Source organism: Rhizobium aureum (assembly GCF_030182495.1).
Classification (GTDB): Bacteria; Pseudomonadota; Alphaproteobacteria; order Rhizobiales; family Rhizobiaceae; genus Rhizobium; species Rhizobium tropici_C.
On record NZ_JAQJCI010000030.1, the window covers coordinates 1 to 42,251 of the forward strand.

The following is a 42,251-nucleotide window of genomic DNA, read 5'->3' on the forward strand; positions in this document are numbered from 1 at the left end:
GGGTGTAGGAATATTGACAGGATCTGTCCCTAGTACGAGAGGACCGGGATGGACATATCTCTGGTGGACCTGTTGTCCTGCCAAGGGCATAGCAGGGTAGCTATATATGGAATGGATAACCGCTGAAGGCATCTAAGCGGGAAACCAACCTGGAAACGAGTGTTCCCTATCAGAGCCGTGGAAGACGACCACGTTGATAGGCCGGGTGTGGAAGTGCGGCAACGCATGAAGCTTACCGGTACTAATAGCTCGATTGGCTTGATCGTTCCCATTGCCAGTGCTCATCGAATAAATTCGATGAGGCAATAGGATGTAGGCAGTAGGCAATAGCCGCTTCTGCCCAGCATCCAAGACGTGTTCAAATAAAAAATCCAGCTTCTCAAATTGTCCATGCAGCAGCATGAACAGCAAGCCTCCGTATGGACGGCTGATGTCCCCTTCGAGCGACAAGCGAGAAGGAAAGGCATATCAGCCCAGAAAGAGCAACTTGTTGATCCATGCGTTCGCATGGATCAACAAGTTGCGCTTTGCCGACCTGGTGGTTATGGCGGGGTGGCTGCACCCGTTCCCTTTCCGAACACGGCCGTGAAACGCCCCTGCGCCCATGGTACTTCGTCTTAAGACGCGGGAGAGTAGGTCGCTGCCAGGTCTGCTAATCGCAACTCCACGCTAAATCGATGAAATCGATTTATGCGTCAGGCTAAATTGCTCAAGCAATCTATGCCTCATAAAATCTTCTCATCACACAGACGGCCCAAGCCGTGCTACAATAGGCCGCTCATGCGGCCTTTGCCGCTTCTGGAGCCAGGAAATTACCCCGACGTACCCGAAATACGGGGCCAAGGGCGCGGCAAACCCTTCGGGTTTGCGCAACCGCGATAAGCCCAAACGCGGCTTACGCTGGGAATACGCGACAAATCGCTCCGCGATTTGCGCTGGATAAGACGACAAATCGCTCCGCGATTGGCGTCGGTAACGCGATAAGCCACAACGCGGCTTACGCTGGGAACAAGGGACAAATCCTGCAGATTTGCCCGGATGAAGCATGAACCGCATAGCGGTTCACGCAACCGCGATAAACCCTTCGGGTTTACGCTGGTGACGCGGGGTGGAGCAGCCCGGTAGCTCGTCAGGCTCATAACCTGAAGGCCGCAGGTTCAAATCCTGCCCCCGCAACCAATTACAAAAAAAGCCCGCTTCAAGCGGGCTTTTTGCGTTCTGCCAACGCCGAAAGCATCCAACCAATCAGCCCCCAAAACAAGCATAACCAAACCACGCAACGCAACGCGCAAAACAAAGCATCAACACGGAACCAAGCGTTCCCAATACACACAATATCAAAGGTGCAAAGGCACAAGCGAGCGTTCCTAGATTTGCGTTGTAGTGCTTTCGCCGGGAGAGGCGAGGGGCTGCTCAGTCAACGGGCTCGCTCAGCGGTGATGATCCATGCGTGGGAGTTGAACAGCACGCCTCCGAAGGTCATATGCGCTTCCAGTAGATCACGCAGCCGCTGCAGTGGCCGGTCGGGTGCCTCATCGGTGTGCATGAGCGCGTCCTTGACCATATAGAGACCGGCAAGGGCATCAAGGGCGGCATCGACATTAGCCCCATAGAACACCGGTTCCTTCACCTCGGTGAAGTCGATCGAGGTGAAGCCGGCGGTGCTTAACAGCTCTTTGGCTATGGTGGGATCGCCAAGCGAAAACGGCTTGCCGGCATTTTCTGGAATTCTGCTCCCTGGAGCTAGCGCATTCCGAATTGCGCCAGACCATTCGTTGCGCTCCTGGTTTTGCCATACCATCCAGGCGATGCGTCCACCCGGGCGCATTGCATGGGCGATATTGGTGAATGCCGCCGGCGGATCTGCAAAGAACATGACGCCGAACCGGCTGATGCATAGGTCGAAGCCGGCAGCTGGAAAGTCGTGAGTTTGTGCGTCACCCAGTTCGAAGCTGATGTTGCCCAATCCGGCTTCGGCGCTGCGTTGGCGGGCAATCTCAAGCATCTCGGCGGACGTGTCCACGCCGACCGCGCTGCCTTGTGTTGCGGCAAGAGCTGCTTCGCGAGTGGTTTGTCCAGCGCCGCAGCCGATATCGAGTATCCGGTCATGCGTCCGGACGCGGGCGGCGGCTCGCAAATGCAGGTTATGCCGTGATAGTTCAGCGTCGTAAAAATCAGCACATTGCAGCACTACAAGCCTCCCTCATCTCGTCTCGATCGCTATTGCGCGCAGTTCTCGCAAGACCCTCGAACAACTCCAATCCATTGTTCTCACACAATTCCGGATGAAAAACCGCTGGACGCTTTTCTGGAACTGCTCCGACGGACGTCGATGCCCCGTGTTGCAGCCTCATAAAACTGATTGCATAATAAAATCGGTTATGCAATATGAATCCAGTTGCAATTCGCAATCGGATGGGTTTTGTCATGGCAGAAACGAGATCGTTCGCAGCCACCGAGACGTCAATCGAGGTCAAGGGAGCGAAACTGCAGACCCAGGCTTTCGGTGATCCCTCCAGCCCGCCCATCATATTGATCATGGGAATGATGGCTTCGATGCTGTGGTGGCCGGACAGGTTCTGCGAGGCGCTCGCCGCCCGCCAGCGCTATGTGATCCGATACGACCAGCGCGATACGGGCCTCTCGACACATTATCCGCAAGGCGAACCCCATTATTCGTTCAGCGACTTGGCCGACGATGCCATCGCCATTCTCGACGGCTACGGATTGGAAACGGCGCATGTGGTGGGCATGTCGATGGGCGGCGCCGTTGCACAGGAGGTCGTGTTGCGCCATCCCCGGCGTGTGCGGACCCTCACGCTGATCAGCACATCACCGCTCGGCGTCGAGGGCTTGCCTTCCTCGACCAAGGCCTATCAGGAGCATTCCAGTTCGGCCGAAGCAGTCGATTGGTCCAAACTCGAGGCCATTGCCGATTTCCTGCGCCGCGAGACGGCCATGCTTGCCGGCACCCGGCATCCGCACGATCCTGATGCCGCAAGTGCCCTGATCGCCCGCGACATGGCGCGGGCGCCGTCATTTGCCAGTGCTACGAACCATTTCACGCTTGTGAGCGAAGAAAGGCCAGCAAGGCTTCACGCTTCCGATATCAAGCTGCCGGTCCTTGCGATCCACGGGTCAGCCGATCCGCTGTTTCCCATAGGGCATGGCGAGGCTTTCACCAAGGTCGTGCGAAATGTGCGGCTGCACCGGATCGAGGGTGGAGGGCACGAAATCCACGAGCGCGACATTGACGAGATCGTGCAGGCCATCATCGATCACACGGCCCGACAGACAACCGGAAAGCCAGGCATGACCTCGCTTTCCGGTCGTTAAAGATCAGCTTCTCGGCTTCAGGTTCTCTGCGTCATAGAGCGGCTTGTAGCCGACGCCGGCGACTTCGACCGGGTAGGTTTCGCCGAAATATTCGACCTTCAGTTTGCGGCCTTCCTGCGCATAGGACCAGGGGAGATAGGCGAGTGCGATATTCTTGCCGATGGTCGGGCCGTAGGCGATCGAAGTGGTGAAGGAGCGGCGGCCGAGCTCATCGACCAGGGTTTCGCCGGTTTCGGGATCCATGACCGGCAGGATGCCGACGGGGTAGCGGGCAACGCCGTTGGAGTCGATGTTGTCGGTCATCACAAGCGTGCAGAGCATGGCCGGCTGGTGTTCGCGGGCGCGGTATTCGAGGTGCTTGGCCTTGCCGCGGAAATCGGCTTCCTTGACCTTCGGGCGGCCGAGATCGGCTTCGAGAAGATTATATTCCGTCAGCAGGTCGGCATTCTGCAGGCGCAGGCTCTTTTCCATGCGGCGGCTGTTGGCATAGGTCTCGACGCCGACGGCGATGGCGCCGGTCGAGCGCAGCGCATCCCAGACGGCCAGCGCATCGCCATAGGCCATGTGCAGTTCCCAGCCCTGTTCGCCGACATAGGAGATGCGGAATGCCGTGACGTTCTTGCCGGCGATGCGGATCTGCTTGATCGCGGCGAAGGGGAAGTTTTCGTGCGAGAGGCTTTCCGGGTGCTCGACCACCTTCTGCAGGTTGGTGCGGGCATTCGGTCCCCAGATGCCGATCGTGACATAGCGTTCGGTGACATCGGTGATGGTGACGTCGAAACCCTTATCCTGGGCAACGCGGCGCATGTAGTGGAAATCGCGCGGGCCGGCGTCGGCGCCGTCGATCAGGCGGCAGCGGTCGGCCATGCGGATGACGGTGAAATCGGCCCGCACCATGCCCTCGTCGTCGAGGAAGTGGGTGTAGATGCCCTTGCCGATATTGGCCTCTCCGCCGATCTTGGCCGCGCAGAGCCATTCCAGCAGCTCGACATGATCGGGGCCCTCGATGTCGTACATGGCGAAGTGCGAGAGGTTGATGATGCCGCAATCTTCGCTCAGCGCCAGGTGCTCGGCATTGGAGACGCGCCAGAAATGGCGGTTGTCCCATTCGTTTTCGCGCACCGGGATGCGGTCGCCGTATTTTTCGAGCAGGTGCTCGTTGGCGGCATAGCCATGCGCGCGCTCCCAGCCGCCAAGCTCCATGAAATAGCCGCCGAGCTCTTTTTCCCGCTCATAGAAGGGCGAGCGGCGGATGTTGCGGCCGGTGGCATAGGGTTCGCGTGGGTGGACGGCGGGGTTATAGATCTTCTGGGCCGCCTCGGTGCAGCGGCCTTCGATGAATTTCTCTTCAAGCATATGCGGGTAGAAGCGGGAATAATCGATCCGGTTGTGGTCGATCGGCGTGCGGCCGTCCGTCATCCAGTCGGCGACCAGCTTGCCGAAGCCGGGGCCATCCTTCACCCAGATGGCGACGCAATACCAGAGGCCGCGAATCTTCTGGCTTTCGCCGACGGATGGGCCGCCATCGGTCGTGACCTGCAGGAGGCCGTTGAAGGAGTGGCCTTCATTGTAGCCGAGTTCGCCGAGGATCGGCGTCAGTTCCATGGCGCGTTCGAGCGGCTCGATGATCTGTTCCATGTCGAGGTCGCGCTGCGACGGCGACAGACGGGCCTCATGCTTTTCGAGGAGGTCGCGCGGATGGCAGAGGCGTGGGTTCTTCTCTTCGTAGTAACCCCATTCGATCTGGCCGCCTTCGGCGGTCTTCGGGTCGCCAGTGTCGCGCATATAGGCGGAGTTGCCCTGGTCGCGCATCAGCGGGAAACCGATTTCCTTACCGGTGTTGGCAAACTCGTTGTAGGGGCCGAAGAAGGTCAGCGGATGGTCGACCGGCATGACCGGCAGGTCTTCGCCGACCATTTCGGCGATCAGGCGGCCCCAGAGACCGGCGCAGACGATGACATAGTCTGCTTCGATCGTGCCGCGATGGGTGACGACGCCACTGATGCGGCCGTCTTTGACAATCAGCGACTGGGCCGGCGTATTGGCGAAGGATTGCAGCTTGCCGCTCTTTTCGCCCTGGTCGATCAGCTTGCCGGCAACGGTCTGCGAACGGGGTATGACGAGGCCGGCATCCGGGTCCCACATGCCGCCCTGGACCATGCTTTCCTCGATCAGCGGGAATTTTTCCTTGATCTCTGCGGGGTCGACCAGGCTCACGCGCGTGCCGAAGGCCTTGCCCGAGGTCACCTTGCGCTTGATTTCCGCCATGCGGTCGTCATCGCCGACGCGGGCGACTTCCAGGCCGCCGACGCGGGCATAGTGGCCGAGCTTATCGTAGAAATCGATGGAGTAGAGGGTCGTCCAGCAGGAAAGGAAATCATGGCTGGTCGTGTAGCAGAAGTCGGAGGCGTGCGCCGTCGAGCCGATATCCGTCGGGATACCGGACTTGTCGATGCCGACAATATCGTCCCAGCCGCGCTCGATCAGATGGTGGGCGATCGATGCGCCGACGATGCCGCCAAGCCCGATGATTACGACCTTCGCCTTTTGAGGAAATACTGCCATTTCGTGCGACCCTGATTGATACTGGAGACGGATTTTATGATGTGTGCGACGCCGACCAGAGCCTGTCTACGACATATTCAAGATGCTTGCACGACGACTGCAAGGCCGTTTTCCATCGAGACATCGCGCCCGTAGTTACAAGTGATCATGTCGCAAAGGCGACGGCATCGCCTCGGGGGCGTTTATTGCGGGATGGATTGCATCATGATCTCGCGACGCAGGATCGGGCCTTCCTCGCCGAAATAGGTCGTCAGCAGGTTGGCGAAATCATCCGACTGGTAGGTCTCGGTTAGCGTCTGATCGACGAGGAGGCGGAAGGCGGAATCGTCTTGCCGGAGCGCGATGCCATAGGGCTCATGCGTGAAGAGGCGGTTGCCGATGGCGAGCGTGGACGGATTGCGGGCATGGGAAGCGAGATCGAAGAGCAGGGCGCGATCGGCGAAATAGGCATCGATCTTGTGGTTTTCGAGCGCGACCAGGCCGTCCTGATGCGTGGCGAACTCGGCGATCCGCGTCTTCGGCACGTCGGAGCCTAGCGCTTCACGCAGGGTCGCGCCCGTCGTCGTGTTGGCGCGAACGCCGATCGTGCTCGTTGCGGGGGCGGGTTTGGCGGAGACTTGCGCCAGTCGCTTGTCGAGGAACAAAGTCATCAGATAATCGGGCGAATCCTTGCGCAGCAGGGCGCTGGCGCCGGTGATGAAGATCGGCTGCGAGAAGTCGACGCTCTGACGCCGTCCGAGATTGATGGTGAGGGCGCCGCAGAGAAGGTCGATCTGGCCGCTCTTCACCGCGTCGAAGCCATCGGCGAGTGCGGTTTCGACATAGTCGCGCTTCAGATTGGCGACCTTGCGTCCGACGGCATCGGCAATCTTGCCGCAGAGGTCGATGGCATAGCCCGTCGGGTTGCCGTCCTTCTTCTTGAAGGAGAAGGGTTCTTCGTCGCTGATGTAGCCAATGCGGATCGTGCCTTTTTGGGCGATGCGGTCGAGCGTCTGTGCTGCCGCTGCCGTATAGGCAGATATGCCGAGGAGAATGCCTGCCAGAACCAGTCGTCTCATGCAATTCGCCGGCATCATCCCGATCTCCAAAAGAAAAATAGGCAATCGCAAGGGCTTAGGCGCAGATTATGGGCTGTCAGGTTTTTGTCAACGGCGGATTGTCCCCGGTCTTTCCTGTCGAGCAGGAGTGGCGGAAACTGTGGTGCGCCGGAAGGCCAGATGTTTATCCGAACAAGGCGTGGCGATCCGCCCAGTCGGAAATCGCGGCGGCAATGGCTTCAGGTTGATCTTCCGGTGCATTGTGCCTGGCCGGTCCGCAATTCCTAACGTCGAGATTGGCAATATTTGCGCGACACCAGGCTGTCATAGGCTCGCCGATCAACAGCGTCTCGGGCGGACCTTCGAAGGTGAGCAGCAATTTGGGGACATCGGCATTCTCGGCAAGCCAGGCGTCGTAGGTCTCGATACGCCTGATCACATCGGCCGGCTCGCCTTCGATCGGCATCGAGCGTGGCCAGGCCAGCAGCGGCCGGCGGCTTTCGCGCGTTTGATAGGGGGCGGCATAAACGGCGTGATCCTCTTCGCTCAATCCTTTGAGAACGGTGGCCCTCAGAGCCTGTTCAATGAAGAAATTCTCGTCCAGCACCTTGGTTTCGCCGACCCCGGCCGTCCGCAGCGCTTCATAGCGAGGACGCGCATTTGGGAGATTCTCCCAGGTCATCGGCCTCACGATCGTTTCCATGAAGGCGATGCCGCGCACGCGCTCGGCATGGCGGGTCGCCCAGTCGAAGGCGAGAGCGCCACCCCAATCATGGCCGATCAATACGACATCATCGAGCGCGAGTTCGTCGAACCAAGCCTCGATATAGCGCGCGTGGTCGTCAAATGAATAGGCGATATCGGGCTTGCCGGACCGGCCCATGCCGATGAGATCGGGGGCAAGACGGCGGGCAGGCGTGGCGATCGCGGGCGCTACATGCCGCCAAAGGTAGGAGGAGGTGGGATTGCCATGCAGGAAGACGAAGGGTGTCCCCGTTCCGGCATCCTCGTAGAAGATCGTCGAGTCCAGGACATTGAGTGAGGGCATGCGGGTATCCCTTCCTGATGAGAAATGGTAAGGTACCTGACTATTTATCACATTGGTCAGGTACCTGTCTATATCTCATGGAAAAGCGCGTTCCGACACATCTGTCACTGGGCTTGCTGCTGCGGCTCGTTCACCAGCATTGGGCGCAGGATGTCGATGCAGCTCTCGAAAAAGCAGGCTTCGACGATATCCGGCCATCGCATGCCAATGTCTTCACCTTCATGCGCCCGGAAGGAATCCAGGTGAGCGAACTCACCCGGCTTGCGCATGTCCGCAAGCAGACGATGACGCAGGCGGTCGAGGAGCTGGAGCGCCTGGGTTACGTCGAACGCCGCCCAGATCCCAACGACCGACGTGCACGGCTGGTCTTCCTGACCGAACGCGGCAGGGGAGTGCGGCCTGTCGCAATGGCAGCCGGCCGGCTGGTGGATCAGCGCTGGTCTGACATGGCTGGTTCGGAAGAAATCGATGCGCTCAAGCAAGCCCTGCAGAGCCTGCTGGGAAAGCTGCGCAGCGGCGACAAGAATGACGAAGACCCAATGGGTGATACAGGCCCATAGGCGGCTCCCCCCGCTCATGGCGTCGGCAGAACACACCGCGAGACCATCACGAAGAGTTTCGTTACGCCAGCGCATTTTCTCGCCTATCAATCCTGCACCATCGTCAAACCCATGAGGACGCTGATGCACAGGAGCAATGGACTTCGATACGGAGGCGGTGCGATAGGCAGAGCAGGTTTTGCCTTATGTGCCGGTTTTGCAGTTCTTTGTGCAGGCCTTAGCGCCACCTTCCCGTCGCCGGCGGCAGCGCAGACGATCATCGACGACTGGCAGAAGGTGAAGCCGCCGGCGCCGCCGGAGCTGAAGACTGTTACCGTCGATCCGGAGACGACGGCGCTGCTGATCCTCGATTTCAATGGCGCGCAGGATCCGACCAAGGGGCCTTGCAACAAGAATACAAAGCCGCGCTGCCTCGCTTCCGTGCCCAAGGTGAAAACCCTGCTCGATCAAGCCCGCGCCAAGGAGATGCTCGTCGTTTTCAGTCTGGCGGGCGTTGGCCAGGCGCAGGATATCGCGACCGCGCTGGCACCCTTGGCAAGCGAGCCGGTCGTCAAATCCGGGCCGGACAAGTTCATCGGCACCAACCTGCGCAGCATTCTTTCCGATAAGGGCATCAAGACCGTCATCGTGACAGGCACGGCCGCGGAGGGTGCGGTGCTGGACACCGCAACGGACGCAGCGCTCAACGGCATGAATATCGTGCTTCCCGTCGACGGCATGTCGTCGACCGAGCTCTACGGCGAGCAATATGTGGCCTGGCACATGGTCAATGCACCCGGCGTCGCGCAGAAGACGGCGCTGACCAGCATCGACCGGATCAAGTTCTGATCCGCCGCGGCTTACCCTGCAGCCGGCCGGCCAGCAGGCTTCCAAGCGCGCCATTCTCCAAAAGTGCCGCGCTCGATGATCCATCGATCAACATCTCTTGAGTTTCGGTGGTTGTCGTCTGTGACATAGTATCGCCGGCAATAACCTCTATGCGACGAACCCTCGGAGGATACGATTTCATGTCTTTTCGCCAGATGGTTCCCGGCCTGGTGCTGGCTTTTTCGCTGATATCGGCAACCGCATCCGCCGCACCGCCCGAGCAAGGCCGTAATGCCGCCGCCGGTGGCAGTGGCGTGCTTTCGCTCCTGCCGCCGGATGCCGTGAGCGACCATGTGCTCAATGCGGATGGCAAGACCATACCCTATACGGCAACGGCGGGCACGCTCGACCTCTTCGGCCAGGATGGCCAGCGTAGCGCGGCGGTCTTCTACACCGCCTATGTCGCCAAGAACCGGGATGCGAACCGGCCCGTGACCTTCGTATTCAACGGTGGGCCGGGCGCGGCTTCGGCCTTCCTCAATCTCGGGCTCGTCGGCCCGCGCATCGTCGATTTTGGTCCGGACGGTCGCGATGGCGCCAATGCCAAGCTGGTCGACAATCCGCAAAGCTGGCTCGAATTTACCGATCTCGTGCTGATCGATCCGATCGGTACCGGCTGGAGCCGCACTGCCAAGCCCGATGATCAGAATGATTTCTATAGCGTCGACAGCGATGCCGAAAGCCTGGCCAAAGCGATAGCGCTCTACATTGGCCATAATGGCCGCGCCTCGTCACCGAAATATATTCTTGGCGAAAGCTATGGCGGGTTTCGCTCGGTCAAGGTCGCCAACAGCCTGCGCGAGGATCAGGGCATCCTGATTTCCGGCATCGTCATGCTCTCGCCTCTGCTGGAGGGCCGGTTCGTCTTTGGTGATAGTGGAGATGCGCTCAGTGCGGCCTTGGAGCTGCCTTCGCTGGCGGCAGCCGAGCTGGAACGGCAAAATGCCTTCAGCGAGAAAGCGATCCAGGATGCGCAGGCCTTCGCCTTGAATGACTATCTGCCCGCCCTCGCCGGGCCGCCGCCATCGGGCGATGCCGGCCGCGCCTTCTATGGCCGGGTAGCGAAGCTGACCGGCATACCGCAAGATGTCGTCGCCAGGAACCAGGGTTTTCTCAGTGGGGTCTACCGCAAACATTCCGATGGGAACGGTGGGGATATAGCGAGTGCCTATGACGCCTCCTTTCTGGCACCGGATCCCTATCCGCAATCGGAGGCTGAGCATGGCGGCGATCCGGTTCTCGACGGTTTCGTCCGTGCCTATGGCGGTGCCTTTTCGAGCTATGCCCGCGATGAGCTAGGCTTCCACACGGACATGACCTACACGCTGCTGTCGGGAGCAGTGAACAGGGAGTGGAAATGGGGCGGGCGGAACGGCGGCTCTCGATCAACCGCCGGTGCCACCGACGATCTCAAGGAGCTGTTGTCGCTGTCGCCATCCTTCCGGGTTCTGGTGGGGCAGGGATACAGCGATCTCGTCATCCCCTTCGGCGTCAACAAATATGTGCTCGACCATATGCCGCAGGCCCTTGCCGATCGCGTGGCGCTGAAGCTCTATCGCGGCGGTCACATGTTCTACACGCGACCGGCGTCACGCGAGCAGTTCACGATGGATGCCAAGGCCTTTTATGCCGGGCAGGTTCAGGCGGCGCCATCGGCAAAGTCGAATTAGTCGTGCTGCTGTAGCTGAAAGAGATGCTTGATACGCGAACTCAGCGTGCTGACGGGTGTGCCATGGACCAGCATATCGGCATTGGCGAAGAGATGCTGCTCGGCCTCGATGCGTTTCGCCATGATGGCGCCGAGCTCCTCGGCGAGCGCGGGCCTGTCATGCAGCAAGGGCGCCAGGCAATCCTCACCGATTTCATAGGTGACGACAAAGGTCAGGGCTCGGACCGTCCCGACTTCGCCCGTGCCCATCAGCAGGCCGTTTTCGCCGAAATAGTCGCCCGGAGCGAGCCGCGTCAGCTCGATCTGCCGATATCCTTCGCGACGGGTGATGCTGACGACGCCCGAACGGACGATGGTGAGCGCGCGTAGGCGAGCATCCTGTTCAGCGATCACGGCATCCTTGTGGTAGGTGCGGCGCTGCATGTTTGTCGCCAGATGCTCCTTTTCGTCCTCGGTCAGCGAAGCGAAAAGCGGGATGTTGTTGAGCAATCGCCATGGCGTGCCGGGGTTCTGTTGTTCTTTGACGGTTTCCGCCGCGTGTTCCGCCGCAACGGTGATCGTGCCGGGAGGGCCGGCGAGCTTCAGGCCTGCTGCTTTCGCATGGCGGTAGAGGAGATCGTAGATCTCGTTCTTGGCTGCTGTCGCCAGAGATATCTCGCGCACGCGGAAGGAAAGCTGCAATTCAATGGCCTGTTCATCGATCGAGCTGATGGCGACCGAAGGTTCGGGCGTCTTCTGGATGGAATTGCAGCTGATCAGCACATTCTGCATGACGTCTGCGACGACGCGTGGCTGCGTGGTCGGCTGGATTCTCACGGTGACGATGGCGCCGTGACTTTCATCGGGCGATGAAAGATTGGTGAGCCGTGTCTTTGCGAGGACGCTATTGGGAATAACGACCAGATCGTTGGTGCCGCTCAGGAGATACGTCGCCCGCCAGTTCGTTTCGACGACGCGGCCTTGAATATCATTGTCGACAACGATCCAATCGCCGACGGTATAGGGGCGGCCAAGGTTGAGTGCGATGCCGGAAAAGACGTCGCTCAACGTGCTTTGCAAGGCAAGGCCGAGAATGATGGCGAAGACGCCCGATGTCGCGATCAGTGTCCCGATCGGAACGCTGAAGACATCACCGACAATGGAGAGAATGGCGCCCAGATAGATGATGCCGACGATCAGATCCTGTAGCAGGCGGCCTTCGCGCGGTTTGCGCTCGAAGATCAGGAAGAGCCGCACGAAGGCGATCAGCACCCATGCGCCGTTGATCCACCAGACGATCTTGGCAAAGCCGACAAAGGTGCGCAGCGTCACGGAATCCTGCGGCGGGCTCGGCTCATAGGGTACGATGCCATGATAAAGCAAAAGCACGGTCAGGCAGACGAAGAAGGCGATCTGGCCGATCAGACGCCCAGCGCGCTGGTGACGCAGCATGACGCGGCTAACGAATGTGCCGACGACAACCAGGATACAGAACTGGACGATCGGATCACCAAGAAGTGCAATGGACATATGGGCTTGGCCGCACTCGGTCTTTCGGATGGCTGCTAAATTGGCATGAAAGGGGCTGCAATACCATATGCAGATAAAGTATGATTAATTGACGCTGATGCCTTGATCTCAGCACTTGTACCTTGATAATTAGATGACGATTATCATCTTATAACTGTCATCCCATCCTGCTATCTGCTCTCGTGGCGCGCAATCCTCAGCGCTCTGACATCCTTAAGGAATACCCATGACACAGTCTTTCGAGATTCGCGGCGATCTGCTGATCGGCTCAGATTCCACCGGCGGCAATAGAACCGTGCGTGCCATCAACCCGGCAACCGGCGCAAACCTGGAGCCGGCCTTTGCGATCGCCGGCGAGAGCGACGTTGCCAAAGCGTGTGAATTGGCGGCGCAGGCGTTTGACGTTTACCGTGCGACCAGCCCCGAGCAGCGTGCGGCATTCCTCGAAAAGATCGCCGACAACATCATGGAGATCGGCGATGCTCTGATCGAGCGGGCAACGGAAGAGACCGGCCTGCCGGTGCCGCGTCTGCAGGGCGAGCGTGCCCGCACCGTCGGCCAACTGCGGCTGTTTGCCCAGGTCGTTCGCTCCGGTGAGTGGCTCGATCTGCGCGTCGATCCGGCACTGCCGGAGCGTAAGCCGTTGCCGCGGCCGGACCTGCGCCTGCGCCAGATCCCGCTCGGCCCGGTTGCCGTCTTCGGTGCCAGCAACTTCCCGCTCGCCTTCTCGGTTGCCGGTGGTGATACGGCTTCGGCTCTTGCCGCCGGTTGCCCGGTCGTCGTCAAGGGCCATCTTGCCCATCCGGGCACGGGCGAACTGGTCGGCCGCGCCATCCGCGCCGCCGTCGCTGCATCCGGTCTTCCGGAGGGCACCTTCTCGCTGCTGACCGGTGCCAACGAAACCGGTGCGGCGCTGGTGCGCGATCCGCGCATCAAGGCCGTCGGCTTCACCGGCTCGCGTGGTGGCGGCCTGGCGCTTGGCGCCATTGCCGCGGCCCGGCCGGAGCCGATCCCTGTTTATGCCGAGATGAGCAGCGTCAACCCCGTTTTCCTGTTCCCGGCCGCTCTTGCAGCACGCGCCGAGGCGATCGGTACGGGCTTCATCGATTCCCTGACGCTCGGTGCCGGCCAGTTCTGCACCAATCCAGGCCTGCTTTTCGCAATCGAAAGCCCCGATCTCGACCGCTTCGTCCAGGCCGCCAGCGGTGCCCTGACCGGCCGTGCGCCCGCGCCGATGCTGACACCAGGCATTCACGCCGCCTTCGACAAGGGCGTTGCCGCGCTGGCCGAGCATGAGGCTGTCAAGACCGTCGCTCACGGCGCGCCGGCTGAAGGCGTCAATCGCAGCCCGGGTATCTTTTTCGAGACAGAAGCGCAGGAGTTCCTAGCCGACGAGCGCTTGGGCCACGAAGTTTTCGGCGCGGCAAGCCTTCTCGTGCGCTGCAAGGATGTCGATCAGATGATCGCCGTTGCGGAAAAACTCGAGGGCCAGCTGACCGCGACGCTGCAGATCGAAGCGGATGACTATGCCACGGCCGCCAAGCTGGTGCCGGTGCTGGAACGCAAGGCCGGGCGTATTCTCGCCAATGGCTGGCCGACCGGCGTCGAAGTCTCCCATGCCATGGTGCATGGCGGGCCTTTCCCGGCGACCTCGGACAGCCGCACCACCTCGGTCGGCACACTCGCCATCCGCCGCTTCCTGCGCCCGGTCTCCTATCAGGATCTCCCGGAAGGACTGCTGCCGTCTGAGCTGCGTGACGATGGGGTGAAGTCGCTGCCGCATCTGCTGGATGGCGTGCGCAAGTAACTGATCAGAGCCTCATCCGCCCTCGCCCTTCGAGGAGTCCTTCGGACTCTCCTCAGGGTGAGGGCTAATCTTTTCTTTCAGGCGAAGCTAAGTACAAATCGTTTCAAGTGAGCGGCCTTTTCCGCCCCCATCCTGAGGTGGGAGTGACCGAGCTTAGCGAAGGAGCGACCCTCGAAGGAAGAGGGTCGGCCCCAACGCGCCACGGCAGGCATGAAGTCGATTTCAAACCTCAAATCTCAGCGTAAACAATCCCGGTAAATGAGCCGGCATGGTGAAGAAGTTCGCGCTCGCCCGAGCCGTCGAGGCTGGCGGAATAGAGATTGCCGCCGATGTCGGTGAAGAACATGCGGTTGTTGGGGAGATCGAGCGAGAGGCCGATACCTTCGTCGAGGCCTTCGAGGACGACTTCGGAGGTTGCTGCGAGATCATCCATTTGGGCGCGATTAACGGTATTGCCGCGCGGGAGATTGCCGCGGTCGGTCCAGTAGATCGTGCGGGTGGCAAGATCCAGTTCGAGGTCGATCGGTTCCGGTAGCTTGTCCAGCAGGATTTCGATGCCGCTGCGGCTCGTCGCGGTTTCGCCGGCCGGTATATTGATGCCGGCGCGGAAGATGCGGCCGAGGCCGGCATCAGGCGGTCCCTTCTGGGTCCAGTAGATCTGGCCGAGCGGCAGATCGAGCGCGATGCCGACACACCAGCGTTCGATATCGGCGCTGTCTTCCGGGCTGTCGCCATTCTGCACCAGGGTTTCGATATCGCTGCCATCGATATTGGCACGCATCACCCGCATACCTTCGCGGTCGCACCAATAAAGCTTGCCGTTGTCGCGGTCGAGCTGGATCTGCTTCGGCGTGACGAGCGTGCTGCCTGGCGGGATCAATGTGATGTGGTTGCCGCCGTCGAGGTCCATGCGCTCGATGGAGCCGTCATGGGCGTTGTAGTCGCTGCCCATTTCCGTCCAATAGATCCAGCCGTTCTCGCTGTCGACGAGAATGCCGTCGGGGCTGCGGCCTTGCCGCTGGACGATGAGCTTGAGATCGGTGCCGTCGATGGCGGAGGAAAGAATTCGTCCGTCGTTGATATCGAGGAAGAACAGTCTTTCGGTCTGGTCGGTGGTGGCAGGCGTCCGTGCTTCTGCTTCTGACATGAGAGCATCCTTTCAAAGGGAGCGGATCTGCGGATCACAGCGCGGCAATCATGGCATCGGTTGATGACAACATCATTCGCCGCTGCGATCGTAACGACCATCTGCTGCGCTGCAGCAAAGATCAAGGGCCGGATTGTCGCGGTGCGCGCGGAGACCTGTCAAATAAGTGTCATCGGCCTGATATAAATCCCCGATAGTCCCATAGGGCTGAAACCGAAGCCGGAGGTGATTGATATCATGTCGACGCTCCAGCAGATCGCCTTTCGCGCCGGCTGTTCCGTCGCGACCGCCAGCCGGGTGATGAATCGCAGTGGTCCGGTCAGCGACGAGATGGTGCGGCGCGTGCGCCGGGCGGCGGCGGAGCTTGGCTATCGGGCGGGTGGGCGTACCGGCACCGGCCGGCCGGCGATCGGGGTGCTTATTCCGAGCATCACCAATCCCGTGTTCGCCGCATCTCTATCCAGTATCCAGAACAGGGCGCTGCATGCCGGGCATAGCGTGCTGATCGCCCAATCGAACTACGATCCGGCACAGGAGGTCGATGCCGTCGTCTCGCTGCTCCAGCAGCAGCCGACTGGCCTCATCCTGACACTCTGCGATCCCGAGCGCAGTTTTGTTCTGTCATCCGCCCTGCCGCCGACTGTGCTGCTTGGAAATCTTCCGACCAGCCGCTTCACAGCTGCGGTCGCGACCGACAATTTCGGTGCGGGCCGGGACCTGACCGAGCATCTCCTGGGCAAGGGACACCGCCGCATCCTATTCATATCAGGGCATTTCTCGGCATCGGATCGGGCGAAACTGCGCTATCAAGGCTATGTCAGGGCGATGACGGCGGCGGGGCAACAGCCTCTCGATGCCCTGGAGATTTCCTTCGTGAATAACCTCGAGCAGCTCGATCTTTCTGATGCTATTTCGCGGTTTAACCCAACGGCGATCATCGCTTCCAACGATCTTCTGGCGCTCGGCGTCATGGGTGCGCTTCGGCGCCAGGGTCTTTCGATCCCGCGCGATATTTCCGTCGCCGGCTTCGACGGGATTTCCCTTGGTTTTCTAGGGGAAGTTTCTCTGACGACCGTCGAAATTCCGGATGGGACGATCGGGGCGGCGGCCGCCTCGCTGCTGCTCGATATGGCTGAGAATGCCGCGCCGCCGCGTCATCTGAGTGTACCCTATCGGCTGCGTGCGGGCGGCACAGTGCGCGATCTCACTCTCCAATCCTGACATCCCTTTGCATATGAAAACGCCGCCTCTTGTTAAGAGGCGGCGCGGATCGTTCAGATGGGTTCGAAAGATCAACTGCGCGGCAGCAGGCCTTCGACGTCGGAAGCGGCGTCGTCGAGCGCTTCCTTCGGAGCGGCCGAGCCGTCGACGATGCGTGAGAGGTTGTCGACGATGGTTTGCGTAACCTTGACGCCGTTGGAGCCCGGGAAGGCATACCAGGGAACCATGATCGACATCTGGCTGAGGCCGGCCTGGAACAGCGGGTTCTTCTTGTAGAAATCGCCAAGATATTCGGCCGACTTGGCAGCAAGCTCATTGTTCGGAACATAGCCGGTGCCGGGAACAACGACCGAGGCGCCATAGGGGCCGGCGGCGAACTTGGCGAATTTCCAGGCGGCTTCTTCCTTGACCGGGTCGTGGGTCAGGATGACGACGGCGTTGCCGCCCGTCGGCAGGCGACCATTGACCGGGTCGATCAGCGGCAGCTTGGCGGTGCGCAGGTCGAACTTGGCGCCGACATTCTTGATGGTGTTGACGAGCGCGCCGGTCGTCTGGAATTCGAAGCCGACCTTGCCGGCAGCGAAAGCCTGTTCGCCGGCAGCCTTGGTGAAGACCGGCATGCCGCCTTCCTTGACGAAGCGCTGGATCAGTTCGACGGCCTTCTGGCCTTCGGGACCGTTGAAGGCGACCTTCGTCTCGTCGTCGCTCAGCATCTTGCCGCCGGCGCCGAAGAGGAGGGCGGAGAACATCCAGTCGTCGCCCTGCCAGCGGAAGTCCATGCCGTCGACACCGTTGCCGAGCGCCTTGATCTTGCCGGCAAGCGTGATGACCTCATCCCAGGTCTTCGGCGGGTTGTCCGGATTGCCGCCGGCAGCCTTCACCAGGTCGGCGTTGTAATACATGATCGGGTTGGACGTCGCGAAGGCGAGGCCGACCTGCTTGCCCTTGACCTGGGCGAGCTTCAGGATCGTGTCCGAGAAGCCCTTCTCGGCCATGTTGCCCTCTTTCTTGACGAGAGGGCCGAGGTCGACGGCGACATTGCGCTCGTCGATCATGCGCAGGCGGTTGAGGCCGATGAAGGTGACATCCGGCATCTCGCTGGTGCCGGCCTGGCGCAGGATAGTCTGGATGCCTTCCTCATAGGTGGCCGAAGGAGCGGCGAACTGGATCTTGATGTCGGGATTTTCTTCCATGAACTTCTTCGAGATCGTGTCCATCACGTTCTTGAAGAAGCCGGGCATGGGATAGTGAACCGTCAGGGTGGTTTCGGCATAGGCCGGGACCGTCACGACCATCGAAATGGCCGCGGCGGCGAGAATCTGGGTGATATGCTTCATCGCTCGTTCTCCGTTTTCAAATTTCGAACCGGTCATCCTTTGAGACCGGTCATGGTGATGCCCTCGACGAAACGCTTCTGAGCCAGAAGGAATGCCGCGACGAGGGGAAGGGTGATGATGAGGGTTGCCGCCATGAGCGCGCCGTAGTCGTCGCCGGCTTCGGCGGCGCGGAAATACATGAGGCCCAGCGGCGGCGTGAAATATTCCTGCTTGGTGATGACGATCAGCGGCCAGTAGAGGTCGTTCCAGTGCGCGACGACCGAGAAGATCGCGAAAGCCGTGACCGCCGGCCAGGCATTCGGCACGATGACGCGGGCGACGATCCCGATTTCAGACATGCCGTCGAGTCGGGCGGCATGGATCAGATCGTCGGGCATGGAACGGAAGAACTGCAGGAACATGAAGATCGCGAAGACCGAGATCGAGAAGGGCGCGACCAGGGCGGCGTAGCTGTTCAGCAGCGACAGGCTGTTGAAGCCGACATAGAGCGGCAGCGCCGTCGCATGGATCGGAACCAGCAGCCCAAGCATGACGAGAACCATCATCGTGCGGGCGGCCGGAAACTTCAGCTTCGCCATGGCATAGGCGCAGGGGATGGCGATCAGCACTTGGAAGAAGAAGATCAGCCCGCAGACGAAGACGCCGTTGAACAGCAGCGTGCCCATCGAAACCTTGCTCAGTGCCTTGGCGATGTTCTCGACGTAATAGAAATGCGTCGGGATCAGCTTTAGCGCCGAAGTGAAGATATCGTCCTGCGCCTTGCCGGCGGTCGAGATCATGAAGATGTAGGGCGCGAGGAAGATGAGCGAGCCCAGGATCAGCAGAGAGAGGCGCAGGATGCGGCCGGGAGTGAAGCCTGTCGAGGTCATGTGTAATGCACCTGCCGGTCGTGGACGCGATATTGCAGGAAGGTCAGCACCACGAGGATGGAGAGAAACACCGTGGTCATCGCCGAGGCATAACCAACGCGGAGATAGACGAAGCCTTCCTGGTAGATGGTGAAAAGCAGCACTTCCGAAGCATGGTTCGGGCCGCCGTCTGTCAGGGCCTTGACGGTATCGAAGACCTTCACCGCATTGATGATGCTGATTGTGGTGACGAAGAGCGTCGTCGGTCCGAGCATCGGCCAGGTGACGAGCCAGAAACGGTCGAATGACGACTTTGCACCATCCACTTCAGCTGCGGCGTAGAGTTCTCGCGGGATGGCGGTAAGGCCGGCGAGAAACAGCACCATGTTGAAACCGACAGATTGCCAGACGCCGATGATCGACAGGCTGTAGAGCGCGGTCGCCGAGGCGCCGAGCCAGTTCGGTCCGCGCACGCCGATCTCGCCGAGCAGCGCGTTGATCGGACCGATCGTCGGATGGAAGAGATATTGCCAGACGGTCGCCATTGCGACGATCAGCGAGGCAACAGGCAGGAAGTAGGCCGTGCGGAAGAAGCTGCGGCCGATGCCTTCGCTTTCGATCAGCAATGCGACCCCGAGGCCGAGCACGATCGAGACGGGTGCGACGATGGCGGTATAGGTCGCTGTATTCCAGAGCGACTTTATGAAGGCGCGGTCGCGAAGCAGATGCGCGTAGTTCTCGAAGGCGACGAAACGCAGGCTCTTGTCGCCGAGCTGGAAATCCGTGAAGCCGAGCACGACGACGGCAATGATCGGAACGATGATGAAGAGAACGATCAGGACGATGGCGGGCAGGGCGAAGAGGAGAGCCGTACGGGCTTCGCTGCGCTCGCGGGCCGCGGCAGCCTGCATCGGCAAGGAGGTGAGGGCAATGCTAGCCATGCGCCTTCTCCCGCGTGGCGTCGACGGTCGTCGGGCTCGCGCGCAGGCGGCGGCCGTCTTCGGCGAAGACCAAGGCCTGCTCGGCCGTGAGCGTCAGCGCAACCGGCATGCCGGCGGATAGGCCGGCGACTTCCGCCGGTGCGAGCTTGGCGACCATGGTTTCGCCGATGGCATCGAGCTTGGCATAGAGGATGACTTCGGAGCCGAGGAATTCCATCCGCTCGATATGGGCGGCGAGCGCATCCTGACGGCCCTGGGAGAGCTGCACGAATTCCGGGCGAATGCCGAGGGTCACGTTCCTGCCGGCAAAGGCACTGTCTTCGAGCGCCAGCCGGATGCCGCCGAAGGCGACGATGCCGTTTTCGGCGAGCGCCGGCAAAAGGTTGATGCGCGGCTGACCGACAAAACGGGCGACTTCCACATGGGCCGGGTCGTCATAGATCGTCTGCGGCGAGGCGAGCTGCAGCAGCTGGCCGCCGATCATGACGGCGACGCGGTCGGCCATCGACAGCGCCTCGGCCTGGTCATGCGTGACGTAGACCGTCGGCACTCCGGCGCGGCGATGCAGATCGACGATCTCGCCGCGGGCATGGACGCGCAGGTTGGCGTCGAGATTGGAAAGCGGCTCGTCCATGAGGAAGACGGCGGGGCGGCGCACCATGGCGCGGGCGAGCGCCACGCGCTGACGCTGGCCACCGGACATCTGGCCAGGCTTGCGGTCGAGCAGGTGATCGATCTTCAGCGAGACGGCCATTTCGCGGACATCGCGGATGATGCCGGCGCGAGTCGCGCGCTGGCCGGGGATCAGCGAGCCGATGAAAGGCAGGCGCTGCACGCGCGACAGGCGGCGCATGGCAAGCGGCACGGCAATGTTTTCCGAGGCCGTCAGGTGCGGATAGAGCGCGTAGGACTGAAAGACCATCGCGATATTGCGATCCGCCGCGGCGACGCCGGAAACGTCGCTGCCGCCGAGGATGATTTCGCCGCTGTCGGCATGGTCAAGGCCGGCGAGGATGCGCAAAAGCGTGCTCTTGCCGCAGCCGGACGGGCCGACCAAGGCGATGAACTCGCCGGGCTGAACATCAAGATCGACGCCTTTGAGGATGGCGTTGCCGCCGAAGGATTTGGCGATGCCGCGAAGCGAGAGCGCACTCATTCGGCCGGCTCCTTCTTTGCCTTCGGTGCTGCCTGCGGATAGACTTCCATGACGACATCATCGAGGAAGTAGGCGGTCATGCCGGGTACGGCGACGAGCTCGGTCGAGACCGTCTCGCCAAGTTCATGGATCGCTGCGCCGATCAGCCGTTCGCCCGGCATTTCGCGCTCCATCTCGCCGAGGATGAAGGCTGCGGGTGGTGCCCAGACCAGCTTCGTATCGTTGAAGCGGCCTTCCCAGGTCCAATGCAGGTGGCCGCTGCCGAGGAGGGCGACGTCATGGGTTGCGATCAGATCGTAGAGCCGGCGGCGCTGGGCGGGGCGCACGCTCCAGTAGCCGGTATCGCCCTCATCGGGCGCATCGACGAAGAGCGGCTTGTGGGCAAAGAGGGCGATGCGGCGCTCGCCACGGCTTTCGAGCTTTTCCTGCAGCCAGTCGAACTGCTTCTGCTCTTCGGCATCCTCGAAGCCCATCAGCAGGCTGTTGAGGCCGATCAGGCGCCAGTTACCGATATCCTTCGCCCAGTAGTCAGGACCGACGAGGCGGCGCCAGCGGTCCAGCCGCTCGGGATTAACGGGCTGATAGGAGCCGGGCAGGTGGCCGACATCGTGGTTGCCGGGCACGATCAGCATCGGCACGGAAATCTGGCGCATCAGATCCATGGAAAAGAGGAGATCTTCGTCCTTGTCGGCGCCATCGACGCTGAGATCGCCGGTATGAATGACAAGATCGGCGCCGCTTGCCTCGATCCATTTCGCCAGCGGCTCCCAATTGCCGTTGAAATGCGGCTTGTTGGGGCTCAAATGCGTGTCGGTGATCTGGATGATCTTCAAGGCGCTTCTCCGAAGTCTTCAGAATGGTGCGCCTGCGGAAGGGATTGCCCTCAAACCGGCGCGTCTCTGCGCTCTCTTTAGAGGGGCCCCATGTCAGTCAGGTAACAGGTGTTTTCAGCTGTTTTTCAGTTTTGTCACATCACCGTCAAATGACGCTGCCGCTTGCCTCATGCGGAATGGAAGGACTGTACGCGGCGGTACCGGTGCTGTAGATCGTTGCGAAAGGGATCAGACATGTCAGACGAACAGAGCCGCATCATCAAACTTGAGGAAACCGTCGCCTACCAGGCCAAGACGATCGAGGAACTTTCCGATCAGATTGCCGAGCAATGGAAGGTAGTGGAGCAGACGCGGCAGAAACTTGATCGGCTGACCGAGCGGTTTCTGACGCTGGAGGAACAGTCGCTCGACGCGCCGGCCATTACCAAGCCGCCGCATTACTAAGGGCCTCGTTCACGTTTCGGTGTTACACGCGGGCGTGTGTAACAAAAATCCCTGTCTTCCCGTATTTCCTTATGACCGGAGCATTTATAATCGCGGTCGAGAGGAAATCGTCATGAAGACTCTATCGACAGACACGATTCGCATTTATTCAGCGCGCGTCACCCGCTTGGCTGGCTTTGCGGCGATGGCGATATTGCTTGGCGGCGTTGCGCTGCAATTTGTCGGTCGCGCCTCTGCCGAGGACGCCCGTGTCATTCCCGCGCCGAGCATGGATGAAAAGGCATCCTCCGCCAATACGGAGACCGCGGTGCTTGCGGGCGGCTGCTTTTGGGGCGTTCAGGGCGTTTTCCAGCACGTCAACGGCGTGATCAGCGCCACATCCGGCTACACCGGCGGCAGCAAGAATGCTGCGCACTATGAAATGGTAGGCTCGGGCGATACCGGCCATGCCGAATCCGTGCGAATCGTTTTCGATCCCCATAAGATCAGCTACGGCCATCTGCTGCAGATCTATTTCTCGGTAGCGCATGATCCGACGGAGCTGAACCGTCAGGGCCCGGATACCGGCACGCAATATCGTTCAGCCATCTTCCCGACCAGCCAGTCACAGGCCGATATCGCCAAGGCCTATATCGACCAGCTCAACCATGCCAAGGTCTTCGACGCCGCGATCGTCACCAAGATCGAGCCCGCTCGGCAATTCTATGCCGCCGAGGCCTATCATCAGGATTTCCTGACGACGCATCCGAGCTATCCCTATATTGTCATCAACGACCTGCCGAAGATCAAGAACCTGCAGCATCTCTTCCCTGGGGATTATCGCGCCGACCCGGTTTTGGTCACGGCAAGCGTGAGCGCGAAATGATGGTCTGCCTGACCGGCGAGCGATGCCCGCCGGTCAGGGCCGCCTTGCAAGAAATGCTCGTTACTCCCGGTGTGTCTGGTGTATTTCTGCTTCACCAGATAGTCATCGAGAGTGCGTTTCGTCATGATCGTCCGCGACCGGCCGAATCTCTTCCAGCTTTTCTTCATCCTTCGTGGGTCGATCATTCGGCGCATTCTGCCGCAGATCATCGCCATCTTTCTGCTATCGGCACTGATCGTCTGGGGTCATGAGGAGCGACCGAACCTCATCGTCTCTTTCAACGGTTCGGCGCTTTCGCTGCTCGGCATCGCGCTTTCGATCTTCCTCGGTTTCCGCAACAATGCCTGCTACGACCGCTGGTGGGAGGGGAGGCGCGACTGGGGACAACTCGTCCAGCTCGCGCGCGGCTTCGCCCGGCAGACGCTGGTGCTGGAGAGTGAAGGCGGTGCGGGTGTCGAGGCGCGCAAAAACCTGCTGCGCCTGACCATGGCCTTCGCGCAGGCGTTGGTCTGTCTTCTGCGGCCCGGCAGCGACGAGGGCAAGGTGCTGCGCTTGCTTGCTCCAAGCGAGGCGGAATTCTACCATGCGGCCCGCAACAAGCCTGATCTCATTCTGCGCCTGATGTCCGCCGATCTCGCGCGGCTGAAAGCATCGGGTGTGATTTCCGATATCCAATATCAGATGCTGGATATCACGATCGGCCAGATGGGGGCGGTGCAGGCTGCTTGCGAGCGGCTGCGCAACACGCCGCTGCCCTTCGGCTATACGCTGCTTTTGCATCGCACCGCCTATCTCTTCTGTTTCCTGCTTCCCTTCGGCTATGTCGATACGCTCGGCTGGGGCTCGCCCTTCGTGACGGCCCTTATCGCCTATACCTTCTTCGGTCTCGATGCGCTGGGCGACGAGCTGGAAGACCCTTTCGGCAAGCGTCCCAATGCGCTCGCCATCGGCGCGCTTGCGGATACGATCGAGATCAATCTGCGCGAAGCGCTTGGGGAAACCGACCTGCCGCCGCTGCCGCAACCCAAAGATTTCCTGCTGATGTAAAAAATCGGCAAAAATATTCGTCGAGCGATGGAATAGAATCCGGAGTGCTTCCGTATATAGGTGTATGGAACGCAAAGGACGCACATTCGATGTTTTGGGGCAGCTCGGTTCGCTGAGACGTTATGCCCGCTCGCTCGTGCGCAATGCGGACGAGGCCGAGGATCTGGTGCATGACGCGCTGGTCAAGGCCTATGAGCGCAAGGCATCCTTCCGACGCGACGGCAATCTGCGCACCTGGCTGTTGTCGATCCTGCACAATGTGCATATCGACCGCCTGCGCCAGACGAAATCGCAGAACCGCCGTCACGAGGAGGCTGCGGCCGAACTTGAGCCGGTATTGCCGGCATCGCAGGATCATACGGTGCGCTTGAGCCAGGTCCGCGAAGCCTTCTTCAGTCTGCCTGAGGAGCAGCGCGAGGCGCTGCATCTCGTGGCGATCGAGGATCTCTCCTATCAGGAGGCGGCATCAGCGCTTGGCATTCCCGTCGGCACGCTGATGTCCCGCATCGCGCGGGCAAGGGCGAGCTTACGCTCTTTCGAAGAGGCGACCTCCAAAGTTTCACATCTCAGGCTTATCGAGGGAGGCGGCAATGAAAATCGTTGATCCGATCATCGATGCCGATCTCGACGCCTATGTCGATGGCGAGCTGACGCTCGCACGCCGTGTCGAGGTGGAATCCTATCTCTCCGAGCACCCCGAGATCGCGGCCAAGGTGATGGCCGATATGAGTATCCGCGGTGAATTGCGCATGGCGTTGGCCGGAGAAGGCCATGTCGTCCGCGCCGAAACGCGCGAAGCTGCCCGGCGGCTGGAGCGCGGGCTGGCCTATGGACGCATGCTGAGTTCTTTTCAGCGCGTCGCGGCCATTGCCGTACTGGTGACGACCGGCTGGGTCGCGCATACATCCTTCGGCGCCTTCACGGCAAGCGAAGTCAGCGCGTCGACACGGCCGCCGGCTTTTGTCGATGACGCAGTACGCGCCTACAAGACAACGGCGGTACGCGAAGAGATCAAGCAGCAGTCGGTCGCGAATTACAATCCCGAGGAAATCCGCGCGTCGACGGCGATCGTCCTGCCGGAGCTGCCGGGTGGCTGGCGCGTCACCGACGCGCAGATCTATCCGTCCGAGTTCGGTCCAAGCGTCGAAATGATGGTCGATGCTGGCAAGGATGGGCATTTGTCACTGTTTGCCGTCCGCCCGGGCACATTCGCCGTCAAGGACGTCAGTCACGTCAAGCGTGACGATGTCCAGGCTGCCTATTGGCAGATCGGTGAAGTCGCCTATGCGCTGATCGGCAATGGCCAGGCGAGCCAGCTCGACGGCGATGCCGAACAGCTTGCCCGAAGCCTCTACTAGTTCGAATTAAAGGAGAACGACCATGAACCCGACCAATCCGCGATACGGCTACGGAGCCGCCGCCGGCTCGCAGGCGCTCTTCGACGAGGGGCTGCGCCGGCATATGCTGCGCGTCTACAACTACATGGGTATCGGCCTTGTTGTGACGGGAATCGTCGCGCTGATCGTCGGCACGACGCCGGCGCTCTATGTGCCGATCTTCCAGAGCCCGCTGAAGTGGGTCGTCATGCTGGCGCCGCTTGCCTTCGTATTCTTCTTCTCGTTCCGCATCCAGTCGATGTCTGCCAGCACGGCGCAGATGATGTTCTGGGCGTTCTGCGCGGTCATGGGCCTGTCGCTGGCCTCCGTCTTCCTGGTCTTCACCGGCACGAGCATCGCGCGTACCTTCTTCATCGCCGCGACCATGTTCGGCGCGACCAGCCTCTACGGCTATACGACGAAGCGTGATCTCTCCAACATCGGCTCATTCCTGATGATGGGCCTGTTCGGCGTCATCATCGCCAGCATCGTCAATATCTTCCTGGGTTCGAGCGCGCTGCAGTTCGCCATCTCGATCATCGGCATCGTCGTCTTCGTCGGCCTGACCGCCTGGGATACGCAGAACATCAAGGAACAGTATGCCGAAAACTATGATCAGGAATCGCAACAGAAGCTCGCCGTCTTCGGTGCCCTGTCGCTCTACCTGAACTTCGTCAACATCTTCCAACTGCTGCTGAACTTCACGGGTGAACGGGAATAGTTGGAATTAATCGCTTGAGCATGATCTGAGCTGAAGGGCACTCCACGCCTTCGGTGATTATGCTCCGGGAATGCGTCTCCCTGGGGGCTTGTTGAGACGCATGACGCGCCTGCAGTATCTGCGCCGATACTGCAGGCGCAACCTTTTTGGGGGGCGAGCCAACTTGGCTGAACCGCTCGCAAAATCACCTTCGCCGCGGGGCGGCAAGGGGAAGGCGCCGGACCAGGAGAGCACCGTCCAAAGAAAAGGCCCGATAGCGCAGATCTGCTGCCATCGGGCCTTTCATCATTGGAGATATGCGGTTTCTCGTCCGTCAGGTGACGGGCGTGGTCTTACCATTCGGCGACGCTGCCGTCCTCATGACGCCAGACGGGGTTGCGCCAGCGGTGGCCTTCCTTGGCGCGTTCGATGACATAGGCTTCGTCGACTTCGATGCCGAGGCCGGGACCCTGTGGGATCGAAACGAAACCGTCGGCATATTGGAACACCTCCTTGTTGGAGATGTAGTCGAGGATGTCGTTGCCCTTGTTGTAGTGGATGCCGAGGCTCTGTTCCTGGATAAAGGCATTGTAGCTGACGGCATCGACCTGCAGGCAGGCGGCAAGCGCGATGGGGCCGAGCGGGCAGTGCGGGGCGAGCGCCACGTCATAGGCCTCGGCCATGGCGGCGATCTTGCGGCATTCGGTGATGCCACCGGCATGGCTGAGGTCGGGCTGGAGAATGTCGACATAGCCGTCCGACAGCACTGACTTGAAATCCCAGCGCGAATAAAGGCGTTCGCCGAGCGCGATCGGCGTCGAGCAATGGTTGGCGATTTCCTTCAGCGCCTCGCGGTTTTCCGAAAGCACCGGCTCCTCGATGAAAAGCAGCTTGTAGGGTTCCAGCTCCTTGGCGAGCACCTTGGCCATCGGACGATGGACGCGGCCGTGGAAATCGACGCCGATGCCGATGTAGGGGCCGATCGCCTCGCGGATGGTGGCGATGGTCTCAACAGCTTTTTCCACCTTGTCATAGGTGTCGACGATCTGCATTTCCTCACAGCCGTTGAGCTTGATCGCCTTGAAGCCGCGGGCGACCACATCCTTGGCATTGTTGGCGACGTCGGAGGGACGGTCGCCGCCGATCCAGGAATAGACCTTGATCTTGTCGCGCACCTGGCCGCCGAGCAGCGAATGGATCGGCTGGCCGAGCGCTTTGCCCTTGATGTCCCACAGCGCCTGATCGATGCCGGCCAGCGCCGACATGTGGACGGCGCCGCCGCGATAGAAGCCGGCGCGGTACATGACGTTCCAGTGATCCTCGATCAGGAACGGATCCTTGCCGATCAGATAGTCTTCCAGCTCGTGCACGGCCGCCTGGACGGTGAGCGCGCGACCTTCGACCACGGGCTCGCCCCAGCCGACGATGCCTTCGTCGGTCTCGATCTTCAGGAACAGCCAGCGCGGGGGAACGATATAGGTCGTCAGCTTGGTGATTTTCATGGGGATGATTCCGTTTGGACTTCGGGTTGCGTCAGCGGCGCGAGGCCGCGGATCTCGGGGTTTCGGGATTTGTTTTCCGGCCTTCGTCCAGCCGTCGTTCGACGGCGAGATCGCGGGCGGCAAGATCGAGCATGCGGTGAGCGCAGTCGCGCGCGGCGGCGCGGTCACGCAGGCGCAGCGCCTCTACCAGTTCGCCGTGAACCGCAATCGCCTCGTCGCGGCTATGGGCGGCGACGTTGGAGGCATGGAGCGCATATTTGAGGCCGGCATGCATGGCGCTGGACAGGCGCCGGAAGACCTGATTGTGGCTGGCACTCAGAAGTACGTTGTGAAAGGTCACGTCGGCCTCCGTAAAGCCTTCCGGATCATCGCCGCTGTCGCGCATGCGCTCCCAGGCGTTTTCCAGATCGGCAATCTCGCGAGCTGTCGCCCTTTCCGCTGCATATTCGGCGGCAGCCGGTTCGATCGTGCGCCGCGCTTCGAGGATCGAGCCGAGAATATCGAAATCGGCGATGTAGGGACCCATCCATTCCAGCACATCCTGGTCGAGAATGTTCCAGTCATCCTTGTTGCAGACCGTGGTGCCGATGCGCGGTTTGCCGCGCACGAGGCCCTTGGACTCCAGCACTTTGAGGGATTCGCGGATAACCGTGCGGCTGACACCGTATATTTCGCAAAGGTCGTTTTCGCGCGGCAGAGTCGAACCGGAGGGATAACGTTCGGCGCAGATGTCTTCGGCGATCGCGGCGGTCACGTTTTTGCGCACACGCGGGCGGCGCGCCGTCTGCGTCGAGGAGCCATGTCCTTGTTTTGCTAGGCCCTGTCTTTCCAGCGATTCCACCCTATCTCCCCCACACCGTTTCGCATGCTTTCCCAATATCTCCCCGGCCAAGGGCAGGCGGATCTTGCATGCAGGCGATGCCCGGCCAGCTTTCGCGGCCGTGTCGATATCATGATACGATAATCATCATACATTGGCAATATTCTTGTATGATGATTTGGAAAACTCGTATTGCCTTTTGGGATCGACGCCGCTTTTGTTACCGCGGCGTCGTCTTCAGCGGATAGAAGGGTTATGGTGGCGGTGCAGGTGGCCAAGCCGCTTGCCGTCGATCATCACGGGGAGGCGGCTTCCGCTCCCTAATTTCATTCAACGACAAGGAGGACGACATGCAGATCAATCGTACAGGTTCGGCTCAATGGTCAGGCGGTTTGAAGGACGGCAAGGGTCAAATCTCGACGCAAAGCGGTGCGCTCAATCATTATCCCTACGGCTTTGCCAGCCGTTTCGAAGGCGTTCCCGGCACCAATCCGGAAGAGCTGATCGGTGCTGCGCATGCCGGCTGCTTCACCATGGCCTTGTCGCTGATCCTCAATGAAGCCGGCTTCACTGCCGAAAGCATGGAGACGACGGCGAAGGTCACGCTTGAAAGCGTCGAAGGCGGCTTCGCCATCACCGCGATCCATCTGACGCTGACGGGCAAGGTTCCCGGCGCCGACGAAGCGACCTTCACCGAGCTCGCCAACAAGGCGAAAGCCGGTTGCCCGGTTTCCAAGGCGCTTGCCTCCGTTCCGATTTCCCTGGAAGTTCACGCCGCCTAGGCCGCAATTTCAGGTTTATGCGTCGCGCTAGCTGGCGCGGCGCGTTTCGTATATATTCCGCATCCGGGCATTGGGCTGTCATTTCCATTGAAATGCGGTGCTCACGGAGAGAGGCGAATGTCTGGAATTCTCTTGATTCATGTTGTCATAAGCTTGATTGCCATCATGAGCGGCATTGTCGTGGCCTATGGATTTCTCGTGGGCAACCGTCACAATCGGTCGACGCTCGTCTATATGCTGACCACCGTTCTCACCAGTCTGACGGGTTTTCTATTTCCATTTCACGGCGTCACGCCGGCGATCATCGTCGGGACTGTCTGTCTTCTCATCTTCATTCCGACGGCGCTGGCGCGCTACAGGTTTCATCTTGCAGGTATCTGGCGTCCCGTCTTCGTGATCGGCGCTCTGGTGCTGCTCTTCTTCAACTGTCTCGTGCTGATCGTTCAGTCGTTCCAGAAGATACCGGTGCTCAACGCGCTGGCGCCGAATGGCAACGAGCCGCCGATATTAGCCGCGCAGGTGGTGCTGCTGGTGGTGATCGTGTTCGTCGGCTTTTTCAGCCTTCGCCGCTTTCATCCGACGCTTATCGGCGCCTGAGCAGGCGACTTTCGCCGCTGCGATAAAATGCCGGACACTTTCGCTGCGTTCCGCGAGGAACGTTGTCGATGATTTAACTCTTGTTTCAAGTTGTTCGGCGCATTCTCGGTTTATTGAATAGCATCCGAAAACCGCCTGTGGGTTGCAGGCGGTTTTCTTGACATCGGCGCTCTGATGGTTTACGAGTGACGAAAATTGAAAATCGTCACTCGTAAACCATCAGGCTTGCTCATGCTCGACCTTTCCGACGTCAGCGCCGATCCTGCCCGCCAGGAAAACATCACCCGCATTCTCGATGCCGCCGAAAAGCTGTTTCGCCACTATGGCTACAGCAAGACGAACGTGGCCGACATTGCGCGCGATCTCGGCATGTCAACGGCGAATATCTACCGATTCTTCGGTTCCAAGACGGAAATCCATCAGGCTATCTGTGGGCGGATGCTCGGCCAGAGCTACCAGATGGCCCTTGGTATCCGCAATCAGCCGATCAGCGCGACCGAGCGGCTGCGGGCTTACGCGCTATCCCAGTACAAGATGATACTGGAGACCATGCTGGATGAGCAGAAGGTTCACGAGATGGTCATCGTCGCCATCGAGCGCGACTGGCATGTCATCGAAAAGCATATCGAGCGTACGCAGGCGCTGGTCGCCGAGATCATCGCCGAGGGCATCGCTGCCGGCGAATTCGCCGAACAGGATCCGCATCTTGCCGCCAAATGCTTCGCTGCGACGACCGTCGATCTCTGTCATCCGCAGATGGTGGCACAGTGCCTTGCCAAATCCTACCAGGCGGATCCCGAAGATATCATCGCGTTCGTCATTAGGGCTTTGAAGAAATAACAATGCGCATCCGGGTGCCCGGCGTGCTCTTACTCTTTGTTCGACTTTAGGAGAGCGACATGGTTTCGCTGACGACCAACACTTTACGGACCATTGCCGGCGCGGCTCTTTTTGCCGCTTTCGGGCTTGGGCTTGCGGGCTGCAATGAGAAGAAAGAGGAGACGGCGGAGGTGATCCGGCCGGTGAAGGTCGTCGAGATCGCTCAGGCTGATACAACGCGCAAACTCGATTATTCCGGCGTCGTTCGCGCGCGGACGGACATGAATCTCGGCTTTCGCGTCAACGGTAAGATCGTCGAGCGCAAGGTGGATATCGGCCAGAGGGTAAAACCCGGCGATGTGATCGCCCGCATGGACGCCACCGACTATATTCTTGCGGTGCGCCGCTCGCAGGCCGATCTGGATGCGGCGGAAAAACAGGTGCAGACGACCGAGCTCGCCCGCACGCGTGCACGGACGCTCTTCGACAAGAATGTCACCTCCAAGTCGCAGCTCGAACAGGCGGAGCTTTCCTATGAGCAGGCCGTCTCGACCCGGGATTCCGCGGCTTCGGCATTGACCGAGGCGAAGAACCAGGTCGCCTATGCCGACCTGACCGCGGACATGAGCGGTATCGTGACTGCGATCAATGCCGATGTTGGCCAGGTGGTCAGTTCCGGCACGCCCGTCATCACCGTTGCTGTCGATGGCGAGAAGGAAGTGCAGGTTGCCGTGCCGGAAATGGATATCGCGCAATTCAAGGTCGGCAAGGACGTCAAGGCACGCTTCTGGTCCGACTCGGCTCTCGTCCTGGATGGAAAGGTGCGCGAAGTATCGGGCAGCGCCGACCAGTCGCGCACCTTCGCGGTGCGCGTGAGCCTGCCGAACGATCCGCGCGTGCTGCTCGGCATGACCGCGACCATCGAAGCGCTCGCCGGCAATACGCAGCCCTATGTGTCCATTCCGCTGAGCGCGCTTGCGCAAAAGGACGGACAGCAGATCGTCTGGATTGTCGATCGGAGCGGAGGCACGGTCCATTCCCGTGCCATCAAGGTTGTCGATTTCGCCGATGACGGCGTAAGGGTTGCCGATGGCCTGAAGGCCGGCGATGTCGTCATTGCCGCCGGCACGCAGTTCATGACCGAGAACATGAAGGTCAAGCTTCCGAGCGCTGGCGCTCAGCAGGCCTCCGCAGACACCAAAGCCGCCTCGGCGGATATCGTACGCTGACCCGGATCGAGGGGACGAGATCATGTCCATCAACAGCACCTCCGGCGAGAGGAAGCGTTTCAACCTGTCGCGCTGGGCGATCGCCCATCCAAGCATCGCTCGTTTTCTGTTCGGGCTCATCATCATCGCCGGCGCGCTCGGTCTCACCCATATGGGCCAGAAGGAAGATCCGGATTTCACCTTCCGCGTCATGGTCGTGCAGACTGTCTGGCCGGGCGCCTCGCTGCAGGACATGGAAGACCAGGTGGTCAACAAGATCGAGCGCAAGCTGCAGGAAACGCCGCATCTCGATTGGGTCAAATCCTACACTCGCGCCGGCTTTGCCATCACCACCATCCAGATCAAGGGCGACACTAACACCGCCGAGGTGAAGGACGCCTTCTACCAGATCCGCAAGAAGGTGGGCGATATCGGCAACGAGCTGCCGTCCGGCCTGCTCGGTCCCTATTTCAACGATGAATTCGGCGATACTTTCATCACGCTGCATTCGATCAGCGGCGACGGCTACACCTATCCGGAGCTGAAGAAATTCGCCATCCAGGCCCGTGACATGCTGCTCTCGACGCCCGGCGTCGAGAAGGCCACCATCATCGGCGACCAGGCGGAGCAGATCTATATCGACGTCTCCTCCAAGGTCCTGGCCGAGCGTGGATTGACGCTCAACGACCTGAGGAACGCCATTATCGGCCAGAATAATGTCGATCCGGCCGGCACCGTCGATACCAGCACCCGCTCTGTGCGCATCTCGGTCGAGGGTGACGTCAACAAGATCGAGGATATCAAGAACCTGCGGCTCAACGCCGGCGGCCAGGTGACCCGTCTCGGCGATATCGCCACCGTCACCGCCGGGCTGCAGGACCCCTATACCGCCAAGTTCCTCTTCAACGGCCATCCAAGCGTGCAGCTCGGCGTCGTCATGGCTCCTGGCTTCAAGGTGACCGATGTCGGCAAATCCATTGAGGAAACCTATAAGCGCTTCGAAGCCTCGCTGCCGGTCGGCGTTCAGGTCGATCAGATCGCCAACCAGCCAGACGTCGTCACCGACGCGATCAGCGAATTCATGCATGCGCTGGGCGAAGCGCTCGTCATCGTGCTGATCGTCTCGTTCCTCTCGATCGGCTGGCGTTCCGGCCTCGTGATCGCCATCGCCATTCCGCTGGTGCTGGCCGCGACCTTCGCCATCATGTACGAGTTCGGCATCGACCTGCAGCGCATTTCGCTCGGCGCGCTCATCATCGCGCTCGGCCTGCTTGTTGATGACGCCATGATCGTGGTCGAGCTCATGGAGCGCAAGCTGGAAGAGGGGCTCGTAAAGCTCGATGCCGCGAGCTTCGCCTATTCCTCGACCGCCTTCCCGATGCTGACGGGCACGCTGATCACCACAGCCGGCTTCATCCCGGTAGGCTTTGCGGCATCGACGGCCGGGGAATATGTCCGCACGCTGTTCTACGTCGTCGGCATCGCGCTCGTGGTCTCCTGGTTCGTGGCCGTCTATTTCACGCCATGGCTCGGCTACATGATCCTCAAGCAGCGCCACCATGCCGGCGAGCATCATGATGTGTTCGACACGCGCTTCTATCGCCGCCTGCGGTCGTCGGTCACCTGGGCCGTACGCCACCGCGTCATCGTGCTGCTCCTGACGCTTGCCGCCTTCGTCGGCAGCCTGTGGTCGTTCCAGTTCATTCCGCAGAACTTCTTCCCGCAGTCGTCGCGTCCGGAAATTCTCGTCGACCTGTGGCTGCCCGAGGGCACCAGCATCAAGGAAGTCGAACGGCAGGCGCAGGCGCTGGAAGCCCGCATGGCCGATGATCCGGACAAGCGCTTCATCGCTACCTATGTCGGCCAGGGCGCGCCACGCTTCTTCCTGCCGCTCGATCAGCAGCTCACCAACCCGAACTATGCCCAGATGCTTGTCATGGCCAAGGACGAGCCGGCCCGCGAGCGGCTGATCGCCAAGATGCGCGGCATCCTGGCGGCGGATTTCCCCTCCGTCCGTGGTAAGGTCGACCGCCTGTTCCTCGGTCCGCCCACCGGCTGGCCCGTGCAGCTGCGCGTCATGGGTCCCGACCGGCAGGAGGTTCGCCGTATAGCCGACGAGGTGAAGCAGCGCTTTGCCCAGAACCCGCTGCTCGGCGCCATCCATGACGACTGGCTCGAGCCTGTGCCGGCCATGAAGCTGGTGATCGATCAGGATCGCGCCCGCGCTCTCGGCGTCACCTCGCAGCGCATCCGCCAGATGCTGCAGGCCACGATGTCCGGTGTCACGCTCGACAATTATCGCGAAGGCGAAGAAACTGTCGGGATCGTCGCCCGCGAGCCGGACGCGAGCCGTCACCTGCTGACCTCGGTGAATTCGGTCTATATCCCGACCGATAGCGGCGGCTTCGTGCCGCTCTCGCAGGTCGCCAAGATCGTGCCCGTGATGGAGCAAGGCATAGAATGGCGCCGTGACCGCCTTCCGACCATCAGCGTGCGGGCGACCCTGCCCGACAATGTGCAGTCGAACGACGTGACGGCCAAGCTCTACAACGACATGGCTGATCTGAGGAGCAGCCTGCCGGCCGGCTACAAGATCGAGATCCAGGGCGGCGCCGAGGACAGCGCCGAAAGCCAGGCCTCGATCGCCGCCAAGGCGCCGATCATGCTCGTCATCATCGTCGTGCTCCTGATGGCGCAGCTGCAGCACTTCGGCAAGGCGATGCTGGTGCTCGCCACCGGCCCGCTCGGCATCATCGGTGCCGCCGGTGCCCTCCTGATCAGCGGCGCGCCCTTCGGCTTCGTCGCGATCCTCGGCGTCATCGCGCTGCTCGGCATCATCATCCGCAACTCGATCATCCTCGTCGACCAGATCGACCAGGATATCGCGGCGGGCATGGATCGGAAGGAGGCGATCATCGGCTCGGCCGTGCGTCGTTTCCGGCCGATCATGCTGACGGCGCTGACGGCCGTGCTGGCGCTGATCCCGATTTCGCGCGGCGTCTTCTGGGGACCGCTCGCCTACGCCATGATGGGCGGCATTCTGGTCGCGACCGTGCTGACGATCTTTGTCCTGCCTGCCGGCTATGCCCTGTTCTTCGGTCGCGAGCCCAAGAGCAAGTCGGTCGAGCCGCCGGCCAAGGAGCGGGCCGACGAGGAGGAGCAGAATACGATCCAGCTGCCGCCGGCCGTGGCCGCGGAGTAAAAGATCTGAAAGAAACAAATATCCCGGCTTTCGAGCCGGGATATTTGTTTGAGCCGTTCAGATCGATAGCAGGATCGTGTGTTTACCTTCGGCGATCTTCAGGATCGTCAGGCTTCCGCCCATGGAGACTGCCGTGTCGATGCCGATGCGGCCCGAGCCGAACGTGGGGCGCGAATGCGGTGTGTGACCGTGGACCACCAGCAGCGGCAATTGCGGTCCTTCCGACAGGAAGGGTTCGCGGATCCACATCAGGTCTTCATCCGTCTGATAGCTTAAGGGAATGCCGGGCTTGATGCCGGCATGGACGAAGAGCGTCGAGCCGAACGTGACGGCTACCGCCAATGAACGCAGCAGATCGACATGCGCCGGCGGCATGGCGCTGAGCGTCATGTCGCGCAATTGCTGGACGCTATAGCCAAGGTCGAAAAGAACATGCCGGGCATCGATGCCATAGGAGGCGAGCGTCGGCAGCGCGCCGAATTCGAGCCAATGGATGTTGGTATCGGGATCATCGAGAAAGCGCAGGAAGACATCGTCGTGATTGCCGCAAAGCGCATAGCGGTCGAAGCCTTCCGGCGGCGGCGCGCTGAGATGGGCCAGCACGTCACTGGAGCGCGGGCCGCGATCGACATAATCGCCGAGAAACAGCAGGAGCTTTCGGCCGGGAAGGGTGCGGGCGTCGGCAATGATACGCCTTTCAGCCTCCGCCATCTCGTCGTGGCAGCCATGGATGTCGCTCAGCGCATAGATCGCGGTATAATCCCGTCCCGTGAGATCGATGCGGTTCCGTTGCTGCTGCATGAAATCGACCGTTCCCCGCCGGGTCGTGCCTGAACGGCCGCGGCAGTCCAATTGCCTGAAATAGTGTCGAGAAACCCGCTTTCGGCGAGTCCTTATAGGACGGTATTCCAAGCATGGACCTGCCGCAAGTCTTACGAGCACAGGCATTGGTCTGAACCGCTGAAATTGCAGGGAATTTCAGAACGCCGTCGGAAACCTCGCCCATGACGCGATCTCCAGAACGATCGCTCAACCGCGATAGGCGGCCTCGAGCCCGGCAATGTCGAGTTTGACCATGCCCATCCAGGCTCGCATGACGCGAGCGGCCTTTGCCGGATCCGGATCGGCGATATACTTGCGGAGCACCGCCGGCACGACCTGCCAGTAGACGCCATAGCGATCCGTCACCCAACCGCATTCCACCGGCGCGCCGCCATCGACAAGGCCGTCCCAAAGGCGGTCGACCTCAGCCTGGTCGGCGCAATCCACCTCCAGCGAGATCGCATGATTATATTCGATGCGGTCGCCGCCGTTCAGTGCCATGAAGCGCTGGCCGGCGAGCGTGAAGGTGACGACCAGAACCTCATCGGGTTTGCCGGAGGGCATGTCGACAATATTCTTCTGCACATGATCGATCCGGGAATCGGGGAAGAGCGAGACATAGAAATTCGCAGCTTCCTCGGCTTCCCGCGCAAACCACAGGCATGGGGCAATCTTGGACATTGGGTGTTCCTCTCTCGAATGGACTTCTCTAGCTAAGCTGCCGGAGGACGTCTGAGGAAACAGGATGCCGACACCGAGCTTTGAAAAATGCCTTTCAACGCGATGCGGGCGGGTAGAATTGTCTTTTAGATATCGATTGTGAACTCGCGGAGGGCGCCGCTGTCCCCCTTCTCCCCAGCGGGGAGAAGGTGCCGCCAGGCGGATGAGGGGGTGCCCGCCAAGGCCACTAAAATCCATGAATTCAAATAGATAACCCCCTCATCCGACCCTTCGGGCCACCTTCTCCCCAAGGGGAGAAGGAGCTTACGGTGCTCGTCCGCCTCCATATGCGATAGCCCTGCCACAAGGGGGGAGATTGGTCACTCGCTGCACCTTCCTGCCTCAAGCAAGCATTAAACTTGCTGATTCCTGTGTTCCTGTTGTTTTAGCTGAAACGGAGCGACATACTCCCAGCGATCTCCCCCCATGTGGGGGAGATGTCCCGAGAGGGACAGAGGGGGGTATTAGCGGTGCGATAGGCGAGAAAGGTATTTGGCCGATGCGACACCAAGCTCAATCGCTCGTCGCCAGCCTCTCCGCGAATTCGATCGCCTCGATCAGGCTGCGCTCATTGGCGATGCCCTTGCCGGCGATGTCGAAGGCGGTGCCGTGGTCGACCGAGGTGCGCACGATCGGCAGGCCGAGCGTGATGTTGACGCCGGAAAGATCCATCCATTTGCCCGTCGCGGGATCGATCTCGAAGCCGAGCAGCTTGACCGGGATATGGCCCTGATCGTGATACATGGCGATGACGGCGTCATACTGGCCGGCGCGCAGCTTGACGAAGACGGTGTCGCCGGGAACGGGACCGACGATATCGAGCCCGTCGGACACCGCCCTGGCGATGGTGGGCGCGGAGATATCGATATCCTGCCGGCCGAAGAGGCCGCCTTCGCCGGCATGCGGATTGAGCGCCGCCACCGCGATCTTCGGGCTGGTTATGCCGAGATTCCTGAGCGCCTTGTGGGTGAGGTCGATCACGAGGCGCAGCCGCTCGGGCGTCAGGCGCTTCGGCACATCCTCGAGTGCGACATGGGTGGTGACGTGGCTGACGCGCATATTGCCATGGGCGAGCATCATCACGGAGCCGCGCGCGCCGGTGAGCTCGGCCAAAAGCTCGGTATGACCGGCATAATGGAAGCCAGCCTTGTTCAGTGCTTCCTTGTTGAGCGGCGCGGTGACGATGCCGCCGACCTTGCCTGACAGCGCCAGCTGAACGCCCTTTTCGATCGCCTTGAACGCCATGCGGCCGCCATCGGCGGAAAGCCGGCCCGGCAGGATCGGCTCTCCCTCGGCATCGGCCTGGATGAAGCAGAGGTTCGGCCAATCGGCCTCCATCTGCACGTCCGGAATTTCGATATCGAGGCCAAGCTGTTGCTCGGCAAGCCGCAGGGCAGGGCCGCTGCCGATAATGGTCAGCTTCAGCTTACCTTCATCGAGCCTATCTTTGAGTCGTGCTGCAGCCTTGACGATGATTTCCGGGCCGATGCCGGCGGGATCGCCCATGGTGATCGCTAAGTGCCGCGTCATGGTTCTTCTCCTCCGGCAATCAGCCCGTTTTCACTTAAGAGATCGCGCCACAGGGTGGGGCCGCCGAATGCACCTGATTTCGAGATGACAGTGGTGCCTTGCCAGGGGCCGTCGACGATCGTGGAGCGCGGCAGGCCCGGCGCTGCCTGGCCGGTGATGCTGAGCGCTGACACGTCGAGCGCCGAGCACAGGTTTCGCAGGGTCTCGCCGCCGGCGACGATCAATGTGCCCGGGGCGGGCAATGCCCTGGCCATGCGGCCGAAGGTGGTCGCGATCCGCCTTGCAGCATCGTCGCGTTCAAGCCCTGTCGGCAGGTCGAGGCTGACCATGGCGACGCCGCTTTGCCGGATTTGATGATCGACGGTTTTGGCATCAGCATCTTCGCCAAGCTTCAGCCAGTTGGGACCGCAGGCCTGGAGTTGCGCCAGGGTGATCGGCTGGTCCGAGCCGAACAGGCCGAGCACCGGCCGTTGCAGCCGGCGCGAGATGGGAACGGAGGGGGCCGGATGGCGTTCGCCTGCGTCTCTTTCGGCGTGGGGCAGAAGCTGCGTTGCCAACTCGATATTGCGTGCGAGAGCACGGGCGAGCCCGCCGGTGCCGCTCCAGAGAACCGGCCCCTCCAGCCGCGAGGACACCCATGCGATGATGGCATCGAGATCGTCATCCGTATGCGCATCGAAAACATGGATGCCATCCGGAATGTGCTTGCCTTCGAGGCTACCAAGCGTCGTGTTGAAGGCCGGCAATCCCTCGGCGCGCAAATGGGTCACGAGATCGCCGCTGACATCGCGCCAGGCGTCCTTGCCGGCATAAAGCACCTGCCGCCCGCCCTTCGTGTGCCGTCCGTGATGCGGGAAGGCTGGCGCCAGAATGCAATGCCGCCAATAGCCGAGCCGGAAGCAGGCAGCCAATTCCGCCGCCCAGGGGCCGCGAAACAGGCTATCCACCTTCTTGAAGGCGAGATCGGCCCCCTGCAGCAGCGGTGCAATGCCGCCGACGATTGCTTCCGCCTCGGTGGCTGTCTTCTCGCGGGTGCCGCTATCGATCGCCAGGCAATCCGGCAGCTTGTTGGAAAGCGCATCGCTGCGCTCGACCGCGATTGGCCCGTAGACACCGACGAATTCGACGGCGGTATCGAGCGCGCCCGTGAGGTCATCAGCAATGAGGCGGAGAGTGGGCATGAACTTTAGGAGCCTTCAGCGGCCTTGCGGGTAGCGGATATCGGAGTGGACGGGAGACCTTGCGGCGGCTCGGACGAAGCGCAATCTTCAGCCTTCCATTAGGGATGTCAACGGGTTGCTTTGTCACCGTTTCATGTCGGGCCATGGCATATGGAGCAGGCAGGTGCCGCATGTACCTTCTCCCCTCGGGGAGAAGGTGGCCCGAAGGGTCGGATGAGGGGGCGATTGAACCGAATCCGAGAATTTCGTGCTTCCGGCAAATCCCCCTCATCCCCCTGTCGGGACCTTCTCCCCGAGGGGAGAAGGAGGGTGCGCGACAACGATCTCACCCCATATGCAATTGCCCCGCCGTTTCATTGATCGCGGCTGCGACGCCGGCCCGCGTTTACTCGACTGTGCATATGCGGCTATGCTTGTATCTCAACCACGCGGCGGATCGCTTCAGTCGCGTCAAGGAGGGCAGGGTGAGCTACGATTTCCATGTGGGCCAGAAGGTCGTCTGCATCGACGATACGTTCAAGCATGTCAGCATCGATCAGCTGATCCGCAAGGGAACGATCTACACCATCCGCTGGGTCGGCGAGTACACGCATTATGTCGACGGCACCTTCATCGGCGTGAAGCTCGAGGAGATCCATCGCGGTAATGATGACGGCCCGGAAGGCTATGGCGCCGCCGACATGCCCTATCGCGCCAGCCGCTTCCGTCCACTGGTGAAGGACAAGATCGCTTCGCTCAGAAAGCTGCTCGCGCCGACGCCGGATGCGCCCGCCGAGCCGAAGGTGAAGACCAGGAAAAAAGAAAAGGTCTGACGGCAGGCGGCATCGGAGCCTGCCGCCGCTATGGATCAGGCCTGCCGCGCCCGCGCAAGCCCGTGCTCGATCAGCCGGCTGACAAGCTCCGGATAGGAAATGCCCGAGGCTCCCATGGCCTTGGGATACATGCTGATATTGGTGAAGCCGGGCATGGTGTTGATCTCGTTGATGACGACGCTGCCATCCGGCGCTAAAAAGAAATCGACGCGCGCCAGCCCTTCGCATCCGAGCGCGCGAAAGCCATCCGCTGCCATGCGCTTCAGCATGTCTGCCGTATCAGCCGGAATATCCGCCGGCACGGTGACGACGGCGCCGTTCTGGTCGAGATATTTTGCCTCGTAGGAATAGAAGCCGTGCGTCGCGGCCGTCGCGATCTCGCCCGGCACGGAGACGAAGAGCGAGCCGTCAGGCTCTTCCAGCACGGCGCATTCGATCTCGCGGGCGCGCACGAATTCTTCCACCAGCACCTTGCGGTCATGCCGGAAGGCTTCGGTGAGCGCGCTCTCGAACCCTTTGGCATCCTGCACCTTGCTGACGCCGACCGACGAGCCCTGGCGCGTGGGTTTGACGAAGACGGGCGAGCCGAGCGTGGCTGCGATCTCATCGAAATCTGGCTTGTCGCCACGCGTCAGTGTGACCGAGCGGGCCACCGGCAGGCCGGCCTCGCGCAGCAGGCGCTTTGCCATATCCTTGTCGATCGCATTGGCCGAGCCGAGAATGCCGCAGCCGACGAGGGGCAGGCCGATGATCTGGGCAAGGCCCTGAATGGAGCCATCCTCGCCGTTCAGCCCATGCAGCACCGGAAACAGCACGTCGACCGCAGGCAGCTCGCGGGCGCCTGCCCCTTCCAGCGCCATCAGCCGGCCCTTGCCGCCCGGAACCAGGCAGACTTGCCGGCCCTCATAGGCAACCGGCTCCGGCAGCGCGCCGCCCTTTTCCTCCACCAGCAGCCAGCGCCCGGCGCGATCGATCAGGATCGGCACGATCTCATATCTGCCGCCATCGATCGCCTTGACGACATTGCGGGCCGACATGACGGAAACCTCATGCTCGCTGGACTGACCGCCAAACAGAACGGCGACGCGTAGTTTCGACATCGAGGCTTTTCTCCCGGGCCAGGTTGGAGGTGATGGTGGGAGAAGGGTTTAAACGGGAGATTGCAGCGGAATTGGGGAGGATCACGCTTAGGGCGCCTTTCACGAAGAACATCTTCGTCCGCTTCGACAGTTACGACGATAAGGACATTCTCGACCTTAAGGCGGACCTCAACCAGCACGTTGTTTCGTCGGAGTGAAGTCTTGGGATTGAGGTCTGTCGCGATCTCATTAGCCTTTCTGGCGTTGTGCTGGCAGGGCTTTGTAAGCAAGTCGTTGAACAGGTTAGCGGGACTACGGCGTAAACTCATAAAATTGCTTGTCGTTTATGGTCGGCTCTGATTCAAGGCTTCCAACTACGGAGGCCTTTGATGACGCGTCGCCGCTACGAACTTACCGAGCATGAATGGTCGATCATATCGCCGTTGTTGCCCAACAAGCCCCGCGGTGTTCCCCGCGTGGATGACCGGCGGGTGCTGAACGGTATCCTTTGGCGGTTCCGGACAGGTTCGCCCTGGGCGGAAGTCCCGGAGCGCTATGGCCCGCCGACCACCTGCTACAACCACTTCGTGCGCTGGCGCAAAGCCGGAGTATGGGATCGGCTTCTCGAAGCAGTCTCGGCCGCCTACGATGGTGACATCGTCATGATCGACTCGACCTGTGTCCGCGTTCATCAGCATGCGGCCACGGGAAAAAAGGGGATGGAGATGATGGCGGCATGGGACGTTCCCGCGGCGGACTTACGAGCAAAATCCACGCGCTCGTCGATGCCGAAGGTCGCCCCGTCAACCTTCGTCTGACCGGTGGGCAGGTCGCCGACTGTACCCAGGCCGACGCGTTGACGGA

At 60.9% G+C, this 42,251-nt stretch carries 36 protein-coding genes, 1 tRNA gene, 2 rRNA genes and 1 pseudogene; 22 read left to right on the forward strand and 18 right to left on the reverse strand.

Annotation, left to right across the window (positions count from 1 at the left end; translation table 11 throughout):
* The 3 genes from PH552_RS32355 to PH552_RS32365 all read left to right on the forward strand — a co-directional run.
* A 23S ribosomal RNA gene (locus tag PH552_RS32355) occupies window positions 1-266 on the forward strand; the annotation flags it as partial.
* Window positions 267-534: 268 nt separating this feature from the next.
* Window positions 535-649 (forward strand): 5S ribosomal RNA (gene rrf / locus PH552_RS32360).
* A gap of 453 nt (window positions 650-1,102) precedes the next feature.
* Window positions 1,103-1,179, forward strand: a tRNA-Met gene (locus PH552_RS32365).
* A gap of 238 nt (window positions 1,180-1,417) precedes the next feature.
* Here PH552_RS32365 and PH552_RS32370 read toward each other — a convergent pair.
* Window positions 1,418-2,191, reverse strand: coding sequence for a class I SAM-dependent methyltransferase (locus PH552_RS32370; protein WP_112341749.1), 774 nt, complete (start codon window positions 2,189-2,191; stop codon window positions 1,418-1,420).
* Window positions 2,192-2,427: 236 nt separating this feature from the next.
* Between PH552_RS32370 and PH552_RS32375 the strand changes: the two genes are divergently transcribed.
* A complete protein-coding gene (locus PH552_RS32375; protein WP_113249554.1) occupies window positions 2,428-3,336 on the forward strand; it encodes an alpha/beta fold hydrolase in 909 nt (302 codons plus the stop codon).
* A gap of 3 nt (window positions 3,337-3,339) precedes the next feature.
* On the opposite strand, the gene PH552_RS32380 is transcribed toward PH552_RS32375, so the two are convergent.
* From PH552_RS32380 to PH552_RS32390, 3 genes are all read right to left on the reverse strand, one after another.
* Window positions 3,340-5,901 carry a GcvT family protein gene (locus PH552_RS32380; RefSeq protein WP_285166640.1) on the reverse strand — a complete coding sequence of 854 codons (2,562 nt, stop codon included), beginning with the start codon at window positions 5,899-5,901 and terminating at the stop codon, window positions 3,340-3,342.
* Between the two features lie 182 nt (window positions 5,902-6,083).
* Window positions 6,084-6,974, reverse strand: a complete 891-nt coding sequence (locus PH552_RS32385) for an amino acid ABC transporter substrate-binding protein (RefSeq protein ID WP_112341780.1) — start codon at window positions 6,972-6,974, stop codon at window positions 6,084-6,086.
* A 148-nt stretch (window positions 6,975-7,122) separates the two neighbouring features.
* A complete protein-coding gene (locus PH552_RS32390) occupies window positions 7,123-7,986 on the reverse strand; it encodes a haloalkane dehalogenase (RefSeq protein WP_112341751.1) in 864 nt (287 codons plus the stop codon).
* Between the two features lie 77 nt (window positions 7,987-8,063).
* Between PH552_RS32390 and PH552_RS32395 the strand changes: the two genes are divergently transcribed.
* From PH552_RS32395 to PH552_RS32405, 3 genes are all read left to right on the forward strand, one after another.
* A complete protein-coding gene (locus tag PH552_RS32395) occupies window positions 8,064-8,546 on the forward strand; it encodes a MarR family winged helix-turn-helix transcriptional regulator (protein WP_112341752.1) in 483 nt (160 codons plus the stop codon).
* 123 nt (window positions 8,547-8,669) lie between these two features.
* Complete coding sequence (locus PH552_RS32400; RefSeq protein ID WP_245430307.1) at window positions 8,670-9,374, forward strand: isochorismatase family protein; 705 nt, start codon at window positions 8,670-8,672, stop codon at window positions 9,372-9,374.
* A 179-nt stretch (window positions 9,375-9,553) separates the two neighbouring features.
* Window positions 9,554-11,083, forward strand: a complete 1,530-nt coding sequence (locus tag PH552_RS32405) for a S10 family peptidase (protein ID WP_285166642.1) — start codon at window positions 9,554-9,556, stop codon at window positions 11,081-11,083.
* On the opposite strand, the gene PH552_RS32410 is transcribed toward PH552_RS32405, so the two are convergent.
* The gene (locus PH552_RS32410) at window positions 11,080-12,591 is read right to left on the reverse strand and encodes a mechanosensitive ion channel family protein (RefSeq protein ID WP_112341755.1); all 1,512 of its coding nucleotides are present in this window, start codon (window positions 12,589-12,591) and stop codon (window positions 11,080-11,082) included. The two genes, PH552_RS32405 and PH552_RS32410, sit on opposite strands and share 4 nt — an antisense overlap.
* 226 nt (window positions 12,592-12,817) lie before the next feature.
* Between PH552_RS32410 and PH552_RS32415 the strand changes: the two genes are divergently transcribed.
* Complete coding sequence (locus PH552_RS32415) at window positions 12,818-14,398, forward strand: aldehyde dehydrogenase (NADP(+)) (protein WP_183765735.1); 1,581 nt, start codon at window positions 12,818-12,820, stop codon at window positions 14,396-14,398.
* A 229-nt stretch (window positions 14,399-14,627) separates the two neighbouring features.
* On the opposite strand, the gene PH552_RS32420 is transcribed toward PH552_RS32415, so the two are convergent.
* Window positions 14,628-15,545 carry a YncE family protein gene (locus PH552_RS32420; RefSeq protein ID WP_183765738.1) on the reverse strand — a complete coding sequence of 306 codons (918 nt, stop codon included), beginning with the start codon at window positions 15,543-15,545 and terminating at the stop codon, window positions 14,628-14,630.
* Window positions 15,546-15,782: 237 nt separating this feature from the next.
* Between PH552_RS32420 and PH552_RS32425 the strand changes: the two genes are divergently transcribed.
* Window positions 15,783-16,766: a substrate-binding domain-containing protein gene (locus PH552_RS32425; protein ID WP_112341758.1), complete on the forward strand. Its 984-nt coding sequence runs from the start codon at window positions 15,783-15,785 to the stop codon at window positions 16,764-16,766.
* Between the two features lie 71 nt (window positions 16,767-16,837).
* Here the strand turns inward: PH552_RS32425 and PH552_RS32430 are convergent, their stop codons facing one another.
* From PH552_RS32430 to PH552_RS32450, 5 genes are read right to left on the reverse strand one after another with little or no spacing between them, the layout of a single operon-like run.
* Complete coding sequence (locus tag PH552_RS32430; RefSeq protein ID WP_112341759.1) at window positions 16,838-18,103, reverse strand: ABC transporter substrate-binding protein; 1,266 nt, start codon at window positions 18,101-18,103, stop codon at window positions 16,838-16,840.
* A gap of 32 nt (window positions 18,104-18,135) precedes the next feature.
* A complete protein-coding gene (locus tag PH552_RS32435; protein ID WP_113249494.1) occupies window positions 18,136-18,972 on the reverse strand; it encodes a carbohydrate ABC transporter permease in 837 nt (278 codons plus the stop codon).
* Window positions 18,969-19,892 (reverse strand): carbohydrate ABC transporter permease, encoded by a 924-nt coding sequence (locus tag PH552_RS32440; RefSeq protein WP_183765740.1) that lies wholly within the window; start codon window positions 19,890-19,892, stop codon window positions 18,969-18,971. Before PH552_RS32440 ends, PH552_RS32435 begins: the two co-directional genes overlap by 4 nt.
* Window positions 19,885-21,048: an ABC transporter ATP-binding protein gene (locus PH552_RS32445; protein ID WP_183765743.1), complete on the reverse strand. Its 1,164-nt coding sequence runs from the start codon at window positions 21,046-21,048 to the stop codon at window positions 19,885-19,887. Before PH552_RS32445 ends, PH552_RS32440 begins: the two co-directional genes overlap by 8 nt.
* Window positions 21,045-21,881, reverse strand: coding sequence for a metallophosphoesterase family protein (locus PH552_RS32450; RefSeq protein WP_113249497.1), 837 nt, complete (start codon window positions 21,879-21,881; stop codon window positions 21,045-21,047). The genes PH552_RS32445 and PH552_RS32450 overlap by 4 nt, the downstream gene beginning before the upstream one ends.
* Window positions 21,882-22,115: 234 nt before the next feature.
* On the opposite strand from PH552_RS32450, the gene PH552_RS32455 reads away from it, so the two are divergent.
* From PH552_RS32455 to PH552_RS32480, 6 genes are all read left to right on the forward strand, one after another.
* Window positions 22,116-22,325 carry a SlyX family protein gene (locus tag PH552_RS32455; RefSeq protein WP_113249498.1) on the forward strand — a complete coding sequence of 70 codons (210 nt, stop codon included), beginning with the start codon at window positions 22,116-22,118 and terminating at the stop codon, window positions 22,323-22,325.
* Window positions 22,326-22,437: 112 nt separating this feature from the next.
* A complete protein-coding gene (gene msrA, locus PH552_RS32460) occupies window positions 22,438-23,190 on the forward strand; it encodes a peptide-methionine (S)-S-oxide reductase MsrA (RefSeq protein ID WP_113249499.1) in 753 nt (250 codons plus the stop codon).
* Between the two features lie 123 nt (window positions 23,191-23,313).
* The gene (locus PH552_RS32465) at window positions 23,314-24,237 is read left to right on the forward strand and encodes a bestrophin family protein (protein ID WP_113249500.1); all 924 of its coding nucleotides are present in this window, start codon (window positions 23,314-23,316) and stop codon (window positions 24,235-24,237) included.
* Between the two features lie 64 nt (window positions 24,238-24,301).
* A complete protein-coding gene (locus PH552_RS32470) occupies window positions 24,302-24,841 on the forward strand; it encodes a sigma-70 family RNA polymerase sigma factor (protein ID WP_112341767.1) in 540 nt (179 codons plus the stop codon).
* Window positions 24,828-25,595 carry an anti-sigma factor family protein gene (locus PH552_RS32475; RefSeq protein ID WP_113249501.1) on the forward strand — a complete coding sequence of 256 codons (768 nt, stop codon included), beginning with the start codon at window positions 24,828-24,830 and terminating at the stop codon, window positions 25,593-25,595. Before PH552_RS32470 ends, PH552_RS32475 begins: the two co-directional genes overlap by 14 nt.
* A 22-nt stretch (window positions 25,596-25,617) precedes the next feature.
* Entirely contained in the window at window positions 25,618-26,334 is a 717-nt protein-coding gene (locus tag PH552_RS32480; RefSeq protein WP_112341769.1) for a Bax inhibitor-1/YccA family protein, read from the forward strand.
* A 332-nt stretch (window positions 26,335-26,666) separates the two neighbouring features.
* Here the strand turns inward: PH552_RS32480 and dgoD are convergent, their stop codons facing one another.
* Together dgoD and PH552_RS32490 are read right to left on the reverse strand one after the other, a co-directional pair.
* Window positions 26,667-27,815, reverse strand: a complete 1,149-nt coding sequence (gene dgoD, locus PH552_RS32485; protein WP_092712672.1) for a galactonate dehydratase — start codon at window positions 27,813-27,815, stop codon at window positions 26,667-26,669.
* A 31-nt stretch (window positions 27,816-27,846) separates the two neighbouring features.
* Entirely contained in the window at window positions 27,847-28,656 is an 810-nt protein-coding gene (locus tag PH552_RS32490; protein WP_169646382.1) for a FadR/GntR family transcriptional regulator, read from the reverse strand.
* Window positions 28,657-28,985: 329 nt separating this feature from the next.
* On the opposite strand from PH552_RS32490, the gene PH552_RS32495 reads away from it, so the two are divergent.
* The 5 genes from PH552_RS32495 (at window position 28,986) to PH552_RS32515 (ending at window position 35,243) form a co-directional block, all read left to right on the forward strand.
* Entirely contained in the window at window positions 28,986-29,417 is a 432-nt protein-coding gene (locus PH552_RS32495) for an OsmC family protein (protein WP_104824404.1), read from the forward strand.
* A gap of 117 nt (window positions 29,418-29,534) precedes the next feature.
* The gene (locus PH552_RS32500; protein ID WP_112341771.1) at window positions 29,535-30,014 is read left to right on the forward strand and encodes a hypothetical protein; all 480 of its coding nucleotides are present in this window, start codon (window positions 29,535-29,537) and stop codon (window positions 30,012-30,014) included.
* A gap of 231 nt (window positions 30,015-30,245) precedes the next feature.
* Window positions 30,246-30,854: a TetR/AcrR family transcriptional regulator gene (locus PH552_RS32505; RefSeq protein WP_183765746.1), complete on the forward strand. Its 609-nt coding sequence runs from the start codon at window positions 30,246-30,248 to the stop codon at window positions 30,852-30,854.
* A 59-nt stretch (window positions 30,855-30,913) separates the two neighbouring features.
* A complete protein-coding gene (locus PH552_RS32510; RefSeq protein ID WP_183765749.1) occupies window positions 30,914-32,062 on the forward strand; it encodes an efflux RND transporter periplasmic adaptor subunit in 1,149 nt (382 codons plus the stop codon).
* Window positions 32,063-32,084: 22 nt separating this feature from the next.
* Window positions 32,085-35,243, forward strand: coding sequence for an efflux RND transporter permease subunit (locus tag PH552_RS32515; protein WP_183765752.1), 3,159 nt, complete (start codon window positions 32,085-32,087; stop codon window positions 35,241-35,243).
* A gap of 57 nt (window positions 35,244-35,300) precedes the next feature.
* Here the strand turns inward: PH552_RS32515 and PH552_RS32520 are convergent, their stop codons facing one another.
* The 4 genes from PH552_RS32520 to PH552_RS32535 form a co-directional block, all read right to left on the reverse strand.
* The gene (locus PH552_RS32520) at window positions 35,301-36,044 is read right to left on the reverse strand and encodes a metallophosphoesterase (protein WP_183765755.1); all 744 of its coding nucleotides are present in this window, start codon (window positions 36,042-36,044) and stop codon (window positions 35,301-35,303) included.
* 228 nt (window positions 36,045-36,272) lie between these two features.
* A complete protein-coding gene (locus PH552_RS32525; RefSeq protein ID WP_112341775.1) occupies window positions 36,273-36,746 on the reverse strand; it encodes a VOC family protein in 474 nt (157 codons plus the stop codon).
* A 552-nt stretch (window positions 36,747-37,298) separates the two neighbouring features.
* Window positions 37,299-38,315, reverse strand: coding sequence for a 4-hydroxythreonine-4-phosphate dehydrogenase PdxA (pdxA, locus tag PH552_RS32530; protein ID WP_113249509.1), 1,017 nt, complete (start codon window positions 38,313-38,315; stop codon window positions 37,299-37,301).
* Window positions 38,312-39,496, reverse strand: coding sequence for a four-carbon acid sugar kinase family protein (locus PH552_RS32535; protein WP_183765758.1), 1,185 nt, complete (start codon window positions 39,494-39,496; stop codon window positions 38,312-38,314). Before PH552_RS32535 ends, pdxA begins: the two co-directional genes overlap by 4 nt.
* Window positions 39,497-39,960: 464 nt before the next feature.
* Here PH552_RS32535 and PH552_RS32540 point away from each other — a divergent pair, with 464 nt between their 5' ends.
* Window positions 39,961-40,308, forward strand: coding sequence for a CAP-Gly domain-containing protein (locus tag PH552_RS32540; RefSeq protein WP_112341783.1), 348 nt, complete (start codon window positions 39,961-39,963; stop codon window positions 40,306-40,308).
* Between the two features lie 35 nt (window positions 40,309-40,343).
* On the opposite strand, the gene PH552_RS32545 is transcribed toward PH552_RS32540, so the two are convergent.
* Window positions 40,344-41,408, reverse strand: coding sequence for a D-alanine--D-alanine ligase family protein (locus PH552_RS32545; RefSeq protein ID WP_183765761.1), 1,065 nt, complete (start codon window positions 41,406-41,408; stop codon window positions 40,344-40,346).
* A gap of 368 nt (window positions 41,409-41,776) precedes the next feature.
* On the opposite strand from PH552_RS32545, the pseudogene PH552_RS32550 reads away from it, so the two are divergent.
* Window positions 41,777-42,251: pseudogene (locus PH552_RS32550) on the forward strand (IS5 family transposase); the annotation flags it as partial.

Bases quoted from the DNA above. Each gene is read 5' to 3' on its own strand.
- PH552_RS32375 (WP_113249554.1), top strand. From the start codon at position 2,428: ATGGCAGAAACGAGATCGTTCGCAGCCACCGAGACGTCAATCGAGGTC.
- PH552_RS32380 (WP_285166640.1), bottom strand. From the start codon at position 5,901: ATGGCAGTATTTCCTCAAAAGGCGAAGGTCGTAATCATCGGGCTTGGC.
- PH552_RS32385 (WP_112341780.1), bottom strand. From the start codon at position 6,974: ATGCCGGCGAATTGCATGAGACGACTGGTTCTGGCAGGCATTCTCCTC.
- PH552_RS32390 (WP_112341751.1), bottom strand. From the start codon at position 7,986: ATGCCCTCACTCAATGTCCTGGACTCGACGATCTTCTACGAGGATGCC.
- PH552_RS32395 (WP_112341752.1), top strand. From the start codon at position 8,064: ATGGAAAAGCGCGTTCCGACACATCTGTCACTGGGCTTGCTGCTGCGG.
- PH552_RS32400 (WP_245430307.1), top strand. From the start codon at position 8,670: ATGCACAGGAGCAATGGACTTCGATACGGAGGCGGTGCGATAGGCAGA.
- PH552_RS32405 (WP_285166642.1), top strand. From the start codon at position 9,554: ATGTCTTTTCGCCAGATGGTTCCCGGCCTGGTGCTGGCTTTTTCGCTG.
- PH552_RS32410 (WP_112341755.1), bottom strand. From the start codon at position 12,591: ATGTCCATTGCACTTCTTGGTGATCCGATCGTCCAGTTCTGTATCCTG.
- PH552_RS32415 (WP_183765735.1), top strand. From the start codon at position 12,818: ATGACACAGTCTTTCGAGATTCGCGGCGATCTGCTGATCGGCTCAGAT.
- PH552_RS32420 (WP_183765738.1), bottom strand. From the start codon at position 15,545: ATGTCAGAAGCAGAAGCACGGACGCCTGCCACCACCGACCAGACCGAA.
- PH552_RS32425 (WP_112341758.1), top strand. From the start codon at position 15,783: ATGTCGACGCTCCAGCAGATCGCCTTTCGCGCCGGCTGTTCCGTCGCG.
- PH552_RS32430 (WP_112341759.1), bottom strand. From the start codon at position 18,103: ATGAAGCATATCACCCAGATTCTCGCCGCCGCGGCCATTTCGATGGTC.
- PH552_RS32435 (WP_113249494.1), bottom strand. From the start codon at position 18,972: ATGACCTCGACAGGCTTCACTCCCGGCCGCATCCTGCGCCTCTCTCTG.
- PH552_RS32440 (WP_183765740.1), bottom strand. From the start codon at position 19,892: ATGGCTAGCATTGCCCTCACCTCCTTGCCGATGCAGGCTGCCGCGGCC.
- PH552_RS32445 (WP_183765743.1), bottom strand. From the start codon at position 21,048: ATGAGTGCGCTCTCGCTTCGCGGCATCGCCAAATCCTTCGGCGGCAAC.
- PH552_RS32455 (WP_113249498.1), top strand. From the start codon at position 22,116: ATGTCAGACGAACAGAGCCGCATCATCAAACTTGAGGAAACCGTCGCC.
- msrA (WP_113249499.1), top strand. From the start codon at position 22,438: ATGAAGACTCTATCGACAGACACGATTCGCATTTATTCAGCGCGCGTC.
- PH552_RS32465 (WP_113249500.1), top strand. From the start codon at position 23,314: ATGATCGTCCGCGACCGGCCGAATCTCTTCCAGCTTTTCTTCATCCTT.
- PH552_RS32470 (WP_112341767.1), top strand. From the start codon at position 24,302: ATGGAACGCAAAGGACGCACATTCGATGTTTTGGGGCAGCTCGGTTCG.
- PH552_RS32475 (WP_113249501.1), top strand. From the start codon at position 24,828: ATGAAAATCGTTGATCCGATCATCGATGCCGATCTCGACGCCTATGTC.
- PH552_RS32480 (WP_112341769.1), top strand. From the start codon at position 25,618: ATGAACCCGACCAATCCGCGATACGGCTACGGAGCCGCCGCCGGCTCG.
- dgoD (WP_092712672.1), bottom strand. From the start codon at position 27,815: ATGAAAATCACCAAGCTGACGACCTATATCGTTCCCCCGCGCTGGCTG.
- PH552_RS32495 (WP_104824404.1), top strand. From the start codon at position 28,986: ATGCAGATCAATCGTACAGGTTCGGCTCAATGGTCAGGCGGTTTGAAG.
- PH552_RS32500 (WP_112341771.1), top strand. From the start codon at position 29,535: ATGTCTGGAATTCTCTTGATTCATGTTGTCATAAGCTTGATTGCCATC.
- PH552_RS32505 (WP_183765746.1), top strand. From the start codon at position 30,246: ATGCTCGACCTTTCCGACGTCAGCGCCGATCCTGCCCGCCAGGAAAAC.
- PH552_RS32510 (WP_183765749.1), top strand. From the start codon at position 30,914: ATGGTTTCGCTGACGACCAACACTTTACGGACCATTGCCGGCGCGGCT.
- PH552_RS32515 (WP_183765752.1), top strand. From the start codon at position 32,085: ATGTCCATCAACAGCACCTCCGGCGAGAGGAAGCGTTTCAACCTGTCG.
- PH552_RS32520 (WP_183765755.1), bottom strand. From the start codon at position 36,044: ATGCAGCAGCAACGGAACCGCATCGATCTCACGGGACGGGATTATACC.
- PH552_RS32525 (WP_112341775.1), bottom strand. From the start codon at position 36,746: ATGTCCAAGATTGCCCCATGCCTGTGGTTTGCGCGGGAAGCCGAGGAA.
- pdxA (WP_113249509.1), bottom strand. From the start codon at position 38,315: ATGACGCGGCACTTAGCGATCACCATGGGCGATCCCGCCGGCATCGGC.
- PH552_RS32535 (WP_183765758.1), bottom strand. From the start codon at position 39,496: ATGCCCACTCTCCGCCTCATTGCTGATGACCTCACGGGCGCGCTCGAT.
- PH552_RS32545 (WP_183765761.1), bottom strand. From the start codon at position 41,408: ATGTCGAAACTACGCGTCGCCGTTCTGTTTGGCGGTCAGTCCAGCGAG.